Raw genomic sequence first — 55,609 nt, 5'->3', positions numbered from 1 at the left:
GCAGCGTCGTGGCTGACTGCGCCCAGCGTCATCAGAGTCCGACCTGGGGTGAGCAGATTCACGGTCACCGAACGGCCGTTGACGCGAGTCATCTTGCCGTTGAAGCCATAGCTGAGGGCCACCACGTCAGAACTGCTGGACGAGATCGTGTAGGTCACCTTGGCGCCGAGCGGGACCACCTCGGGGCATTCGTCGGGGGTCGCACTGGTGAGACAGTCGGTCAACGTCGTCCCGTTGTACTTGGCAGTGATGACAGGCTTCGGGGGCGGTGTCATGTCGACCTTGAAGTAGCAGGACGGCGACCACTCCGACACCAGCGTTCCACCGGGGATCGCGTACAGCGTGCGGGCGCGGTAGGTGTACATAACGCCGCTGGTCAGGGCCGTCTTCGCCTTCAGCGTCACCAGAACGCCGGGCCGGACAGTTCCTCCGTTCTGGAACTCCTGGTGCACCTGCGACGGGCTGACGATCTGGAACTGCACCACGATGTTGGCCTGTGCATCACCGACGCCGACCTTGCCCCGAGCTGAGACCTGCGGCTGCAGCGACGCCACAATGGTCGGGTCGGTCGACGGCGCGCACGGAGAGGCCAGATCGGTGTCCGTTGCCACTCCGACCCCGTACGCCGGCAGCGGCAGCGCCGCGTATTCGATCGTCAGCTGGCCGGTGCTGTTGAACTGCTTCCAGGAGATCTCGTCATTCTCGTCGGTCGCGCTCAGGCGGAAGGTCGCGATCTTGCCGTTGCCCTTCGAGGTGTATTGGATCGAATCTGTCACGACGAAATCGACACCGGCGGCCGGACAGCTCGCGCTCCAGCCATTGGCGACGGTCCTGGTGGCGACGGCGGCTTGGACGGCCGGCTGCTTGTTCCACGTCGTCGCCGGCCCGACGGCTGCGGTCCGCGACACGGTCACCGAGCGGGCGGCGCAACTGGCGGAGTGGACCTCGAAGGTCCCCAACGACGCCTTGATGATCTTCTTGCCGGTGAAGGCAGCGACGTCGAACTGGAAGAACGACCGGACGATCTTGTGCTCGCTGAAGTCCTCGTTACCGGCCCCGAGGGTATGAGTGGTCTTCCAGAACGAAGTGGTCGGTTGGCTCTCCCAGACAGCGGTCCAGCCGGTGCGGTCGGTCGACCTGATCGTCGGGTCGATGACGACGGGGAACACCGTGCCGGCATCGGTCAGCAACTTCTGGTCCGGCGTGACCGTCAGGCCCTGCTTGCCCGCAGAGAACGACATCGACGCGCGATGGGCCTGCCCCACCGGTCCTCGCTCGACGGCCGCAGCAGCGATCGGCTTGGTCTTGGCGTTGGTACCGGCGGAGTCCCACATCATCGACTCACCGACGGTGAAGACCTCCCGCCCGTCCCGGTCGACGTACGACGGGCGGCCGGGCTCGGTAGTGCGGAGGAAGAGGTTCGTGGCGGTGACGGGGAAGGTCAGGCTGCGCAGCGCCGGATTGGCGGCAGCCTCGCGGTTCTGGACGACCAGGTTGTAGCTGAAGCTGCCGTCGGTGGCGTCGACGACGAGATCGACGCCGGGCAGGACCGCGGCGTACGTCGCCTTCGAACCGGACAAAGTAGGTGCCGGGAGCAACCAGGGTGCCTTGAGCTCGAAGATCCCGTCGTCCTGGGTGAACCGGGCGAGCGGGCCCTTACCGCCGCCAGAGAACGCGACGTCGGTCGTCGCCGCCTTGGGCGCGATCATTCCGTCGGAGCGAGCCGCCAGGGTGGTGTCGATGGCGGTCCAGGCGCCGTTGTTCCGCACTCGAACCGGCGCGTTCGAGATCTCGGCCTTTAGGGTGCCTTGCGGGGTGGCGAGGGTCCGTGCGTACGGCGTCGTCTTTTCCTCCACCTCCACCGAGGTGTTGAACTTGGCAGCCAGTCGCGAGGCGTCGGCCGCGGTCCGGGCCGAGGACGGCGCGACCTCCGGCTTCGCCTGCGCGAGGATCGGAAGAGCCGCGAGACTCGCGGCTAGTACCGATGTGATCGAAAGGATGCTGATCGGGCGCGCGAAAGCGCGCAGGGACAACCGATTGGACGACATTCCTCACCCCTGAAAAGAAGACCGCTGAAAGCGCGAACCTCCCCCGAGGCGCACCACTCGGTGGACAGCCGAGGGCGGTGCAAGACTGACCGCCGCCTACCTATCGGGTCAACGAAATTGCAGCTTGTGACAGACCTTGCAGAAGTGCCTGGCGAATTTCCAGGCCTTGGTGTTTGCGCAGGTCAGAGCGCTATTTGACCCATACAACCCGGCCGCCGACCGTTGCGTGGGCCGGCGGGAGGTGGGTGGTGTGGAGGTGCGAGCCGAGGCCCTGGACGATGTGGAGGTCGCGGCCCAGGCGTGCGGTCAGCTGGGTGGCGGCCGAGCCGGTGGCTTCGTCTTCGGGGGCGCCCATGGCAGGGGCGAAGGCTCGGGCGCGGATAGCGCCGGCTGGTTCGGAGAGCCAGGACCAGAGGTAGGTATGACCGGCGGAGTAGTCAGCCGGACGGGCAGCCAGGACATCGGCCGGAGTGGTCAATTCAATCCAGTCCCAGGTGCTGCCCCAAGTGGTGTCGGCGCGGACGGAGACGAGGTCGCCGTCGAAGGTGACCGGGATCTCGCCGACCGGGCAGCGCAACACCGGCACCGAGAAGCCTTCAGAGCGAAGCCACCAGGCAACACCGACGGTCGGGTGGCCGGCGAAGGGCATCTCGCCGGTGGCGGTGTAGATGCGGATCGTGCCGCTTGCCGGATCGTCGACGTACACGGTCTCGCTGTAGCCGAGGTCGGCGGCCAAGGCCTGCCGGTCGGCGGCGGAGGGGACGAGGTGGCCGGCGACGATGCCCAAGGGGTTGCCGAAGTTGCCGTCGGGGTCGGTGAAGACCCGGACGACGTCAACCGGAGGCACTCCGGTCAGAGGACTGCGATGAGCACGACGACGATCACCAGGAGGACGGCGGCGCCGACGACGGCGAGGACGCGGCCGTTGAACTTGGGCTCGGCCGCGGGCTGGGTCTCGCTGACGAAAGCCTTGAACATCTGGGTGTTCGCGCCCGGGTCCAGCTCGTTCTCGGGGATGTTTTGGTCTGCCATGGCCCCTGACCATACCTGTCCAAGGGTGTGGGAGCACTCATCAACGCTCGGATGTACCATTTGGTACATGCGATTTGATCACGAAATTACCATCCAGGCACCGGCCGAGCGGGTCTGGGCGGTGTTCAGCGATGTCGAGCGGTGGCCGGAGTGGACGCCGACGATCGAGAGCGTGGAGCGGCTCGACGAGGGGCGGATCCGGGTCGGGGCGCGGACGCGGATCCGGCAGCCGAAGCTGCCGGTGGCGGTGTGGGAGGTGACCGAGCTCGACGAGGGCACGTACTTCGAATGGATCTCCACAGCTCCCGGCATCAAGACGACAGGCGGTCACCGGGTCGTCAGTACGCCGGAAGGCACGGTCGCGACCGCGACGATCATTCAGGAGGGGCCGCTGGGATGGCTGTTCGGCAAGTTGTACGCCGGGCTGACGCGGCGCTACATCGCGACCGAGGCGGAGAAGCTGAAGGAAACTGCGGAGCGGTGAGCCGGGACGCGCTACTCACCGACGCCGTCGAGCACTTCGCGAAGCACGGGATCGGCGACGCGAGCCTGCGCACGATCGCGGCGGGTATCGGCACCAGCCACCGGATGCTGATCTACCACTTCGGGTCCCGCGAGGGACTGCTGGCCGAGGTGGTCCGGACGGTCGAGCAGCAGCAGCGCGATCTGCTCCAGGAGCTGACGGATCTGCCGATCGCCGAGCAGTCCGAGCAGTTCTGGCGAAAGGTGACCGAGGCAACGATGATCTACGGGCCCTTGTTCTTCGAGCTTTCCGCGCACGCGATGCAGGATCGACCGCACACAACAGCATTGAAGGCGGACCTGATCAACGTCTGGCTGCCACCACTGGTTGCCCTGTGCATCAAGGCCGGCATCCCCGCGGAGGAGGCGCCGAACTATGCGCGACTCGGACTGGCCGCGTCTCGCGGATTACTGTTCGACCTGCTCCTGACAGGTGACAAGGCAGGTGTCGACGAGGCATCAAAATTGCTCAACCAGCTGTTCAGCCTGCCTCGGTAGGCGACTCGATCCAGCCGGCCACGATCGGCAGCCGCGACTCCCGCAGGACAGCGGCAAAAGCGAAGGGACGATCCAGTACGACGTCCAGCCGGCGGGACTGGCGAGTCGCCATCGCGGCCCGCGTCATCGCCATCGAGGTCACGGCCGCGGCCTCGAACCCGGTGGCGAAGAACCGCGCGAGCACCTTCTGCTTGGCCTGCCCGATCGCCAGCGGCGCCGGGCTGATCGCACTGAAGTGACCGCGCGCCCCGGGATCCGACATCACCGCCGACAACCCGAACAGCTCCGCGGACTCGGTCAGATCGTGCTCGACCTCGACCTGGAACGACGGCAGCGACAACCGCACATCCGGCCGCGCATTCGTCGTCTTCGCAAGGCGCACCCCAGGCGCCAAGTCCCCAGACCCGTCGATCAACGCACTACCCGGTACGCCGTCCGCCGGGCGACCCGCCGCGTCGAGCAGTCCGCCGATCACATCACCGGAACCAACCCCGAGCAGTACGTCGACATCGGCGTCACCACGGACCGTGATCACGGTCAGATCGTCGTACCGGCGTACGGAGTCGAGGTCGGTGTCGGTCCGCTCGAGCCAGTGCCAGGAGCCCGCCCAGTCGCCCTGAAGGTGCTTGATCTGCTCGGTGAACGGGCGGACCCAGGTCGTGCGCAGGCAGAGCGCGGAGGCGAGCACGAGCATCACGTTCGGATCGATCTCGACCGGCATCTCACGGATCAGGCCGTCGGTGTGTTCGGCCGCCCAGGCGTCGAGCTTCGGCTTGTCGACCGCGCGCTGACCGGTGAGCATGCCGACCACCGGAGCCGGTACGACGTCGCCGAACGACTCGGCCAGCTTGAGCTGCTCGCTCACCCAGACACCCAGCGCCGCATGCAGGTCGGCCGACTCATCCAGCACCGAGATCAGCCCAGCGGCAAGCCGTGACCCGTCGACCGCGTCCACCTGGGCGGCCGCCGCCAGCTCAGCGCGCCCCGGTTCGTCGGCAGCCGTGGCGAGGATCGCCAGCAGCGGCCACAGGCCGAGCCCGGAGACGACGGAGTTCCCCGGCGCCAGGCTGCGGGCCCAGCGGCCGGTGAGGTCGTTCACTGCACGCACGACGTCGGCATCCATACCTCCACCCTGCCATGTAAAGCCCAATCGGGCCCAGGACGACTATTTGGCGTAATGACGCTGATTTTCATTTTTCAGGTGCAGTGAGTCCTCGTTCGAACGCGTTCCGTTGTGTCAGGATTCCGCCCATGAGCGCCCCCGCCGACGTCGCCGAAAAGGCCGAGAAGCCGCCGAAAGAACCGGCCGGATCGTCGATCGCGTTCACCGCGACGCTGATCCTGCTGGTGGGTCTGGCGCTGTTCGGGCGCCGGATCTTCGCCGGTGTCTTCACCGACGAAGGTGTCCGCACCTGGGCCACCATGTTCGTCGGGGTGACCGTGCAGGCGCTGCCGTTCCTGGTGCTCGGCGTGCTGCTGTCGGCGGCGCTGACCGCGTTCGTCCCGGCGTCGTTCTTCGCGAAGGCACTGCCCAAGCACCCCGCCCTCGCCGTACCGGTCGCGAGCGCCTCCGGCGTCATCCTGCCGGGCTGTGAGTGCGCCTCGGTGCCGGTGTCGGCCGCGTTGATGGCTCGCGGTGTCACCCCGGCCGCGGCGATCGCGTTCCTGTTGTCGGCGCCCGCGATCAACCCGGTCGTGCTCGCCTCGACCGCGGTCGCGTTCCCCGGTCAGCCCAAGGTGGTGATCGCCCGCGCGGTCACCTCGCTCGCGGTCTCGATGATCCTCGGCTGGCTGTGGTTGCTGACCGGCAAGGGCAGCACCTGGCTGAAGATGCCGAAGAACCGGCACGCCGAGGGCACTCCCAAGCTCGAGGTGTTCCGTTCGTCGATGCTGCACGACTTCCTGCACGCCGGCGGCTTCCTGGTCGTCGGCGCCGCGGCGGCCGCCACGCTGAACGTCGTCGTCCCGCGCGCCTGGCTCGATCACGTGGCCAGCAACCTGCTGCTGTCGGTGCTCGTGCTCGGACTCCTCGCCGTACTGCTGGCGATCTGTTCGGAGGCGGACGCGTTCGTCGCGGCCAGCCTGACGCAGTTCTCGCTGACCGCGCGGCTGGCGTTCATGGTGGTCGGCCCGATCGTGGACGTGAAGCTGATCGCTCTGCAGGCCGGAACGTTCGGTCCGAAGTTCGCCGTCCGGTTCGCGCCGGCCACGTTCGTGGTCGCCGTCCTAGCCAGTCTCGTCGTGGGGTGGTGGTTGCTGTGAAGCGCAATGTGGCCGGACTCGTGATCGTTTTCGTCGGGGCCGCGGTGGTCCAGCTCGCGGTGTCGAACACCTACCTGCGGTACGTGAAGCCCGGCATGCGCTGGATGCTGCTCGCGGCCGGCGTGATCCTGATCGTCCTCGCGGTGGCCGACGTACTCTCCGACACCAAGAAGAAGGACGAGGGCGAGCACGACCATGCTGATGACGGCCACGGCCATCACGGCTTGCCGAGGGCGGCCTGGCTGCTGCTGATCCCGATCTTCGCCCTCCTCGTCGTCGACCCGCCCGCACTCGGCGCGGCCGCCGCTCAACGTCAGTCACCGGTGGCCTCGAAACCGATCCAGCCGAAGAGCAACTCCTGGCTGGCCGACAACCCGCAAGGTGGTCCGGTCGACCTCGCCGTGCGCGACTACGCGGTCTGGGCGGTGTGGGAGAAGGAGAGCATGAAGGGTCGCGCCTTCAGCCTCACCGGCTTCGTGACGCCTGCCAAGAACGGCAGCTGGTACGTGACCCGGATGGGCCTGACCTGCTGCGTCGCCGACGCGACCGCCTTCATGGTCGAGGCGCGCGGCCAGGCCGCGCCGCCGAAGAACCAGTGGGTCACGGTCACCGGTGAGTGGGCCGAGCCGAGCAAGCGCGTCGACGGCGACGTCGCCGCCCTCACGGTCGAGTCGGTCAAGTCGGTCACCGCCCCCGCTAACCCGTACGAGTAGCGCCCTCACACATTCGCCCTGCCCAGCGTTCCACGGGCATGAAACGCACAGTCGAGCCCAAGGTCCTCTACTTCGGTACGCCGGTCGTCCTGATCAGCACGCGGAATCCGGACGGCTCCACCAACCTCGCCCCGATGTCTTCCGCCTGGTGGCTCGGTTACCACGCGATGCTCGGGATGGGCACGAGCGCGCAGACCGTCAAGAACCTGGTCGACCGGCCCGAGATCGCCCTCAACCTGGTCGACCCAGCGATGGTTGCCGCCCTCGACCGGATCGCCCTGCTCACCGGCTCGGAGGAGATGTCGGACTCGAAGCGCGCCCGAGGGTACCGCTTCGAACCGGACAAGTTCGCCGCCGCCGGACTCTCCCGTACGACGGGCGCCCTGACCGGACTGGACCTGGTGGCGGAGAGCCCGATCACCATGGAGGGCCGGGTCGAGGCCATCCACCAGATCGGCGCTTCGGAGGCACATCTCTGCGGGCTGGCGATGAAGGTCGAGCAGGTGCAGGTCGAGGAGGAGTTGCTGATGAGCAACGACCGCTACATCGACCCGCTCCGCTGGGACCCACTCATCATGAAGTTCACCGAATACTTCGCTGGTGGAGCTCCGGCGTACGAGTCGTCACTGGCTCGGGGCTGGGAGATGCCGCAGCTGAACGTCGGATGACAGTGCACGCCATCCCGCCGATGACCAGTACGGCGGCGATGGCCTGCTGGGTGCCTACCACCTCACCACGCAGCAACCAGGCCGCGGCCATCCCGACGATCGGCACCAGGAGCGAGAACGGCGCCACGGTGCTGGCGTCGTACTGGCGTAGTAGGTAGCCCCAGACGCCGAAGCCGAACAGCGTGGCCACGACGGCCAGGTAGGCGAGGGCGCCGACCCCGGTGAGCTCGATGCCCCGGAGCGCAGCGAGGTCGGCGCGCGATCCCTCGGTGAGCAGGGACAAGAGCGTCAGCGGTACGACGGCGACCGCGCTGACCCAGACCATGAATCGCAACGTGTCCGGCGGCTTCGCGTAGCGGGTGATGGTGTTGGAGACGCTCCAGCACGCGCCGGCGAGGATCACCAGCGCGAGTGCACCGAGCGGCGCTGACAAGCCGTGATCGAGCATGATCAGCAGCATCCCGCCGCAGGCGATCGCGATTCCGGCGAGCTGAGCCGGCCGCGGTCGCTCCCGCAGCACCGTGATCGCGAACAGGACTGTGAAGATCACCTGGCATTGCAGAACCAGCGAGGCCAGCCCGGCCGGAACTCCGCGATCCATCGCGATGAACAACAGCCCGAACTTCGCGACGCCGAGCGCGAGTCCGACGCCGATCACATAACGCCACGCGACCCGCGGCCGGCCGAGAAAGAAGATTGCCGGAACGGCGGCGAAAAAGAATCGCAACGCCGAGAAGAACAGTGGCGGGAAATCCTCGAGGCCGACTTCGATCACCACGAAGTTCACGCCCCAGGCGACGACGACGGCGAGCGCCAGGAACAGGTCACGAGGTTTCATGCAGTCAGTCTGGGTCCGGATTAGACTTAAGGACCAGCACCGATTGCTACCGCCATCATTGTAGGAGCGCTACATGATCGATCTCGGCCGCCTCCGTGCCCTGTACGCCGTCGCGCAGTACGGATCGGTCAATCGGGCAGCCGAGGCGCTCGGGTACACGCCGAGTGCGGTGTCGCAGCAGCTCGCCAAACTCGAACGCGAAACCCGGACCACGCTGATCGAGCGTCAGGGCCGTGGAATCGTCCTGACCGATGCCGCGCACCAATTGGCAGCCACCGCGGCCCGGATCCTGGAGCTGGTCGAGGATGCCGAGCTCACGCTGGAAGAGCAGCGCGGCCAGGCGATCGGGACGCTCCGGATCGCCGCCTTCCCGACCGCCGCCCGCGGTTTGTTGCCGGCGGCCCTGAGCCAGCTGATCGTCGAGCACCCGGAGCTCGATGTCCGGGTGAGTGAGATCGACCCGGTCGAGGCCGTTGCCTCGGTCAACCGCGGTGACGCCCAGCTCGCGGTCGTGCACGACTGGCACAACACTCCGCTCGCCCTGCCTGAGGGATTGTCCCGGGTGAAGCTCGGGTCCGATCCGGCCGACGTCCTGGTGCCGGGGTCCCATCGCCTGGCAGGTAAGGAGTTCGTCAATGCCGAGGACCTGCTCGGCGAGCGCTGGATCTGCCAGATCCCGGGTTCGATCTGCCACGAGTGGCTGGTCCGGACGATGCGCCGGGCCGGGGTCGAGCCCGATGTCGCCTATTCAGTGGCTGAGTACCAGACGCAGTTGGCGATGCTTGCCCGTGGCATCGGGATCGGCCTGCTTCCCCGCCTGGGCAGGGGTCCGGTGCCGGACGGCGTCGTCGCCGTACCGCTGCATCCGGTGCCGAGCCGACGCGTCTATGCCGTCTGGCGGACCGTCACCTCGCGCCGTCCGGCGCTCGTGGTCACGCTCTCAGCGCTCAAGCGGGCCTGGCCGGAACGCACTACGGCCTGATCGAAGCTGATCACTTTGCGCGACCCGTTGACAACGCTCAGCGCCAATATTAGGTTCCTGCCAACTATCAGGAAACTTTCCTAATAGTCGCAACTACCTCCCCGCCCCCATGTCATAGGAGGCAGTCAATGATGCGTTCCCTGACGGCCGGCGTACTGCTCGCCGCCGCCACCCTGCTCCCCAACCTCCCGGCAACTGCGGCAGAACCAATTGCATCGGCGCCCAATGTGTCATTGGCTGCCGATACCCCAGTATCGCGGAACGGCCAGCTCCATGTCTGCGGCCTGAAGCTCTGCAACCAGAACAACCAGCCGGTCCAGCTGCGTGGCATGAGCACGCACGGCATCCAGTGGTACGCGAGCTGCGTCAAGAAGGCCTCGCTCGACGCCCTGGCGACCGACTGGAAGGCCGACATCCTTCGGGTCTCGATGTACGTCGCCAAGAAGGAACAGGGCTACGAGACCAACCCGCGCAAGTTCACCGACATGGTGCACGGCTACATCGAAGAGGCCACCAAGCGCGGCATGTATGTGCTGGTCGACTGGCACCAGCTCGACCCCGGCGACCCGAACATCTACACCGAGAAGGCCAAAACCTTCTTCGCGGAGATCGCGAGCCGGCACAAGGACAAGAACAACATCATCTACGACATCGCCAACGAGCCGAACGGCGTCAGCTGGGCCTCGATCAAGTCGTACGCGGAGAAGGTCATCCCGACCATCCGGGCCAACGACCCCGACGGCGTCGTCTTCGTCGGCACCAAGGGCTGGTCGTCGCTCGGAGTCTCCGAGGAGAGCGACGAGTCGGATGTCGTGAACAACAAGATCAACGCCACGAACATCATGTACACGTTCCACTTCTACGCGGCCTCGCACAAGCAGGAGTACTTCGACGCGCTCTCCCGGGCGTCGACGAAGATTCCGCTGTTCGTCACCGAGTTCGGCACCCAGAACTACGAGGGCGAAGGCGCCAACGACTTCACCTGGTCGAAGAAGTACCTGGACTTCCTGAAGAGCAAGCAGATCGGGTGGACCAACTGGAACTTCTCCGACGACGAGCGCAGCGGCGCCGTCTTCAAGGAGGGCACCTGCGCCGGCAACAGCTTCACCGGTACGTCGAAGCTGAAGGAAGCCGGCGTCTGGATCCGCGCCCGCATCATCGACCGGAACCTCTGAGCACCCCGGCACCACCGCTCAGCTGAACACCTGCTCGCGTGCGCTCTGTCCCGGGCGCACGCGAGCACCGCCCGCCGGCCGCACCGCCCCGCGGCCGGCGGGGATCTCGGGCTCATCGACCAGCATCCGGAACTTGGCCTCGGTGTCGTCGTCGGCCGCGGTGTACACGTTCACCCGGAACTGCCCGCCCTGCGTGAGCCACAGGAGCGCCGGTTCCACCCGCAGCATGCCGGCCTCGGGATGGTCGACCAGCTTGACGCGTGTGCTCGGCGCCGCGACGTCGTACCGCTCCCAGTACGTCGCGAACTCCGGCGACCGGGCGAGCAGCCCCTGCGTCAGCTCCTGCCAGGCGGGCTCGGTCAGGTGGTTCGCCATCGCCGCGCGATAGGCGGCGACCATGTGCAGCCGGATCGTCTCCCCGTCGACGAAGTGGCAGTGCCATTGGTCGGAGACGAAGTTCAGCCAGAGCATGTTGCGCTCCCCGAGCGGAATCTCCCGAAGGTCCAGCACCACTCGGCAATAGGCCTCGTTGAACGCGATGATGTCCCACCGCTCGTTCATCACGATCGCCGGGTACGGCGAGACCGCGTCGAGCGTCTTCTGGACCGACACCGGCAGCAGAGTGCACTCCGCCTGCACCGGACCGACCCGCAGACCGGCCAGCGTGAACAGGTGGTTGGTCTCCAGCCGCTCCATCCGCAGCGTCCCGGCGATCGCCTCCAGCACCTGCGCGGACACGTTGATGTCGCGGCCCTGCTCGAGCCAGGTGTACCAGGTCACTCCGACCCCAGCCAGCAGAGCGACCTCCTCGCGCCGCAGTCCCGGCGTACGGCGGCGTAGTCCCGGAGCGAACCCGACTTCTTCGGGCTGGATCCGCTCGCGCCGGGTGCGCAGGAAGAGTCCCAGCTCTTTCCGACGGGCGTCCTGGCTGTCTGCAGCGTTGGCCATGGTCCCATGGTGCATCGGGAGACAACCTGGTGCCAGGTGCTGTCAGTAATAGGATAACCAGGCTCTCACCACCATGATCCAGATCGGCGCAGCCTGGTACTCATGACTGACCAGCTCACCGCCACCCCGGCCGTCGCAAGGCCGCCAGCGTCCGCGCTGGCCCCGGTGGCCCTCACCGCACTTCTCCTCGGCTCACTACTTCCGATGCTCTCGTTCTTCATGGTCAACGTCTCGCTGCCCGCGATCGGCGCCGACCTGCACGCGAGCGCCGGCTCGCTCCAGCTTGTGGTCGGCGCCTACGGCATCGCGGCCGCGACTCTGCTCGTGGTCGGCGGCCGGCTCGGCGACGGCTTCGGCCGCCGCCGCATGCTGCTGATCGGCCTCGCCGGGTTCGCCGTCGCATCGCTGGTCTGCGCGATCGCACCGTCTGTTTCGGTGCTGCTGCTCGCCCGCGTCATCCAGGGCGCGTCGGCCGCCGCCGTCACACCGCAGGTGCTGGCGTCGATCACCAGCCTGATGACCGGTGAGCACCGCGCTCGCGGGATGGCGCTGTTCGGTGTTGCGAACGGCATCTCCGCCGCACTCGGTCAGATCCTCGGCGGCGTCCTCACCGACGCCAACCCGTTCGGACTCGGCTGGCGGTCGGTGTTCGTGGTGCTCGCACTCGGCGCAGTGATCGCGCTGATCGCTATTGCGGTGACTGTCCCCGACACCAAGGCCGAAGTGGCGCAGCGAGTCGACCTTGTCGGCGCAGCACTGCTCGCACTCACCCTGGTGCTCCTCCTGCTCCCCCTCACCGAGGGCCGCGCGCTCCACTGGCCACTCTGGACATGGCTGAGCCTGGGCGCCGTCGTACCGGCTGTTGCGGTGTTGGCCCGGCACCAGCACCGGGCTGAGCAGTCTGGGCACGCTCCGCTCATTCCACCGTCGGTACTGCGACACCGTGCGATGCGGATCGGTCTGGCGATGGCCGTCGGGTTCTTCACCAGCTTCGGCGGCTTCATGTTCGTCTTCGCCCTCGCTACCCAGGCCGGCGCTCACATGTCTGCCCTGGAAGGCGGTCTGAGCCTGCTGCCGCTGGCCATCGGCTTCCTGATCACCTGCATCTGGGGACCCGCACTACAACGCCGGTACGGCGTGGGCATGATCGTCTGGGGCTGGATCGTCAACGCAGCGGGCTACGTGCTGCTAGCAGTCGCCGCACTGGTCCTTTGGCCGGACGTAACCGTTCTGAAGCTCGCACTGCCCATGCTGGTGATCGGCGTCGGCGGCGGCCTGGTCATGATCCCCCTGATCGGCGTAGTGATCAGCCAGGTCCCACCAGCCCAAGCAGGTCTCGGCAGCGGCATCCTCCTCACCAGCCAGCAAACCTGCCTAGCCCTAGGCGCCGCCACCGTAGGCACCGTCTTCCTCTCCCTGGCCGCCACCACCTGGGGCTTCGGCACCTCCCTAGCCGCGGTAGCCATCGGTCTAGCCGCCATCGCCGTCCTGATGGCCCCCATCACCAACCAACTCCGCCGCTCCCCCGCCTAGCCGCCCAAAGGTGGGCCGCCTGCTCTTTGTGCACGACCGCGAACTTTGTGCACCCACCAACCATTTCAACGCGCTCCGCATGGTTGATGGATGCACAAAGACGCCCCGCGTGCCCAAAGACGCGCTGCGTGCACAAAGGTGGGGCGGCTGCTCTTTGGGTATCTACCAGTCATCCGGGAGAACTTTGAGAAGCCACCAACCACTTTCTCGGGCGGGGAATGGTTGGTGGGTTCCCAAGGATGGCGTTCGTTCACAAAGGTGGGGCGGGGCTACCAGTGGGCTGGACGGGTGACGGCTGCGGGGAGTTTTGTCTGGCCGTCACCTTGGGCGGCGTTTACTTGGGATTGGGTGAGGAAGAGGGCACCGGTCAGGTCGGCGCCGGCGAGGTTGGTGTCTCGGAGGTCGGCGCCGATGAGGTCGGCGGTGCGGAGGTTGGCGTTGGTGAGGTCGGCGGCGATCAGGTAGGCGCCGCGGAGGTTCGCGTTCGAGAGGTCGGCGTTGCGGAGGCGTTTGCCCATGAGGTCGGCGCCTCGGCGGTCTTTCGACTTGGGTTGTTTGCCGCGGACGAGCTGGCTGGTTTTGAGCAGGAGCTCGTTGACGGGCCCACGCTCAGCCAGTACGTCGACGGTGGCGAGGTCCGTGGTGCGGCTGACCTCCTCGACGCGGGCGAGCGCCGTACGGAGGTCTGCGTGGTGGCCTGCTGCGGCCTTGTAGGTCAGGGCTTCTGTGAGGTACCAGAGGAGTTCGTGCAGCTGGCGGAGGATCGGCAGCGCGGCGAACATGTCGGCCCCGGGTTGCTCGCGCCAGCTCTGGCCGGCGCGGCGGGAGATCTCCTGGCCGGCGCCGAAGCAGTCGTAGACCGTGCAGCCCTGGAAGCCTTTCGGGCGCAGCTCGGTATGGATGCGGCAGCGGAAGGCGTCGTCGAGATTCCGGCAGGCCTCACCGGCCGGCTTGTCGATCGCGAAGTCGGCCGACTTGCTGAACGTCAGCGCGACGCAGCAGAGGCCGAAGCAGCTGCTGCAGTCGGCCTTCAGCTCAGTTCTGGTCGGCAACCGTCTGGCCGGTACGGCGCCAGCGGACGCCGGCCTCGACGAACTCGTCGATCTCACCGTCGAAGACGCCCGAGGTGTTGCCGGACTCGAACTGCGTCCGCAGGTCCTTCACCATCTGGTACGGGTGCAGGACGTAGGAGCGCATCTGGTCGCCCCACGAACCCTGGACGTCACCACGCAGCGAGTCGAGGTGGGCACGCTCCTCGGCCTTCTTCAGCGCGAGCAGCTTGGCCTTCAGGATGACCATCGCCGAGGCCTTGTTCTGCAGCTGGGACTTCTCGTTCTGGCAGGAGACCACGGTGCCGGTCGGGATGTGCGTGATCCGGACCGCGGAGTCGGTCGTGTTGACGCTCTGACCACCCGGGCCGGACGACCGGTACACGTCGATCCGCAGTTCTTCTTCCGGTACGTCGATCTCGTCGGTCTGCTCGAGCACCGGGACGACCTCGACCGCCGCGAACGACGTCTGCCGCCGGCCCTGGTTGTCGAACGGCGAGATCCGGACCAGCCGGTGCGTCCCGGACTCCACGCTCAGCGTGCCGTACGCGTACGGCGCCTTGACCGCGAAGGTGGTCGACTTCAGCCCGGCCTCTTCGGCGTACGACGTGTCGTAGACCTCGGTCGGGTAGCCGTGCCGCTCGGCCCAGCGCAGGTACATCCGCTGCAGCATCTCGGCGAAGTCCGCGGCGTCGACGCCACCGGCGCCGGAGCGGATCGTGACGAGCGCCTCGCGCTCGTCGTACTCACCGGAGAGCAGCGTGCGGATCTCGAGGGACTGGATCAGCTTGGCGACCGAGCTGAGCTCCTTCTCCGCCTCGGCGATGCTGTCCGGGTCGTTCTCCTCACGAGCGAGCTCGATCAGGACACCGACATCCTCGACGCGCGACCGCAGCCCGGTGACGCGCTCCACATCAGCCTGCAGGCTGGACAGCCGCGAGGTCACCTTCTGCGCGTTCGCCTGGTCGTCCCACAGGTCCGGCGCGGCGACAGCCTCACCGAGCTCGGCGATCTCCACCCGCATGGCAGGGAGATCGAGCACCTTCTCGATCGAGGTCAGCGTCGCGTCGAGCTGCTTGAGCTCAGCATCAAAATCCAGTCCAGCCACAACAGTGCAGCGTACCCGCTAACCCCTGGCCGCCGTTAAACCGTTTCTGAGCCCATGCCTTTTCTGAGAATGGCGAACACCTCGGCGACCACCTGCTCCAACTGCTGCTGCGCCTCAACGAGTTCATCGCCCGACGCGTCGTCCGGCAGGATCCGCAGCAGCTCCTCCTCGAACAGGTTCTGGGCGGCGGCGTACTGGGCCGCGAGCAGCCGATTGCGCACCCGCTCGTCCGACCGCTCGTCGAGCGCAGTCGCCAGCGTCTGCACCAACTCTTCGGTCTGCATCCGACGGCGGGCGAGCAACGCCGGGCTGGCCTCGATCGTCCGGACGAACTGCTTCCAGGTCGCCAGATGACCGACCGCGAGCCGCTCCCGGATCGACGCCAGGTAATGCGCCTCGAGCGCGTCCAGCGGGTCGCCGGCCGACTCCCGCACGGCCCGCGCCGGGCCGCGCCACCAGCCCTCCTCGTCGAAGAACAGGTCCTCCTTCGCCGGGAAGTGATTGAAGACCGTCTGGACGGCGACATCCGCGGCGCGCGCCACCTCGGCCACGGTGACCGCGTCGAAGCCGCGCTCGAGGAACAGCATCGTCGCGACCTCCGAGATCGCGGCCTTCGTCTGCTGCTTCTTGCGTTCCCGGCGACCGAGCTCCATTGGACAACCGTAGAGCATCCTGATTTACTGAACCCAATCTTGTAGTCACTACATATTTGGAGTTCATATAATGACTATTCTCGTCACCGGCGGCCGCGGCGCGATCGCCCGCGCCGTCTCCACCGGCCTCACCACCGCGGGTCACGACGTCCGGATCGCCAGCCGCGAGCCCGGCGAGCTCGGCCCGTCCGCCGTCGCGTACGACGCGACCGACCCGGCCGCCGCCCTCGAAGGCGTCAGCCAGGTCTTCCTGTACTCCGACCCGCGGACCGCACCGGCCTTCGTGGCCGCTGCCGACGCCGCCGGGGTGAAGCAGGTCGTCCTGCTCTCCTCGCTGTCCGCGGTCGGCGGCCCCGACGACCCGCACGCGCGGACCGAGCAGGTCATCGCCTCCGGCGGCTACGCGACCACGCGGATCCAGCCCGGCGCCTTCATGAGCAACGCGAAGTACTGGTCGTTCCAGGTCCGCGCGACCGGTCAGATCCGCATCCCGTACCTCGACGCCGAGGAAGCGCCGATCCACGAGCAGGACATCGCGGACGCCGTACTGCGGGTGCTCCTCGACGGACCGGGCAACGGTCACGACGGCCGGGGCTATCCGCTCACCGGTCCCGAGTCGATGACCCGGCGGCATCAGATCGGCCTGATCACCGAGGCCACCGGCGTACCGATCGAGGCCGTCGACCTCACTCCCGACCAGGCCCGCGCCGAGATGGGGATGCGTGACGAAGGTCAGCGCGAGACCCTGTTGGCCTACTGGGCCTCGCGCGTCGGCTCACCGCACCCGATCGAGCCGGGCGTCGAGCTCCTGACCGGTCACACCGCCCGCAGCTTCAACACCTGGCTCGCCGACCACCCCGGGCTCTTCGCCTAACGGCCTTGGAGGGATTTGACGTTGTCGCCGAAGGTCCAGTTCTTCGAACCGTCCCAGTTGATGGACCAGGTCATCAGGCCCTTGAGCTGGCCGTTGAAGCTGTTCCACGACTGGGAGACCAGGGACGGCGACATGTAGCCGCCACCGGCGCCGCTCTGGGCGGGCAGTCCGGGGACCTGCTTGTCGTACGGGACCCGGATGGTGACGCCCTGGATGACCAGACCGTTGTTCAGACACGTGGTCTGCGCGACGAAGCCCTGCACTGTGCCGGCGGAGTACGAGTCGCCCGAGCAGCCGTACATGCTGCCGTTGTAGTACTGCATGTTCAGCCACCACAGCCGGCCGTTGTCGGCGTACTTCTTGATGATGGGCAGGTACGAGCCCCAGATCGAGCCGTAGGTGACACTGCCACCGGTCACGTACGCCGTCTCCGGCGCCATCGTCAGCCCGAAGTTCGACGGCATCTGCGCCTGTACGCCGTCGATGATCCGGATCAGGTTCGCCTGGGAGGCCGAGAGCTGGTTGATGTTGCCGCTCCCGGTCAGGCCGGTCTCGATGTCGATGTCGATGCCGTCGAAGTTGTACTGCTTGAGGATCGGTACGACGGTCGCCACGAACCGGTCGGCGACAGTCGACGAACTGAGGTCGATCCCGGCGGTCGCGCCACCGATCGAGAGCAGGATGGTCTGGCCGGCCGCCTTCGCCGCGCACATCTCGGCCGGGGTGGCGACCTTCACGGTCGCGTCCATCCCGTCCTCCCACTTGACCGTGCCGTCGGACAGGATCACCGGGAAGGCCGCGTTGATCACGTTGTAGCCGTGCTGGCCGATCCGCGAGTCGGTGATCGGAGTCCAGCCGAACGGCGGGTGTACGCCGTTCGAGGAGCCGTCCCAGTTCTCCCAGTAGCCGTGCAGCACCTTGCCGGCCGGGCGGGACTTCACCGCGCAAGTTGCGTTACCAGGAGGCGGAGTCGTCGGTGGCGTGGTCGGCGGCGTGCTGTCACAGGCGGCGAGGTCGAGCCACAGCGAGGGGGCGGCGATCGGGTTCCAGCCCGAGCCGGGCGGCGCGGTGTGCGCGGAGCGAGCCTGGTAGGTCCGGTTCTGGTAGCTGACCTTGGCACCCGCGGCGTACGCGACGCCCTCAGCCCAGGCGGGCGCCGTACAGGCCGCTTGGATCAATGAGGGGCCGGCTTGCGCCACCAATCCGGCGGATCCGAAGAGAAGCCCGGCTGCGATGGCACTCGCAAGAACAACGCCGACCCGTCGTTTCATGGCGACTCCTCATTCAATATGTAGCGACCTTTCGTTTACCGTAGGGCGCTACCCCGCCGGATCGCCACGACATGTCGGAAACCCGCCACGGTCGCAGCGATCACCGCGACCATCACCAGCTGATCGGGCAGCGTGTGCGCGCGCGTCAGCAGACCGAAGACCGAATGACCGAGCAGTGCGCCGCCGACGGCCGCCGCGCGATGCAGTTCGGTCCAGGTCGCGTCGGCACTCCAGCGCACGAGCTGCCGAACGACCGCGATAGCCAGCACGGCCGCAACCGCCATCGGCACCAGCACCCAGTTGCTGGGCAGCCGGGCCGAGCCGAGCGAGAACAGCAGGGCCAGGAAGGCTATGGTCGCCAGCCCGCACGCCGCAGCCACCACGATCGGCGCCGGCGGCGCGACAGGTCGCCGTACGGTGAACTGCTGCTTCGGAAGAACTCGCAACGCGACCACACCGCAGACCACGATCAGCCCGAGCACAGTCAGGATCGCGGCCGCGGACATCTGGTAGCCCGGGTCTTCGGACAACGGCACCGCGAGCCGGAGCAGTACGGCGCCGAGCACCGTCACGAACCCGGTGAGCACCATCCCGCCTCGCCGGAGGTACGGCTGCTTACCCACCTTCTTGAAGATCAGCTCCACCAGAGCGATCGGCACCACGACGCTGAACACCACGTGGTACGGCAGGTTGAGCTCCGTGTACGTCGTGTTGATCCCGAGCCACCGCGGTCCCCACTCGGCGGCGCCGTACAGGTGTGGGCTCGTCAGGCTCTGCAGCGCCAGTCCCTCTTCCAGCAAGCCGTAGCAGACGCCCAGCAACGCGATCGTCGGCCAGCCACCACCGACTCGCCTAGCCAGCTCCCTGATCAGCAGAGCGCCCGCGCCGTAGATCGGGATGTACATGAGGACCAGGTAGAGCATCCGCACCGGCACTGTCCCCAGCGCGAACTCCGCGACCAGCGGTGTGAGCAGGACCAGCGTCCAGGCAGCCTTCCCCGCGCCCGGCTCCTTCGGCGCCTTCGGCGGCTTGGGGAACGCGGCCCGGACCGAGCGAAGGTTCGTCACGACGACCAGGGCCGCGAGCAACAACCACTGCACGACCTGCACACTTCGCAGCCACAGCGGATAGGCGCCGGTCAGCAGCAAGTAGCTGACGGCAACGAGTCCGGCGATCGCGAGCGTCCGCACCCGGGTGTAGGCGCCGCGGCGGCCGCGCTTCATCCGCCGCGCCAGGAAGACGTAGAACGCGGCGATCACCAGCACCATCAATGCCCGGATGTAGATCGAGATCCGGAGCTCTTCAGCGGTCTTCGAGCTGCCCGCGGCGAGCTGGTAGTCGACCACGTTGTGGATGAACGCCACGGTCAGTACGGCGAACGCCGCGCTCGCGATCAGGTTCGTGAACAGGAGCACGGTCGCCCGGCGTACCCATTGGGCGACCTGGGGCTCGAGGGCCGTCGTCGTCATACCCGCAGGCTAGGGAAAGGCACCGCGCTTGCCATCCGACCAAAGTCGAAGCCGAACAATCTTGATGCGGATGTCAAGAAGCTCTGGGTGCCTTCGACTGGTCGGTGACAGCACACCGAAGGAGCAGCTCATGCGCAAGATCAGCTACTGGGTCCACGCCTCGATCGACGGATTCATCGACGGACCGAACGGCGAGTTCGACTGGCCGGTGATGGGACCGGAACTGTCGGCGTACTCAGAGGGCCTGGACAAGACCGTCGACACGCTGCTGTTCGGCCGGCCGGTCTGGGAGATGATGGTCGGATTCTGGCCGAACGCCGAGTCCATCACGGACGACCCGCACGTCGCCGCGTTCGCGCCGTTCTGGCGGGCCACGCCGAAGATCGTCTTCTCCCGCAGCTACGCGGGTGACGACTGGACGAGTCAGGTCGTGAACGGCGACCTCGCGGCCGAGGTCGGCAAGCTGAAGGCCGCACCGGGCGGCGACCTCCTGCTCACCGGCGGCTCGGCCCTCGCTGGAGCGCTGGCCGAGCTCGGGCTCATCGACGAGTTCCACATCGCCGTGCACCCCGTGGTGCTCGGTGGCGGCCGGCCGCTGTTCGCGCACCCGGACCAGCGCCGCGGCCTGCAGCTCGTGCAGACCGCGGCCCTCGACGGGCAGGTCGTCGTCTCGCAGTACCGGCCTGCCTAAGGCTTAGGGCAGGATCGAGTCGACGTAACCACCGTCGACACGGACGGCGCCGCCGGTGGTCGCGGAGGCCAAGTCGGAGCTGAGGTAGACGACCAGGTTGCCGATCTCCGGCGGCTCGATCAGCCGCTGGATCAGTGAGTACGGGCGGTGCTCGCGCATGAACTGGCGTTGCGCGTCGTCCCACTCCTGGTCATCGCCGACCAGTTCGTGCACGAAGTCCTCGACGCCCGGCGTGTGGGTCGGGCCCGCGATCACCGAGTTCACCGTCACGCCGGTGCCCGCCGCCGCCTTCGCGTAGCCGCGGGTCACCGCGAGCAGCGCCGTCTTGGTCACGCCGTAGTGGACCATCTCGACCGGCGTCACGATCGCGGAGTCGCTGGCGATGTTCAGCACTCTGCCGAACCCGCGCTCGGTCATCGCCGGCAGGTACATCCGGATCAGCCGGATCGCGGACAGCACATTCACCTCGAAGTACCGCCGCCACTCGTCGTCGTCGACCTCGAGCACCGGCTTCGCACCGAAGATCCCGAGGTTGTTGACCAGGATGTCCAGCTCCGGGACCTCAGCCTGCATCTGCTCAGCACCTTCGGCGGACGCGAGATCCGCCGCCACCGCGGTCACCTCAGCGCCCGGTACGTCGTTCCGCACCTGACTGGCCGCTGCTTCGGTCTTGTCCGCGGTCCGGCCGTTGACCACGACGGCCGCTCCGGCCCGGGCGAGCTGAGTCGCTATCGCGAGCCCGATTCCCTGACTCGACCCGGAAACCAGTGCTCGTCTTCCGCTCAAATCGATCTGCATACCCAAATAGTGCCCAGGGTGATGTCAAAAACCGGGAGGCTGATCCGACGCATGGGTGAAGACCACCCGAGAGGAAGCACCATGACGACCCTCACCACCACCCGTCAGCGGAGTCCACGGCTCGCCCTGGCGCTGCTGGCCCTGCCCTCGCTGCTGATCGCGATCGACATCAGCGTGCTCGGCGTCGCGCTGCCCCGGATGTCCGCGGACCTGCGGCCGTCGCCGACCGAGCTGCTGTGGATGAACGACATCTACGGGTTCATGGTCGGCGGCACGATGATCACGATGGGCGCGGTCGGCGACCGGATCGGCCGCCGCCGGCTGATCGTCATCTGCGCCACGGTCTTCGCGATCGCCTCGGCGGTCGCGGCGTTCTCGACCGCGCCGTGGATGATCATCGCGACCCGCGCGGTGATGGGCCTCGCCGGTGCCGCGATCATGCCGGCCTCGATGGCGCTGATCGGCCAGATCTTCCCGGACCCGAAGGCGCGCATCTCCGCGATGGGCGCCTACATGACCTGCTTCCTCGGCGGGATGGCGGTCGCTCCGCTCATCGGCGGCGTGATGCTGCAGTACTGGTGGTGGGGCTCGGTGTTCCTGCTCGGCGTACCGGTGATGGTCCTGACCGTGCTGGCCGCGCCCCGGCTGCTGCCGGAATCAGAGGCCCAGCCTGGTACGCCGCTGGATCTGCGCAGTGCCGCACTGTGCCTGGTGTCGATCCTCAGCCTGGTCGCCGCCCTCAAGTGGGCCGTCAACGGCGCTGAGCTCTGGAGAACCGTCGGTCTGGCAGTCATCGGCCTCGTCCTCGGCGTGGTGTTCGTCCGGCGGCAGCACACGCTCGAGCACCCGCTGGTCGATCTGTCGCTGCTGAAGCAGCCCGGCGTGGCTCGCGCGATGTGGGTGCTGTTCCTGACGGCACTTCTGATGGGCGGTACGTCGATCTTCGCCGGGTTCTACCTGCAGTCCGTGCGTGGCCTGGAGCCGCTGAAGGCCGCCTTCTGCCTGATCCCGTCGACGATCGCGATGATCGCCGCCTCGAACCTCGGTCCTTGGCTCGGCCACCGGTTCGCGCCCAAACACGTCGTACTGGGTGGGCTACTGGTCATGGTCGCCGGGTTCGTACCCTTCGCGTTCCTGCCAGTGGGCGGAGCCGGCATCGGACTGGCGATCGTCGGCTCCGTTCTCACCACGGCGGGGATCGGGGCTGCGTTCCCGTTCCTGATGAACGACATCATTTCCCATGCACCGCAGGAGCGGGCCGGTTCGGCGGCGTCGTTGGCGCAGACGGCCAACGAGATCGGGATCGCCACCGGGCTGGTGATTCTGGGCAGCCTCGCCACGGTGGTCTACCGCGCGCGGCTTTCGGTGTCCGATGGCTCCTGGGTGGACGGTTTCGAGGAGGCCGCCGGCCGGGCCGACAGCGTACTGCTCGGCCACGTCCAGACCGCCTTCGTCGACGGCTACCGCGCGGTGGGTGCCTTCGGCGTCGTCCTGATGGCCGTGATCGTCGTGCTGTACGTCGTCCCGCGCCGGGCGAAGGCTTAACGAATCGGTACGACGGCCGACGCCTCGGTGGCGATATCGGCCGCGCCCGGGAAACCGGGCGGCTGGAACGGCAGGTCGACGGACGACGTGAGCTGCACTGTGACCGTCGTACCGTCGACATCGGCGGACCAGTCGAGCCCGGCGAAACGGTTGCTCGCGGCAACCTCATCCAGGTACGCCGCGGTCAGCCGGCGGGCGTGGTCGGGATCGAGCTCGGCGTTGCCGTCCGCGGCTGGCTGAGTGTGGAGCGCAGCCAGGCCGTTGGCGGCGGCGAGGACAGCGCCGTCGGCGGTCGCATCCAGATCCCGCCGGACCAGGAACACCTTGGAGATGTCGGTCACCACCACGATCATCAGCAGGATCACGAACGTGAAGCCGATGATCAGAACGGTCATCTGGCCTTGCTCGTCACGGGTTCTCATCCGTCGCCCTTCGCCTCGCGGTAGTCGCCGTACGGCTCGGTGTGCGAGGAGCGGAGCTGAATCGCGGGCGGTTCGCCGCCGATCGCATCAGGGATCAAGGGCAGCCGGACCCTCGTGTTCAGCGTGACGGTCACGGTCGAGCCGGGCTGCAGGCAGGCGGGGTTGCAGCTGATCGCGAGCTGGTCCGAGGTCAGCTCCATTCCCTGGTCCTTCATCGCCAACCGAGCGGCCTCGAACGCGCGGGCCCGGGCCTCGTCCTCCGACAATCCGACCGGCACGATGATGAACGCGCGCCCGGCCGCACGGGTCGCCGCGGTCGCGCCGTACGAGGCTCGCTGCACGTCGAAGACCGCGAGCAGCACGTAGAGCAACGGAACCATCAGCAGGATGGCGAGCCAGGAGAACTCGACCACCGCACTGCCGCGTTCGTCCCGCTTCATTCGCCGGTCTCCTTGACCGCGTGCCCGGCAACGCTGAAGTCGACCGCCGGACCCCACAGGCCCAGCGCCGGCAGATGCGCCCGCACGACGACCTCAACCCCGGGTTGGCCTTCGATGTCGGTCGCGCTCGCCTCGACGGAGTCGACCAGCCGAGCGTTCACCACGCCGCCGATCAGCTCCTGCGTCCGCACCTGGCCATCGGCCGGCGACCTGTTCAGTACGGCGGCGTAGTGGGCGCCCTCCGAGGCCGCGGCCGTCACTGTGTTGCGCACGTACAGATAGAGGCCGACCTGAAGGATGCCCAGGAACAACGGCACCACCAGCATCGCGACCAGCACGAAGTCCACGACCGCGGATCCACGGTCGCTCCGCGCTCGCTTCACTTGTTGGAGACAGACTTCAATGCGTTCTCGAGCATCGACTTGAGCTGGTCGCCGGCCACACCCCAGATCAGGACGACCAGACCGGCCGTCATCACGGTGATCAGCACCCAGCCGGGCACATCGCCGCGTTCCTTGCCCGCCGGCCGCGGCATCAGCAATGCCGCGCACATTCTCGTCATCAGTAGGGACATGCTTCTCCTCGTTTCATCCTGCGATCAGCCGGATTCCGACAGCGCCTGGGAAAAAGGCGAACATGATGGTCGTTGGCAGAACCAGGAAGATGACCGGCACCATCATGGCGACCTCGCGGCGAGCGCCGGACTCGATCAGTTCACGGCGACCGGCCTCACGAATGTCAGCGGCTTGTGCCCGCAGTACGTCGGCGAGCGGCGTACCGCGCTCAATCGCGACCGCGAGCCCATCGGCGAACCGGGACAACGCCATCAGGCCGGTGCGATCCGCCAGGGCATCCAATGCGCGGACGAGCGTGGCACCGGCTCGGGTCTCGGCCAGCACCTGTTTGAGCTCGTCCGCGAGATCACCACGGCAGGATCGGGCGACCCGGTCGAGTGCAGCGGCCGGACCTTCGCCGGCCGCGACCGACAACGCCAGCAGCTCCGCCACGGTGGGCAGCTCTGCGAGCAATCTGCGCTCGCGGTTGCGGACCTGAGTGCTGAGGTAGGTGTCTCGGGCAAGCACTCCGACGACGCCGACCACCGCGCAGAAGACCAGCATCCCGAGCGGATTGCCGATGCCGAGCGCCACCGCCACGAGCGATCCGACGAGCGCCGCGCCGAATGCCGCCGTACCCCACAGCAACTGCTCGATCCGGAACTCCTCGACTGTCCGCTCCAGACCAGCCCGGGAAAGCCTGCGCCGGATCGAGCTCGCACCGCCGAGGATCCGCTCCAGCCGTCGCGCTCCGGACCGCAACGAGGGTCCGAACAACCGCAGGATCGCGGAGAACGGCGAGTTCGACACGGCGACTCCGAGGAACACTTCGGTCCCGTCGAGATCCCGCAGGTACGGCGCGATCCGGTCGTCCGGCGTTGGTTTGCGCAGGAACGGCATCCGTCGTACGGCGATGATCAGACCGGTGCCGAACAGCGCACCGAGCAACCCGCCCAGCAGCGTCGGGCTCATCGCAGCACCCGCTCGGGCTCGGGCAGTCGACCGATCCGCAACATCACCCGGTAGGCCAGCACACAAACCGCCGCACCAGCGCCGATCACGATCGCGCCCACCGGCGAGTTGTAGCGCTGGATCACGTCGCCCTGGAACGACAGCATCGCCAGGACCAGCCACGGCGCCGCGACCGCGACCCGCGCGCCGTTGATCGACCAGGACTGCCGCGATTCGAGCTCTGACCTGGTCCGGGCGTCGTCGCGCAGGAACGTCGACAGGGATCGCAGCAGACGACCGAGGTCACCACCGCCGACCTCGCGCGCGATCCGCAACGCCTCCACGACTCGATCCCCGACCGGATCCGCGAGCCGGGCCTTCAAGCGGTCGAGCGACTCGGCGAACCGGCCGGTCGAGGCATACTCGGCGCCGAACCGCCGGAACGGCTCGCGCAACGGCAGCGGCCCACGCTCACCCACCTGCGCCAGCGCCTCCGACAGCGACAACCCAGCGCGCACCGCGGATGCGATGTTGTCGACGACATCCGGCCAGAGCTCCCGGAACTCACCCAGCCGTTTCCGGGCGCGGCTCTTCACGAGAGCCACCGGTGCACTGCCGGCCATCACGCCGAACACCACGCCCACCGGCCACGCACCGGAGACCGCGAACATCACCACGAGCCCGATCAGGCCGGTGAGCAGGCAGGCGCCGATGAAGGCCACCGGTGTCACGCCCTCGACTCCGGCGCTCGCCAGCAGGTCGCGGCTCCGCGTCACCAGGCGGCCGTCCCGGGCCTCGCGGAGCTCGGCCGGCGCCACGAACGTCGCGATGATCAGCAGCAGGCCGATCCCGAAGAACAGTCCCAGCAGGAGACCCATCAGGACCCACCTCGCGGCAGCTCGGTCAGCAGCCCGGACACGTTGTACCCAGCGAGCGTGAACCGCTCGGGATGCGGCAGCTGCCCTTCGGCCCGCCGCAACAGTCCACCCACGGTGCCGAACAGCGTCTCGGTCTCGATCGTCTGGTCCTCGATCCGCCCGCTCACCGCCAGGATCTCGCGCACCCGACGTCGTCCATCGGCGGCGATCCCGAGGTGGACGACGAGATCAACGCACCCGGCGACAGTCGGCAAGACAAACCTGGAGCCGATGTTCTCGCCGGCCAACAGTGGCAACGTGCACATCTTGGTCAGGGCTTCGCGTGCCGAGTTCGCATGGATCGTGCACATGCCTGGCAAGCCAGAGTTCAAAGCCAGCAAGAGATCCAGGCACTCCTCGCCTCTCACTTCACCGACGATCAGGCGGGACGGTCTCATCCGCAGCGATTCCTTGACCAGGTCACGCAGCCGGATCTCGCCGGTGCCTTCCAGCCCCGCCTGCCTGGTCTGCATCGACACCCAGTCGGGAATCGGCAGCTTGATCTCGAAGACCTCTTCACAGCTGATCACGCGTTCGCTGCCTGGGATCGACCCGGCCAGTGCGTTCAGCAAGGTGGTCTTGCCGGCCTGGGTGCCGCCCGAGACCAGGATGTTGAGTCCGCAAGCCACCGCGGCGTCCAGCACGGCCGCGGCATGCGGCGTCAGCGAGCCGAGCTGGACCAGGTCGCTCAGCCTGGTTGCGCGGACCGTGAATTTCCTGATGTTGACTGCCGCGTAGCGATGCGTGATGCCACCGAGGACGATGTGCACGCGGCTGCCGTCGGGCAGCCGGGCGTCGGTGAACGGCTGCGAGACGTCGACGCGGCGGCCGGTGGTCTTCAGCATCCGCTCGACCAGGTCGCTGACCTCTTCCTCGGTCAGGACGGTGGTGGTCAGCTCGTGGCGGCCTTCGCGGGCGATGAACACCCGGCTCGGCTCGTTGATCCAGATCTCCTCGACCGAGGGGTCATCCAGATAACGCTGCAGCGGGCCGAACCCGGCCACCCGGTCGTGGACCTCACGGCTGACCGCCTCGATGTCGCCGATCGGCGGAACCACACCGGTCAGGCTGCGCTCGTCGTACTCCCGGACGACGGTCGCGACGATCACGTCCACCGCGGCCGGGTCGCGGAGCGGGTCGATGCCTTCGCGGCGGACGACGTCGCGGACCTGGGCATCGATGAGCTCGACGGCGTCGTCCCAGCCCGACCGCCGCACGGAGAGACGGTCGGCTGTCATGGCCCTCCCCCGGAGTCACTCACTGGTTGCTGTGAGCGACCATCCTCCCAAGCACAGAGGGTCAATGCCAGTCACAAGGAGTCACCTGTGGATAACTCGCTCCTAGGACCGACCCACGCCGGCGCAGGAATGCGGAGCGGACCGCCCACATCCTGGGGGTGCGCACTGTCTGCGGTGGCCTTGAACAAGTTATGCCTTGTTCAAGGCCACCATTTCCTGTCTAAACCCCCGACAACTGCACGCCCGTCAGCGGTGGATGAGGGTGTGCTCGAAGGAGTAGCGGCTTGCCCGGTAGAGGTGGGAGCCGAACTCGACCGGCTGCCCGTGGTCGTCGTACGTGATCCGGGTGGTGGCCAGCAGCGGGTGACCGGGCTCCTCGGCGAGCAAACGGGCCTGCTCGGGAGACGCCGGTACGGCGGAGATGGTCTGGTGAGCGACCTTCAGCCGCACGCCCTCGGCTCGCAGCAGTTGGTAGAGACCGCGCTCGGCCAGAGTGGTCGGGTCGGTCTCCAGCAGGTCCGGCGGCAGCCAGTTGCGCATCAGCGCGAGCGGCTCACCGTCCGCCCGGCGCAGGCGCTCCAGGCGCAGGACACGGTCGCCCACCTCGCACTGCAGCGCAGTCGCCACCTCTGCGGTGGCAGGCGCGATTCCGAGCCGCAGCACCTCGGTTTCCGGCTTACGGTGTGCCGCGGCCAGGTCGTCGTACAGGCTGGTGAGCTCGAGGGAACGGCGCACCTGGCCCGAGTTGCCGACCACCTGCGTCCCGACGCCACGCTTGCGGACCAGCAACCCCTGGTCGACCAGCCGCGCGATCGCCTGCCGCACGGTGGGCCGGCTCAGCCCGTACGCCTCCGCGAGGTCCACCTCGTTGCTCAGCCGCGACCCGACCGGGAGTTCTCCTCCCTGGATCGCTGCCTCGAGCTGCTGTGCCAACTGCACATGCAACGGCGTTCGACTGCTCCGATCAACCTGGACCTGCACGGTACTCATGGGCACATCCTGAGGGTTCCACCCTGATCAGTCGACCCACCACGGTGATTTGATCAGATCCCTTCCGATTACCCAGCGTTCAACTACTACGACACACGGCAGCATGAACGCAGAGTGAACGCGCCCGATGTCGGGTCCGGATGGCGGTCCGGGGATATCTGTCAGAGCTTCTGTAGGCGAGGATGTCGCCTTCCGGATCATCCGCCGGCCCACTCGGGGGCTGCGCTGGCTGCTGTACGGCTGAGATGAAGGAGATGTATGGAACCGCTGCGTATCGGGATCCTTGGTGCGGCCCGGATCGCGGGTCGCGCGATCGCCGAACCGGCCCGGCTCACCGGCGCCCGGCTGGTCGCCGTCGCTGCCCGGGACCGGGATCGCGCCGAAGCCTTCGCTGCGGAACACGGGGTCGAACGCGTGCTCGCGTCGTACGACGACGTGATCGCCGACCCGGAGGTCGAGGCGATCTACAACCCGCTGGCGAACGCGCTGCACGGCCCGTGGAACCTCAAAGCGATTGCCGCGGGCAAACACGTCCTGACGGAGAAACCCTCGGCCAGCAACGCAACCGAGGCAGCGTTGGTGCGCGACGCTGCCGCGGAGCGCGGTGTGGTGGTCATGGAAGGCTTCCACTACCTCTTCCACCCGGTGACGCGTCGGCTGCACGAATTGCTCGCCAAGGGTGAGCTGGGCGAGCTGCAGCACGTAGAGACCACCATGGTGATGCCTCCGCCCGCAGAGGGCGACCCGCGCTGGTCCTTGGCGCTGGCTGGTGGCGCGCTGATGGACGTCGGCTGCTACGCCCTGCATGCCCAACGCTCCATCGCCCCCTGGGCCGGTGGCGCACCCCGCCTGGTCAGCGCCCGCGCCGGCGAGCGCAAGCGCGTGCCCGGCGTCGACGAGTGGCTGAACGCGGACTTGGAGTTCCCGAACGGCGCCACCGGCGCGGTCCGGACCAGCATGGGCGCCGAGACTCTCGACTTCAGCATCAAACTCATCGGCGCCCGCGGCGAAGCCTTCGCGCCGAGCTTCGTCCTCCCCCACGACGACGACCGAGTCATCGTCACCACCAAAGAGGACCACTGGGTCGAGCACCTCGGCCGCAAGTCGTCGTACACCTACCAACTCGAAGCCTTCACCGCCCACCTCCGCAACGGCACCCCACTCCCGACGGACGCCGATGACGCGGTCGCCACCATGCAACTCATCGACGAGGCCTACGTCGCCGCAGGCCTGTCACCGCGTCCCTCGCTCTGACTGGGTCGACGTCCCTGACCGGCTTCGGCCAGGGACGTCGCCGGGGGTGCGTCAGTCGCCGGTGGGGAAGCCGAGGTTGATGCCGCCGTGGCTCGGGTCGAGCCAGCGGGAGGTGACGACCTTGGTGCGGGTGAAGAAGTGGACGCCGTCCATGCCGTGGGCGTGGGTGTCGCCGAACAGCGAGTTCTTCCAGCCGCCGAACGAGTAGTACGCCATCGGGACCGGGATCGGGACGTTGATCCCGACCATGCCGACCTCGACCTCGTTCTGGAAGCGGCGGGCGGCACCGCCGTCGTTGGTGAAGATCGCCGTGCCGTTGCCGTACGGGTTGGAGTTCACCAGGTCGAGGGCCGCGTCGTACGACGGGAGGCGGAGCACCGACAGCACCGGGCCGAAGATCTCGTCGGTGTAGATCGACATCTGCGGGGTCACCTTGTCGAACAGGGTCGGGCCGAGCCAGAACCCCTCGGCACCGCCGTCGAACTCACCGGCGCGCCCGTCCACGACCAGCTCCGCGCCTGCCTCGACGCCGGCCGCCACATAGCCGGAGACCTTGTCGCGGTGCACTCCGGTGACGAGCGGGCCCATGTCGCTGGCTCCGGTGCCGTCGCCGGTCTTGAGCTTCGCCATCCGCTCGGTGATCTTCGCGATCAGCTCGTCGGCGATCGGCTCGACCGCGACCAGGGCCGAGATCGCCATACAGCGCTCGCCGGCCGAGCCGAAGCCTGCGTTCACCGCCGCGTCGGCGGCCAGCTCGAGGTCGGCGTCCGGCAGCACGATCATGTGGTTCTTCGCGCCACCGAGGGCCTGCACCCGCTTGCCGTTCTTGGTGCCGTTCTCGTAGACATACTTCGCGATCGGCGTCGAACCGACGAACGAGACCGACTTGATGTCCGGGTGCTCGAGCAGCCGGTCGACGGCCTCCTTGTCGCCGTGCAGCACGTTCACCACACCGTCCGGCAGGCCCGCCTCCTTCCAGAGCTCGGCCATCGCGTTCGCCGCCGACGGGTCCTTCTCGGACGGCTTGATCACCACGCTGTTGCCGCAGGCAACCGCGAGCGGCACGAACCACATCGGCACCATCGCCGGGAAGTTGAACGGCGAGATGACCGCGCTGACGCCGAGCGGCTGACGGATCGAGTAGACGTCGACCTTGGTCGAGACGCCCTCGCTGAAACCGCCCTTGAGCAGATGCGGGATGCCGCAGGCGAACTCGATCACCTCGAGCCCCCGGGTCACCTCACCGAGCGCGTCGGACAGCACCTTGCCGTGCTCGGCGGTGATCAGCGCGGCGATCTGCTCCTTGCGCTCGTTCACCAGCTCGCGATACGCGAACAGGACCTGGGTGCGCTTGGTCAGCGAGGTCTGCGCCCACGCCTTCGACGCCTCGTGGGCGACCTTCACCACCTCGTCGACGGTGGCGGCCGAGGCGAGGTCGAGCTCACCGGTGACGTCGCCGGTCGCCGGGTTGTAGACCTTGCTGGTCCGCTCGGCGACACCGGTCCACGGGCTGCCGCCGACCAGATGGGTGATGCGCTTGATCTCAGTACTCACAACGATTCCTTTCAAGCTTCGCTTCGGCTTCAGCGTCAGGTTCGGCCTCAGCCGAGGACTGCCTGGCGGTCGGCGAGGTCGACAGTGACGGGTTGGCCGGTTCCCAGCGAGGCGACGCCGGCCTCACAAACGGCGGCCGCGGCGTAGCCGTCCCAGGCACTCGGGCCGTCGATCTCACCGCGTCCCACGGCGTCGACCCAGCGCTGGACCTCGATGTCGTACGCACGGTCGAAGCGGATCCGGAAGTCTCCGGGCATCGCGCCGCCCCACTGGCCGGCCGCGCGGGTGACAACGCCGGAGCCGAGCCCGATGGTCGCGCTACCCCGCTCGGCGACCGCTTCACAGCGGACCTCGTAGCCGACCTGGAAGTTCACGAAGACCTCGACATCGGCCATCGCGCCGTTCGCCATCTCGAACACCGCGAACTGCGGGTCGAGCACGCCCTCGGGCACCGAGCTGGTCGGCTTGGGCGCGTGCACGGTGATCCTGGCGATCTCGGAGTCGAACAGCCAGCGCGCGACGTCGACCTCGTGCACCATCGAATCCCGCACGATCATCTCGCTGCGGAAGCCCGGGCCGTTGGACTTGTTGCGGTGCACGTTGTGCAACAGCAGCGGTCGGCCGAGCTCACCGGAGTCGAGCAGCTGCTTCAGAGCGGCGTACTCGGGGTCGAAGCGGCGCATGAAGCCGACCTGGATGAGCTGCCGGCCGAGCTTGTGCTCGGCCTCGACGACCTGCAGCGACGACGCCGCGTCCATCGTCAGCGGCTTCTCGCAGAGCACCGGCTTGCCATGCTCGAGGCAGGCGAACAACTGCTCCGCGTGCGCGAACCCGGGCGAGGCCAGGATGACCGCGTCCACCTCCCTGGCGCCGATCAACGCGAGCGGATCACCGATCACCTTGACCGCGTCGGCGCCCGACAAGCGGGCGGCCAGCTCCTCGGCGCGCGCGGTGTCGGGATCCGACACCGCGACCAGCCGGGCGCCGGAGATGTGCCGCACGATCCGCTCGGCGTGGTCGGCGCCCATCGCGCCCACCCCGACGATGCCGATCCGCAGATCGCTCATGCCTACTCCTTCTCCTGTACTGCGTCTTGTACGTCGGCCACCGCATCCGGGGCCAGGTCCCGCAGCTCGTGGGTCAGCGCCTCGAGCTCCGACCCACCGGCCATCTCGGTGGTCAGCTGCTCGAGCGTGATGTCGGCCCGGTGCGTGTCCAGCGCGACCCGGCCGAGCTTCAGCACCACGAAGTGGTTGCCGACCAGGTAGGCGTGGTGCGGGTTGTGGGTGATGAAGATGACGCCGATCCCGGCGTCGCGCGCCTTCACGACATACTTCAGCACCACACCGGACTGGTTCACGCCCAGTGCCGCGGTCGGCTCGTCCAGGATCAGCACCTTGGCGCCGAAGTGGATCGCCCGCGCGATCGCGACGCACTGCCGCTGACCACCCGACAACTTGCCGACCGGCTGCTCCAGGTCGGGGATCGAGATCCCCATCTTGGTCAGCTCCTCGCTCGCGATCCGCTTCATCGCGCGCTCGTCGAGCTGCCGGAACGGGCCGCGGGTGAGCTCGTTGCCGAGGAAGAAGTTCCGCCAGACCGACATCAGCGGCGCCAGCGCGAGGTCCTGGTAGACGGTCGCGATCCCGCTGTCCAGCGACTCCCGCGGCGAGGCGAAGTGCCGCTCCTCGCCGTTCACCGACATCGTGCCGGAGGTGTAGTCGTGCAGCCCGGCAATGATCTTGATCAGCGTCGACTTGCCGGCGCCGTTGTCGCCGAGCACGCAGGTGATCTCGCCCTGCCGCACTGACAGCGACACCCCGCGCAGCGCGTGGATGTTGCCGTAGCTCTTGCCGACGTCCTCCAGGTGGACGATCGGTGTGGTCGGGCTGCTGGCAGCCTCCGACGCGAAGCTCTCCGTGGTGGTCATCGTGCCTCCGCCCGGTTCTTGACGATCAGGTTGACGATCGTGGCCAGCAGCAACATCGTCCCGAGGAAGGCCTTGAACCAGTCCGGGTTCCAGCCGGCGTACACGACGCCGAGCTGCACCATTCCGAAGATCAGCGCACCGATCGCGCCGCCGACCACCGAGCCGTAGCCACCGGTGAGCAGGCAGCCACCGACCACCGCGGCGATGATGTAGACGAACTCCTTGCCGACACCCTCACCGGACTGCACCACGCCGTTCTGGACGAACAGCAACTGCATCCCGGCGAACCAGGCGAAGAACCCGACCGTCATGAACAGGCCGATCTTCACCTTCTTCACCGGTACGCCGACCGCGCGGGCGGCCGCGGCGTCGCCGCCGACCGCGAAGATCCAGTTGCCGATCTGGGTCTTCAGCAGCACCCAGGCGGCGATCGCGACGAACAGGATCCACCAGACGATGATGATCTTGATCGTCACCCCGCCCAGCTTGAACTCCGAGGCGAACACCTTCTGCGCGGCGCCGAACCCGTCCATGTCGCTGATCGAGTTCGACGCGACCGCGCCCGAGGCCAGCCGGGTGACCGCGATGTTGAGGCCCTGCAGGATGAAGAAGGTGCCCAGCGTCACCAGGAAGCTCGGCAGCCCGGTCCGCATCAGCAGCCAGCCGTTGAAGGCACCTACCGCCAGCGAGACGACCAGGGCGAGCAGGATGCCGACCCAGACGTTCAGGCTGAACTGATAGGCGAACAGGCCTGCGGTCAGGCCGGAGGTCGTCACCGCGACCCCGGCCGACAGGTCGAACTCACCGCCGATCATCAGCAGCGCCACCGGCACCGCCATCACTCCGACCAGCGCGGCCTGGTACAGGATCGTGCCGGTGTTGTTGATGTCGCGGAACGGCGGTGCGGCGATCAGGAAGAACACCAGGATGACCGCTGCGCCGACCAGCGATCCGATCTCGGGCCGGCTGAGCAGCCGCGCGCCGACGGACCGGGCCGCGACCCGGTCGTCGGCCGTGGCCGGTGAAGTGATGGTCGATGCCATGTCGCTACCTCAGCGGGTCCCGGCCGCGGCGTACTTGGCGACGGCCTCGATGTTCGTCTTGTCGATGAAGGCCGGTCCGGTCAGGGTCGCCTCGCCACCGCCGATGGTGTCGCCGTTGGTCTTGTTCAGCCAGATCGCGTCCACCGCGAGGTAGCCCTGCAGGTACGGCTGCTGGTCGACGGCGAACTGGACAGAACCGTCCTGGACGGCCTTGGCCATCTCCTTGCTCATGTCGAAGCTGCCGACCTTGGCCGCGGAGCCGGCCGTCTTGGCGGCCTTCACCGCGGTCAGCGCGATCCCGGCGTTCAGCGCGACCACGTAGTCGGCGGTCTTGTCCTGCTGCAGCTTCGCGGTCAGGGTCGCCTCGGTCCCCGGCTGGTCGGTGCCGTTGACGTTGACGTTCTCGACGTTGCCGAACTTGTCCTTGATGCCCTGGCAGCGAGCCTCGAGGCTGACGTTGCCCTGCTCGTGGATGACGCAGAGCACCTTCTTGGCACCGAGCTCCTTGAGCTTGTCACCGGTCGCCTGCCCGGCGATCTTCTCGTCCTGGCCGAAGTACCCGATCGCGCCGGTGCCCTTCCAGGTGTCCAGACCACCGTTCAGCACCGTGACCGGGATTCCGGCCGCGACCGCCTTCTTCAGGTTCGGGATCACCGCGTCCGGCTTGTTCAGGGTGAGGGCGATGCCGTCGACCTTGGCGTCGATCGCGGTCTGCACCAGGTTGGCCTGAGCGGCGCCGTCGGGGTCGGAGGAGTACTGCAGTTCGATGTTGTCCTTGTCCGCGGCCGCCTGCGCACCCCGCCGGACGATGTCCCAGAAGGTGTCACCGGGCCCCGAGTGGGTGATCAGTGCGACCTTCATCCGCGGCGTGTTCGCGACGTTCCCGCCGCCACCGCTCGAGCCCTGCTCCTCCTGCTTGCCCCCGGAGGAACTGCACGCGGCGAGCGCCGCGGCGAGCACGAACGCCGCGCCCGCGGCCACCGCCTTCTTGTGCCACCGAACCATGACTCCAACCAGCCTTTCAGATGATCCGCGGCCGAGCCGCGGAAGTTGCGTTGGGACCAGCGAGTTTCACACTCTGCTGGTCATCACACCGACACGCCACCCCCGTGCGATCTCAGATAGGCCAACGTCCGCGCCGCGATCGGCAACGGCACCTCCGGCGGGCAGGGATACATGTCCTGCTCCACGATCGCGAACAGCTCGACATCCCGTCCCGCCAGCTCCGCCAGCAGCGGCGGGAACTCGGGGATGCCGCTCGGCGGCTCGGCCATCACACCACGCTCGATCGCCTGGTCGAAGCTCAGCCCCTGTCCCTCGATCGCGGCCAGCACCTCGGGGTTCACCTGCTTGAGGTGCAGGTAGCCGATCCGGTCCGGATACTTGCGGACGATCTCGAGGTTGTCGCCGCCGCAGTAGCTGATGTGGCCGGTGTCGAGACACAGCCCCACGTGCTCCGGATCCGTCTCCTCGAGGAAGCGCTCGACGGTGCCCTGGTTGTCGACATGGCCGTCGGCATGCGGGTGGTACTGCAGCCGGACGCCGAACTCCTCGGCGACCCGACGACCGAGCTCGGTCACCTCTTTGCCGTGCGCCGCCTGACCGGCGTGGTCAAGACGCTCCTCGACGATGCTGCCGTCGGCGTCGCGCCACATCGAAGGCATCACGACGAGATGCTTGGCACCCATCGCCGCGGCCAGCTCGGCCGTCGGCGCGACATCGCGCCAGGTCGTCTCCCAGCCGTCCGGCCGGTGCAGCTGCTCGAACGTCGTACCCGCCGTCATCGTGAGGCCGCGCTGATCAAGCTCTGCCTTCAGCTGGACCTGGTCGGTCGGCAGGTAGCCGTACGGCCCGAGCTCGATCCGCGTGTACCCGGCCTCGACGACCTCGTCGAGGAACCGCGTCCATGGCGTCTGCTGCGAGTCGTTGGCGAACCAGACTCCCCACGAGTCCGGCGCCGTCCCGACGTTGATGGCTGCCATCTGTCAGTCGCCTTCTACCGGTGCGAGGTAGGGCTGCTGAGCCTTCTTGCTCTCTTCGTACGCCGCGGCCGCGGTCTGCGTGGATTGCAGCTCCGAAACCTCGCTCACGGGCACGTCCCACCAGGCGTCGCTGTCCGGCGCACCGATCAGCGGGTCGGTGGTGACGTGGATCGCGATCGGGCCGGTCGCGGCCTTGGCGGTGTGGATCGCCTTCTCCAGCTCGTCCCGGCTGTGCACGTCGAGCACCTCGATGCCGAAGCTGCGCACATTCGCCGCGAGATCGACCGGGAGGTAGTCGCCGTCCAGCCGGCCGTCACCGGTGCGCTTGCGATACGCCGTGCCGAACCGCTGCGAACCGAGCGACTCCGAGAGGGCACCGATCGACGCGAAGCCGTGGTTCTGCACGAGGACCACGATGATCTTCAGATTCTCCTGGACCGCGGTGGCCAGCTCGCTCGACATCATCAGATACGACCCGTCGCCGACCATGACGAAGACGTCGCGCTCGGGCGCGCCGAGGCGGACGCCCAGACCGCCGGCGATCTCGTAACCCATGCAGGAGAAGCCATATTCGACGTGGTATCCCTTCGGGTCGCGGGTCCGCCAGAGTTTGTGCAGGTCGCCCGGCATCGAACCGGCCGCACACACCACCACATCAGACGGCGCCGACAATTCGTTGACGGCACCGAGGACCTGGCCCTGGGTGAGCAGTCCTTCCGCGAGCTTTCCGGTCACCTCGGCCGAGGGGTTGTAATGTGCCGAGACAGTTCCGTCCCAGTTCCTTGAGAGTTCCGTGGCCGAGGATGTGTACTTGCTGTCCACGGACCAGTCACCGAGCGCGGATCCCAACGAGACAAGGGCTTCCCGCGCATCCGCGACGAGAGGAAGGCCGGCATGTTTACTGCTGTCGAAGCGCGCCACGTTGATGTTCAGGAAGCGCACCGCCGGGTTGGCGAAGGCGGTCCGGGAGGCCGTCGTGAAGTCGCTGTAGCGGGTTCCGATGCCGATCACCAGGTCGGCCTCGCGAGCGAGTGCGTTCGCCGCCGTGGTGCCGGTCGAGCCGACCGCACCCATCGACTGCGGGTGGTCGTAGACGAGAGATCCCTTACCTGCCTGGGTTTCCGCGACCGGGATGCCGGTCGCCTCCGCGAAGGAGCGCAGCGCGTCCTCGGCGCCGGAGTAGTGCACACCGCCGCCGGCGACGATCAGCGGCCGCTGCGCGGACCGTAGGAGATCTACCGCCTTGTCGACAATTGATGCTTCCGGCAACGGGCGCGCGACGTACCAGGTGCGCTCGGCGAAGAGCTCCTCCGGCCAGTCGTAGGCCTCGGCCTGCACGTCCTGCGGGAGTGCCAGCGTCACCGCGCCGGTCTCCACCGGGTCGGTGAGCACGCGCATCGCGTTCAGCAGCGCGGAGGGCAGCTGTTCGGGGCGCCAGACCCGGTCGAAGTACTTCGAGACCGGGCGGAAGGCGTCGTTGACGGAGACGTCACCGGCGCCGAAGCTTTCCAGCTCCTGCAGCACGGGCGTCGCCACCCGGGTTGCGAACACATCCGAAGGGAGGATCAGGACCGGGAGCCGATTGATCGTGGCCAGCGCCGCGCCGGTCACCATGTTGGTCGAGCCTGGGCCGACGCTTGCCGTGCAGGCATAGGTCTGGAGCCGGTCCCGGGTGCGGGCGAAGGCAGTTGCCGTGTGCACCATGGCCTGCTCGTTGCGGGACAGGATGTAGGGCAGCGCCGTCGGGTCCTGGAGCTCGGCCTGCAGCAGTGCCTGACCGACACCAGCCACGTTCCCGTGCCCGAAGATGCCCAGGGCACCGGCGATCAGCCGCTGCCGGACCCCGTCGCGCTCCGAGTACTGGACGCTCAGGAATCGCACCAACGCCTGCGCGACCGTGAGACGCACCGTCATGAGTCTTCTCCTCCGAAAGGCAGCCGTGGATCAATCTGCTGGTTCGCCCACAGCTCGCGAACCCAGCCGTGCTGGGGATCGTCGGTGATCAGCCACTCGCGTTCCGTGCCGGGACCAGCCATCACGTTCAGGTAGTACATGTCATAGCCAGGAGGCGCCATCGCAGGACCATGCCAACCATGAGGCACCAGGACCAGATCGCCGTTGCGGACCTCCGCGAGGACGTCGATCGGCCGGTCCGCAGTGCCGTAGACCCGCTGGTAACCGATCGGGTCGTTGCCCTGGACACCTTCCGGGGCCTCGTCGGAGAGCTGTAGCTCGAAGTAGTAGATCTCTTCGAGGACGCTTTCCTTGCCAGGCTTGTGCTCGTCGTGCTTGTGCGGCGGGTACGACGACCAGTTCCCTGCCGGGGTGAGAACCTCGCAGGCGATGATCGAGTCGGCCTCGAGCACACCCGGCGTACCGAAGTTGCGGACCTGGCGGGAGGAGACGCCCGCGCCACGCAGCTCGGACTCCACCTGCTCGACACCGATCCGGCGGAAGGGGTAGTCGTTCGCGGCCTTCGCGTGCGGGAACGCGATGCGGGCGCCACCTGCGCTGGTGACGGCGACAGTGGTTCCGCGCGGCACGTACGCGAGGTCGGTCGGGCCGGCGAAGACATCGGCCCGGCCGCCGAGTGGGACGGTCTCACCGTCGACGATCACTTCGGCCGATCCGCTGAGCGGCAGCACGAGGTACTCGCAGTCGTTGGTGTCGAACTCGACCGATTGGCCGGGGCGGAGCGTGGCGACGTACAGGCCGCTGTACTCCCAGTTCTTGTCGCCTGGGGTGACGGCCACGTCGAAGCCGTCCCGCGCGGTGCTGCCTGCCGGCTTGAACCACTCCGTCATGCAACACCTCCGTGGACGAGCGCGGCGGCTTGGTCAACGGCGTAGGCGACGTTGCCGTCGGGCGGGAAGAGGAGGGCTCGTCCCACCACCAGGCCGCGGACCGACGGGAGGGCCAGCGCCTTGCCCCAGCGTGCGTAGGTTTCTTCGGGGGCGACCGTCGGGTCGCCGCCGAGGAGCAGCGTCGGCAGGGTGGTGGCGTCCATGACGCGGTCGAGGTTGTCGACGACCGGGAGCTTGAGCCAGGTGTAGGCGCTCGTCGCACCGAGGCCGGCGGCGATGTGGACCGACTTGATCACCGAGTCGGCGTCGAGGACGTTCGTGACGCGGCCGTCCTTGCGGGTCGACCAGAACGGTTCGACCATCGCCATCAGCTTGTGTTCGGCGAGTTCGGTGACGGCCTTCGCGCTGGCTTCCAAGGTGGCGACCGTGCCGGGGTCGGCGAGGTCGATCCGGGTAAGCATCTTGCCGCCGTCGAGCCGGCGGGACGCGATGTCCGCGGCCGAGCCGTAGGCGGTGAAGCGGTCGTCGAGCTCGAAGGACGAGCCCTGGAGGCCGCCGCGGTTCATCGAGCCGATGACGACCTTGCCCTCGAGCGCGCCAAGCAGCAGCAGGTCTTCGAGGACGTCCGGAGTTGCCAGTACGCCGTCGACGCCGGGCCGCTCGAGCGCTGTCACCAGTCGCTCGATCAGGCCGGGCCGGCTACCCATGGCGAAGTGGTCGTTACGGACACCCAGCGCACCACGCGCGGGGTGGTCGGCCGCGACGATCAGCAGTCGTCCGTCCGTCCCCACCAGTTCGCGGGTACGGCGCCGCTGCCAAGCCTCGGCGATCCGCTCCGGCTGCCGGACGCGAATCTCGGTCAGCTCGCTCAACCGAGCCACCACGTCATCCCGCACAGCCCGCGCAGGCGAAGCCGGCTCGACCATCGGCCGAGGCCGTCCACCCTCAGTCGCCGGGTGCCAAGAAGCAACCTCAACCGCCGCCGGGTCTGGCGTAGCAACGGCCGGGGCCACAGCTGCGGCGACCGCCGCCTGATCCGGGGCAGCAACAGTCGGGGCCTCAGCTTCGGCGACCGATACGACAGTCGTGGGTTCTCCGGTCGGGACCGCGACAGTCGGGTCACCAGCGCCTGACGCCTCCTCGGCCGCGGGGTACGCAACCCCTGGCGCGGCCGCCACCACGTTCGGCGGCGGAGGCGTCGCCGCGACCACCACGGTGGGGTCGTCGGCCCCGGAGTACGCCGTACCGGCCTCGGGCGCGGACGCCGGAATGACAGTGGTCGGCTCATTCGCCGGTACGGCGATCGTCGGGTCGTCGGGTCGTCGAACCCGCGCCACGATCGTCGGATCGTTCGGCATTCCCGCCTGCCGACGCGCCCGAGCCGCATACACCGAATCGTCCTGCACCGCCTGCACGACCGTGGGATCGGTCGGACTCACCTCAGGCGGCTGCGGAGGAGTAACCCGCTGCACCACAGTCGGATCGTTCGGACTCACCTCTTGATCGTCGTTCTGGATCGGGATGGGGCGGCGCGAGTCGGTCATGCGTTTTCACCCATCGTGGTGAGGACCTCGGTGGTGGTGGGCATGGCGGTGGAGCATTCGAGGCGGGAGGCGACGATCGCGCCCGCGGTGTTGGCGAAGCGGATGATCTTCTCCAGCGGCCAGCCGGCCAGCAGGCCGTGACACAGCGCACCGCCGAAACCATCGCCGGCACCGAGCCCGTTGACCACCTCGACCGGGTGCGGTGGGACCTCGACGCGCTCGTCGCGAGTACGGGCGAGGGTGCCCTTCGGGCCCTGCTTGACGACGGCCAGCTCAAGTCCGCGATCCAGCAAAGCCTGAGCCGCCTTGTCCGGGTCGGTCTCGCCGACCGCCACCTCGCACTCCTCACGGTTGCCGACGGCAACTGTGCAGTACTCCAGCGCGCGGCTGACCTGCGAGTGCGCCTCGCTCGGATCGGCCCAGAACATCGGCCGATAGTCCAGGTCCAGCACCGTGATCGGGCGACGCCCACGCGCCTCCCACGCGGCGAAGTGCGCGGACCGCGACGGCTCGGCGGACAGCCCGGTCACCGTCGACCAGTAGATCGAGGCGTCCCGGATCGCGTCCAGGTCGAGCTCGGACGGGTTGATGACGAGGTCCGGCGCCTTCGGGAAGCGGTAGAAGTACAGCGGGAAGTTGTCCGGCGGGAAGATCTCGCAGAACGTGATCGGCGTCGGCAACCCCTCGACCGGCGTCACGAACCGGTCGTCCACCCCGAGCTCACGCAGCGAGGAGTGGATGAACGTGCCGAACGGATCGTTCCCGGTCCGGCTGATCACGGCCGACTTCCGCCCGTGCCGAGCCGCGGCGACCGCGACATTCGTCGCACTCCCGCCGAGGAACTTCCCGAACGAGGTCACGTCCTCCAGATGCGTGCCGATCTGCAAGGGATACAGGTCAACACCTATCCGCCCGATCGTCAGTACGTCGTCCGCCATCAATCTCCCCGTCTCACAGCAGCAAAACCAGAACTCATCGAACTGCCTCCGCGATCGCCTGCAGGTGCGCGATACTCACCCGTACGTCGACCACCGGGCCCTCGTCGACCGGACGGTCCGGCAGGATCGTGTCCTGCTCCAGCACGTACCAGCCGTCGTACCCGGCCTGTTCCAGCGTGCTCACGATCGCGCCCAGGTCGATGTCACCGTGGCCCAGCGGCCGGTACATCCCGTCCCGGACAGCGTCCGTGTACGTCACCTCGCCGGACTGCACCTTCGCAGCCCAGGCAGCGTCGACGTCCTTCAAGTGCGTGTGCTTGATCCGATCGGTGTGGGCCAGCGTCAGCGCGACCGGGTCGACTCCGCCGATCAGCAGGTGACCGGTGTCCAGCGTGAGCCCGATCGAGGACCCACCCAGCACCCGCTCGACCTCGGCAGCGTTCTCGACCATGGTGCCGACGTGCGGGTGGATCGTGGCCAGCACGCCGTTGTCAGCCGCCAGCGCGGACAGCTTGTCCAGGTTGCTCAGCAACGTGCTCCAGCCGGTTTCGTCCAGCACCGGGCGATCGTCGTACCCATCGCTGCCAGTAGCGGCCGCGAGCACCAGCGTGCTCGCACCGGCGGCCACAAAGCCTTCCAGCGCGGCAGCGACCTCAGGGGCCGGGTCATGCGCCGGATCATGCAGTACGACGGGGACGAACCCGCCGACCGCGCGTAGCCCCACATCGGCCAGTGTCTTCGCCTTGTCGGCCGGGTCCTCAGGCAGGAACCCGTCCGGCCCGAACTCGGTCGCCGCGAGCCCGACTGCCCGCATCTGGGCCAGAACGGTCTCGGCGTCGTACTGATAGCCCCAGCCGGGAACTTCGCAGACACCCCACGAGATCGGAGCACCCGCGATCCGGGCAGCCAGGTCAGTCATCGTGCACAGTCTCCTCTATCGCAGCAATGGCTCTACAGAACAGTGAAAAGCTGATTCAGAGCGTGACAACGCGGCCCTCATGGCGGGACAGCTCACACGCATCGGCGATCCGGAAGGCCGCCAGCGCATCGCGCACCGTGCACGGCACGTCACGCGTCCCGGCCGCCACCTCGGTGAAGGCGGTCAGCTCAGCCACGTACGCCGGCTGGAATCGATCCATGAAGGTCAGATGCGCCGGACCGGCCGGAAAGTTCACTCCGGGCTCGGCCGACCGCAGTGCGGTGTGCTCGTCGAGCCCCACCGCGATCGAACCCAGACTGCCCTGCAGCTCCATCCGCACATCGTGACCGGCGCCGTTGTAGCGAGTCCCGCTCACCATGGCGAAGGTCCCGTCGTCCAGCGTGAGCAGAGCGGCCGCGGAGTCCACGTCGCCGCACTCACCGAAGAACGCCTCACCGCGGTTGGCGCCGGTGGCGTACACACTGACGATCTCGCGGCCGGTGACGTACCGGATGATGTCGAAGTCGTGGACCGTGCAGTCCCGGAAGAAGCCGCCGCTCTGCGGGATGTACTCGCGATGCGGCGGGAAGGCGTCGTTCGTGTTCGCCCTGATGTGGTGCACGAACCCGAGCTCACCGGACTCCACCGCGGCCCGCGCGGCCTGATACCCGGCATCGAAGCGCCGCTGGAAACCGATGTGCACCGGTACGTCGTGAGCCTCGACCAGCTCGACCACGCGCTGCGTCTCGGCCAGGTCGAGCGCGACCGGCTTCTCACAGAACGTCGGTACGCCGGCCGCCACGCCCGCGGCGATCAGCTCCGCGTGCGCGCCGGTCGCCGCCGCGATCACGAACCCGTCGAGATCGGCGGCCAGCAGCGACCCGACCTCCGGGGCGAACTCGAGGCCGAGCTCCTTGGCGACCGTCTCGGCCCGACTGGGGTCCGCGTCCGCGACGACCACCTGATCCACCACGGGTAACGCTTTCAGCGTCGAGGCGTGGAACGCCCCGATCCGCCCGACCCCGACCAACCCGATCCGCATCGACTACCGCCCTCTCTCGTCTGCCCCGGCCAGCTTTCCTGGCGGGACCAGGGGTGTCAATAGTTTGTCAACACATTCGAACGTGCAGACATGACATGCCCCACACCTGTAATATCCCGGCCCATGGCCACCCTCCCGATCAGCATCGATCGGACGAGCCCGGTGCCGCTCTACCACCAGCTCGCCGAGCAGCTGACCGCTGCCATCAGCGGCGGCACCCTGCGCCCCGGCGATCCGTTCGAGAACGAGATCGCCATGTCGGACCGGCTCGGCCTGTCCCGGCCGACCGTGCGGCGGGCGATCTCGGAGCTGGTGAACAAGGGCCTGCTGGTCCGCCGCCGCGGCATCGGCACCACGGTCGCGAACCGGATGGTGCACCGCAAGGCCGAGCTGACCAGCCTGTACGACGACCTGATCCGCGAGGGCCGCACCCCGCGCACCGACGTACTGTCGCTGACCACCGACGCGCACGACGACCGCGCCGCCGAGATGCTCGGCCTCCCGACCGGCACCGCGCTGGTCTCGATCGTCCGCCTCCGGTACGCCGGTGATCAGCCGCTCGCGATCCTGCGCAACTGGTTGCCCCCGGCCCTCAACGACCTGACCGTCGAGGACCTCGAACGCGACGGCCTGTACGCCGTTCTCCGGGCGCGCGGGATTCGTCCCACTGTCGCCCGGCAGCGGATCGGCGCCCGCAACGCCAGCGCGGAGGAACGCCGTACCCTCAAAATGTCCAAGGCCGAGCCCCTCGTCACCATGACGCGATCCGCGTACGACGCCGACGGCGCGCCGGTCGAATACGGCAGCCACTGCTACCGCGCGGATCAGTACTCGGTGGACGTGCTCGTTTCCGAACGCTGATAGCCGATGTGGTTCAGCAGGGTCTGTAGGCGTTGCTTGATCTCGGCTGCGGTGAGCTCGCCGGGCTGGAGTAGCACGAAGGCCATCGCGCTGGTGATGGCGTCCTGGATCGCGGTCGGATCGGTGTCGGGCGCGAACTGACCGGCCGCGATGGACTGCCGAGCGATCGCGGTGATGGCGGCGAGCCTGGGTTCGAGGTGGCGTTTCGTGTACGCCTGGATGAGCTCCGGCTGGTCGACGGAGGCACCGATCACGCGCGCCACCAAGGCGCGGAAGCGCGGGCTGCTGAGGAGGTCGGCGGTCCGGTCGACCAGGTCGTCGATCGTCGTGGCCTGCGGTGCATCCTCGGCCTCGGGAGCGCGCGAGTGTTCGAGGGCTGCCATCAGCAGGTCTTCCTTGCTCTGCCAGCGCCGGTAGACGGTCAGCTTCGCGACCCCGGCCTGCCGCGCGATCGCCTCGATGCTGGCACCGGCCGCGCCGCGCTCGATGAACAGGTCGAGCGCGGCATCCAGGATCGCGGCATCCTTCCCGGGATTGCGCGGGCGCCCACGATCTACGCGGGCCACAGCACCTGGTTCAGCCATGCCGACCGCATCTCCGGTCCACCACGCCCACGCCAAGCCAGGTGCCCATCCGGCCGAATCAACAGCACGTCGCCCGCTCCCGCCCGACCGGGGTGAGCCCACGACGTAACGTCCGAACGATCGGAGCGCGTGGTCTCCGGATTTTCGGACGTTGTGGGGTTTTGTTCGCGCGGGAACCGGCTCACGGCGCCCGATGCAGCTGCCGGGACGGTTGGCGGTGGCTGGTCGTCGTCGCGGCCGGTGGTTCGGGGAGCACAATGCACCGGAACCGGTTGGTTCGGCTCCCCAAGGCGGTTTAGGGAGCAGCCGCGCCGGCCCGACCACCCTCCCTAAACCGGTTCGGGGAGCGCAACACACCGGAATCGGTCAGTTCTGCTCCCCGAGACCCGCAATGGGTCAGCCGGACACCGGCAGGACCCCCAAGCAACCTGCCCCGCGACCTAAACCACTCCGACGGATCACCTGTCACCTGCAGGCCTCCTCGCCACCGACCCCAGCCGAAGCACGGAACCTCAAACAACCGGAACCGCGATGACCTCGCCACCCGGCCCAACCCGAGACCGCCCCAGCCACACGCCTCCGCACGAACCCCAGCGCGGCCCTTGAGCACCGCTCAGTCACTCGAGCGACCCGGAAATGGTTGATGGGTGCTCAATGCGGGCCGGGCCGCGGCCCTTGAGCACGGTTCAGTCATTTGGGCGGCCGGAAAATGGTTGAGGGGCGCTCAAAGGGCGGGCTGGGGTGAAACCCGCGGCCCGCCAAGTGCGGCTCGATGTGGTGCGCGGCTGTTGATCGAGCAGAGCCCGTTCCCCTGTGAGAGGAACGGGCTCTGGCCGGGGTCAGGCCTGGTTGGCCAGGAGGGTGCGGACCAGGCGGAGGCCTACCGAGAGGTGGGCCAGCTCCGGGCCTTCGGTGTCGACGATCTCCTCGAGCATGGTGGCGGCTCGGGACAGGGCCGTGGCGTTCTGGTCCTGCCAGGCGATGACCCGGGTCTCGGGGTCTTCGCCGGCGTCCGTGGTGGCCAGGACCTGGCGGGTGAGGCGGGCGTGGACGGCGTGCAGGTCGTCGCGAAGGGCGGCCCGGGCCATCGTCTGCCAGCGGTCGGTCCGCGGGAGGCCGATGATGCGCTCGAGGAACAGCCCGAGCTGCAGGCGTTCGGCGAGTGCGAAGTGGACCTTGGCGACCTCGAAGATGTCGAGGTCGTCGGCCGAGGCCGTCTCGACGATGCCCAGCCCCATGTACGCCGGGGGCAGTATCGCGATGCTGGTCGCGACGTCGACGGGCACGTTCTTCTCCACCAGGGCTTCCCGCCGCTGCTCGAACAGCGCCAGCTCGCGACCGCGCAGCAGCTCTGGCAGCGCGGCGGCCAGCTTGGCGATCCCCGGGACGAAGCTGTCGATCAGGTCCTGGATGTCGACCGGTGGCCGGCGGTTGCTGACCAGCCAGCGGGTCGCGCGCTCGACGAGCGTGCGGGTCTCCAGCCGCATGTGCGTCTGGGTGGCCGCGTCGACCACGTTGTCCAGCTCGGCGTTCGCCGACAGCAGGTCGGGCTGCGCGAAGATCCGGGACGCGGCCAGGTTCGCCCGTACGACGTCCTCGACCGATCCGCCGGTCTCCAGCGAGAGCCGGTGGAACGCCGTGATGCCGGACGTGTTCACGAACTCGTTCACCACCTGGGTGGTGATGATCTCGCGCCGCAGCTGGTGGGACTGGATCTGGTCGGCGAACCGCTGCTGCATCGCCTTCGGGAAGTACGACGCGAGCTTGTGCTTGAGGAACGCGTCGTCGGGCAGCGAGGTCTTCAGCAGCTCGGCCTCGAGCACGATCTTGGTGTAGGCGATCAGCACCGACAGCTCCGGCGAGGTCAGCCCGCGCCCGTCGGCCTTGCGGCGCTTGAACTCCGCGATGCTCGGCAGGAACTCGAGCTCGCGGTTCAGCAGGCCCTGCTTCTCCAGCCGCCGCACCCAGTCCTGGTGGACGTGCAGCAACGCCGCCGCCTGCGCGGCCGCGTTGGCCAGCGCGATGTTCTGCCGGTAGTTCGACTTCAGCACCAGCCCGCCGACCTCGTCGGTCATCGAGGCGATGATGTCGTTGCGCTGCTTCTCGGTCAGGTCACCGTCGGCGACCACCTTGTCGAGCAGGATCTTGATGTTCACCTCGTGGTCGGAGGTGTCCACCCCGGCCACGTTGTCGATGAAGTCGGTGTTGATCCGCCCGCCGGCCGCGGCGTACTCGATCCGGCCGAGCTGGGTGAAGCCGAGGTTGCCGCCCTCGCCGACCGCCTTGGCGCGGAGCTCGGAACCGTTGATCCGGATCGTGTCGTTGGCCTTGTCACCGACGTCACCGTGCGACTCGGCGGTCGCCTTGACGTAGGTGCCGATGCCGCCGTTCCAGAACAGGTCGACCGGTGCCTTCAGGATCGCGTTCATCAGCTCGGCCGGTGTCAGGTGCGCCGGGGAGCCTTCGATCCCGAGTGCCTGGCAGATCTCGGCCGAGACCGGGATCGCCTTCTCGGTCCGCGCGTGCACGCCACCGCCCGCGGAGATCAGCGCGGCGTCGTAGTCCGCCCATGACGAGCGCGGCAGCTCGAACAGCCGACGACGCTCGGCGAACGACTTCGCCGCGTCCGGCGTCGGGTCCAGGAAGATGTGCCGGTGGTCGAAGGCCGCGACCAGCTGGATGTGCTCCGACAACAGCATCCCGTTGCCGAACACGTCGCCGGACATGTCACCGACGCCGACCACGGTGAACGGCTCGTTCTGGCAGTCGTGGCCCATCTCGCGGAAGTGCCGCTTGACCGACTCCCACGCACCGCGCGCGGTGATGCCCATCGCCTTGTGGTCGTAACCAACCGAACCACCGGACGCGAACGCGTCGCCGAGCCAGAAGCCGTACTCCTTGGCCACCCCGTTCGCGAGGTCGGAGAACGTCGCCGTCCCCTTGTCCGCGGCGACCACCAGATAGGCGTCGTCGCCGTCGTACCGGACCACGTCCCGCGGCGGAACGATGCCACCGGCAACGATGTTGTCGGTGATGTCGAGCAGCCCGGAGATGAACGTCTTGTACGACGCGATCCCCTCGGCCAGCCACGCGTCGCGATCCACCGAGGGATCCGGCAGCTGCTTGGCGTAGAACCCGCCCTTCGCGCCGACCGGCACGATCACCGAGTTCTTCACCATCTGCGCCTTGACCAGACCCAGCACCTCGGTCCGGAAGTCCTCGCGCCGGTCCGACCAGCGCAGACCACCGCGCGCGACCGCGCCGAAGCGCAGGTGCACACCTTCCACCCGCGGCGAGTACACGAAGATCTCGTACGCCGGCCGCGGCTGCGGGAGGTCCGGAATCGCCTTCGGCTCGAGCTTCAGCGAGATGTACGACCGCGGCTGGCCGTCGGGGCCCGGCTGGAAGTAGTTCGTCCGCAGCGTCGCCTTCATCACGGTCAGGTAGGACCGCAGGATCCGGTCCTCGTCGAGCGACTGCACCGTGTCCAGCGCGGCGAGAATCTCCTTCTCCAGCAGGTCGCACTGCGCGACCCGGTCCGGGTCGTCGGCGTCGCCACGCGACGGGTCGAAGCTGGTCTCGAACAGCTGGACCAGCAGCCCGGCCACATCCACGTGGGCGAGGAAGGTGTTCTCGATGTAGTCCTGGCTGAACGGCGTGCCGCCCTGGCGGATGTAGCGCTGGTACGCGCGCAGGATCGACACCTGCCGCCAGCTCAGCCCGCCACGCAGTACCAGGGCGTTGAGCTTGTCGGACTCGGCCCGGCTCTCCCAGACCGCCTGGAACGTGTCGGAGAACAGCTGCCGCAGCTCTTCGCGCTCCTCGGACTTCGGCGGTGCCTTCAGCCCGAAGTCGTAGATGTAGACCATGCCGTCGTCACGACGGATCTCGTACGGGCGCTCGTCGATCACCTCGACGCCCATGTGGGTCAGCAGCGGCAGCACCTGGGACAGCGACAGCGCGGAGCCGGTCCGGAACACCTTGAACCGGCGCTCCCCCGCCCACTCCTCGTCGATCGGGCTGTACAGGGACATGGCCAGGCCGTTGTCGGCGGGCAGGCCCTCCAGCACCGCTACATCGTTCACTGCGACGCGGGCGGCGAAGTCCTCCTTGTAGGCCTCCGGGAACGCATCGGCGTACCGGCGGGCCAGCTGCGTGACCGCTCCGTCGCCACCCTTGGCGTGCAGCGCGGCGGTGAAGTCGTCCTCCCACGCGCGGGTCGCTTCGATGATGCGCTGCTCGAGCAGGTCCTGGTCGAAGTCGCCGACCGTCGTACCGTGCGCCATCCGGACGACGAAGTGCACGCGTGCGAGCACGGACTCCGTCACGTAGGCCGCGTAGGTGACGGACTCTGCGCCGATGGCGTCCTTGAGGATCTGCTGCATCTTCAGCCGGACCGCAGTGGTGTAGCGGTCACGCGGCAGGTACACCAGGCAGGACAGGTAGCGGTTGTACACGTCGCGCCGTACGAACAGCTTGACCGCGCGCCGCTCCTGCAGATGCAGCACCGACTGCACTATCGGCAGCAGGTCCTCGACCGGTGCCTGCAGCAGCTCGTCACGCGGGTAGGTCTCGAGTACGTCGAGTAGTCCCTTGCCACTGTGGCTGTTCGGGTCGAAGCCGGTCAGCCGGAACAGCTCCAGCGCCTTGCGCCGCAGCACCGGCACCTGCATGACACTCTCGGTGTACGCCGTCGACGACAGCAGCCCGATGAAGCGGCACTCGCGGATCGGGTCGCCGTTCGCGTCGAACTGCTTGATCCCGACATAGTCCAGGTACGACGAGCGGTGCACGGTGGACCGCGAGTTCGCCTTGGTCAGGATCATCAGCTTGCGCTCGCGGGCCTTGGCGCTCACCTCGGGCGGGAGCTTGCCGACACCCGGCTTCGGGTCCGGCCGCAGGATGCCGAGACCGGTGCCCGCGACGCCGCGCAGGATGCCCTGCTCGCCCTCCATGGTGAAGTCGTACTCGCGGTAGCCGAGGAAGGTGAAGTGCTCGTCGGCGAGCCACTCCAGCAGCTCCTTGGCCTCTTCGACCTCGTTCTCCCCGACCGGCAGGTCGGCCGCGTTCAGCGAGTTGGCGATGCTGACCGCCTTCTCGTGCATCTTCGGCCAGTCCTCGACCGCCTCGCGGACGTCGTGCAGCGCCTGCTGCAGTGCCGCCTCCAGGTCCCGGTGCTGGGCGACGTCGGCGATCCGCTCGACCTCCAGGTGCATCCAGCTCTCGCGGACCAGGTCATGCGAGTCCGAGGCGGCGGTGTCGTCCAGCACCTCCTCGAGGGTGCCCGCGACGTCGCGGCGGACCACGAACTGCGGGTGGATCAGCAGCTGGATCTCGAGGTCGCGCTGGGTGATGACCATCGAGGCGCTGTCGACCAGGAACGGCATGTCGTCGATGACGATCTCCACGACCGTCCTCCCGTTCGCGGACCAGCCGTGCTCCTCCAGGGTCGGCGTGAAGACCTGAACCTTCGCCGTACCCTGCGGGCGGGAGACTGCGCTCTTGTAGTGGTGCCGGGCCGCACCCAGACAGTCGGCCGGCTGGCGCTCGGCCACGTCCTCGGCGGCGACGTACCGGTAGTAGCGCTCCAGGAAGGTCTTCAGCTTGCCGGGGTCGGACGACTTGTCGTGTCCATGTATCCCCGCTGCCACCGCCTTGGCGAGTACATCCGCCTTCTGGACGTCCAGCTTGCTCTGCATTCCCCACCGTCTCCACGTGACCGTTTCGGCGCTGCCAGCACCGGGCCGCACGCCGTTGTGCGGTCACTCAGAGATTAGTCCACCTTTGTCACTGGTGTGATGTCGGGACGGCCCTGTCCGGGCACTGGTCATCAACGCTTAACTGTCTTGTCCAGACGCAGTGCGAGCGCCGGACAGGCCAGGATTGCGCGGCGTGTGTCCGGCATCTCACCGGGGGTGATCTCACGGCCCTTCAGAACCGGAAAACCCCACTCGTCGAGACCCACATCACCGCCCAGCAGGGTGGCGCAGAGGCCGTGTCCGTCGCACCGGGTCCAGTCGATCTCAAGCCTAGCCATTGGTCACCTCCAGAACTCCCAGGACCTGACGACCGCAGCCGCCGGCCAGATGGCTTCGTACGTCGTCGTCGAACACCTCGAGCGCCGACGCCAGGAACCGGGCCGAACCATCCGGATGCGCACACGCACCGCGCCCCGGGACCAGGCCCAGATGCCGCTGAGCGTCGTACCAGCCGGAAGCGTCGCCACGGAACAGCCGGGCGAAGTCGTCGACCAGTCCGGCGAGACCGAAGACACACGGTCCGCACTGGCCGGCGGACTGGCTGGCCAGCCACTGGGCGACCCGATACACCTCACCGAGCGGGCAGGTCTCTGTTCCGAGGGCGAGGACGATCCCTGTGCCCTGCAGGAGCTGATTGGCGCCCTGCGGCAACCAGCGGCCGTGGTACCCACCGAGCAGCACCGGACCGGCGTCAGCACCCGCGAACTGCAGCACGGTGTTGAGCGGTACGCCGATCGGCGTCTCGATCACGCCTGGCCGCTGCACCGCTCCAGCCACGGTCAACAGTTGGGTGCCCGGCTCGCTGGCCAGTCCAGTGCTGCTAAATCCCCTGGCACCGAGCCGAGCCAGTACGGCGAGCTGGGCGAAGGTCTCGACGTTCGACAGGAAGGTCGGGCGCCGGTGGTAGCCCTGCTGGGTGGGCAGCACCTTCCGCCCGGGAGGTACCGCCGGTCCGCCCTCCAGAACGCTCAGGACTGCCCGGGCCTCCCCTGCGACGAAGCGGCCTGGTGTTTCGGTCACCTCGATCGCCAGTTGGTCGTCCCGCTCGAGAATCGCCTCGCGGATCGACAGTGCGGCCTCTGGGTCGTGCACCGCGATCAGGACGTGCGGAGCGCCGAGTGCATGAGCCAAACCGGTAGCGCCGTCCAGAACCAGATGTGGTGCGCGGGTGAGCAGTAGCCGGTCCTTGCGGCTGATTGGCTCACTCTCCGAACCGTTGACGACCACCGCCTCGATACCGCGCGCCGGAAGCCCCGCCAGTTTGCGAGCGACCGGGAAAGCGGCACCACCGCGGCCTTTGAGGCCGACCGCTTCACACAGCTCGGCGTAGGCCGCGCGGGTCAGCTGCGGCTGCGCACCATGCGTCCAGAGGTGAGCCTGTCGATCGAGTCGGCCCTGGTCGAGTCCGGCGAGGAGACGGGCGTCTCCGATCACACTGGTTGGCAGCAAGGTCTTCATCGGGCCCTCCCGGCACGGACGAGGTTGGGTGGCGCGTAGCTGTTGGCCCGGTAGAAGCCGGCGCCGACCACGGCGACCAGACAGCCGAGGGTGATGGCGAGCATCCATGGCGTACTGCGGTCGGTTCCGGACAGCAGCGCGTGTCCGATGGAGAGAGCCCAGCCGACCGAGGCAGCGATGTGGATCGTCCGCCAGTACCTGCTGAACGCGGCAAAGCGCGCGAGCCGACCACGTGCTGCCCCGGCGACAGTCGCGAGCACGACGCCGTACATGGCGAGCACTCCGAGAGCTACAGCGAACGGGCGGTACCCGGAGCCGAACGGCCAGACCAGGACGGTCGCACTGATCTCTACGTTGCTGTCGGCGATCACTGCGACCACGTGGGCGACCAGGAGGGCCAGTCCGGTGACCGCTGCGGAGCGGTGCACGTACTGGAGCCAGAAACGGCGGTCCGGGCGGCGACTGCCCGAGCTGACGATGCCCAGAGTCGCTGCCAGGGTGAACATGATCATGGCGACCACACCGGCCGCGCGGGCGACGTACCAGAGGGTCATCAGGCTGCCTGCGTCGATGCGGGCCAGCCGGCCACTTCGGTGACCTCACCGTCGTTGGCGACCATCCGTGCCGGGTGGCCGGCCAGCGTCAGTCGCCCGACCGCCGCCTCGCCGGTCGCGATGAGCGCCGTACTGAAGGTGTTGGCGCGTACTGCGGTCTGAGCCCAGACCGATGCGGTCCGCCAGGGGCCTTCAGCCGGTCGCCCGGTTCGCGGATCGATGATGTGGTGGCCGGTCTCCCAGCTGCGCGCCGTACGGGTGGAGGTGGTCAGGCCGCCGTGAGCGAGCGTGACCAGTACGCCGGGCTCGCCCGCACGCTCGGCCACCGTGACGACCCATGGCTCGGTCGGCTGTCCGGCGGCGCACAAGTCTCCACCGATCTCGACCAGGACTGCGCAGCCATAGCGCTTACTCAGCACCAGTGCGGCCCGGTCGGCCGTCCAAGCCTTGGCAGTCGCACCCAGGTCGAGTGCTGCGTCCTCAGGTACGCCGAGCAGCGCGAGCTTGCGGTTGAGCTGCACCTGCTGCCACCCGGCGACCCTGGCCGACGCTGCGGCCGGTTGCACGAGGCGACGCCGTACCGTCTCGATGTCGTCGTCATAGCCGGCAGCAATCACGGCCGCACCGACTGTGGGGTCGACGGCACCACCACTGATCGAGGCCGCCATCAGACTGACGTCGACGAGGTCGACGAGCAGCCGCGAGACCGGAACCATCGCACCGCCGCGCTGGTTGACGATCGACAGCTCGGAGTCCGGACGGAAGCGGCTGGCCGCCTTGTCGACGCGGTCCATCAGCGCCTTGAGCTCGCCACAGGCCGCACCTAGTACGGCGGGATCGTCGACCGTCAGGCGGACCGTGCAGCTCCACGCGCTCCACGTGCGGGAGGCGCTCATGATCCGTTGCTCCCGCCCTGCGGGACGGCCTCGGTGGGCGCGGTGCCGAGACCATTCGAGGAGGTGTCGCCGCTCGAGGAACCATCTGAGGAACTGGCGGCCGGGTCGTCGCCGGAGGTCGTCGTACCGGAGTCCGTAGGAGTTGTGGCCGGTGTGGCGTGCCGGGCGGAGACGACGGCGACGGACAGGCCGGCCGTGCCGATGCCCAGTACGGCGGTGGCCGCCGCGGCCACGGAGGCCCGGCGCAACCAGCGCCGCCGCCGGTCGGAGGAATCGTCGAACGCTGCTGTGGTGACCATGACCGACAGCCTCGTCGCGCGCCCCTCAGGCCCACTCCAAGAGACCCTCAAGCGAGCGTCAAGTTCTGCTGAGAACTACCTGAGTGGATCTTTCAGGTCAGCAGGTACCGCGGACCTCCGGCGGGCAGTCCGACGTCTCGTGCTTGCGGATGGTGTCGATGACCTCGTCCGAGGCCTCACCCAGCGCGACCAGCCGCTCCGGGCCGAACACGTCCACGAAGAACTTCCGGATCCGGGCCGCATGCTCGGGCGCACAGGCCTCGATGGCCGCCCGGCCCTCGTCGGTGATGACCACTTCGGGATAACGCGAATCACACGACTCACGCCGTACCAGCCCGCGCTTCTCCATCCGGGTCAGGTGGTGGGACATCCGACTCTTCTCCCACTGCGTCGCCTGACCGAGCTCGAACGCGCGCATCCGCCCGGTCTCCGCCTCGGACAGATTCACCAGGATCTCGAAGTCGGACTTGGACAGGCCGAACTCCCGCTGGAGGTGCCGCTCCATGTGCGTCTCGAGCGTTTTGTGCATCAGCAGATAGCTGCGCCATGCCTTCTGCTCGTCGTCGTCGAGCCACGGTCCTGTACCCACGAGCACCATCCTACCTGATCCGGTTGACACATCAACCTAGCGAGCTATGCTGGCTTTGAGTTGACACATCAACCTCAATAGGGAGTGAACGAATATGACCGAGCGCAAGGTGATCGCCGTCGTCGGAGCCACCGGCTCACAGGGCGGCGGACTGGTCCGCGCGATCCTCGACGACGCCTCCGGCGCGTACGCCGTCCGAGCCCTGACCCGGAGCGCGCAGTCGCGGTCGGCGCAGGATCTGGCCGCCCAAGGCGCCGAGGTGGTCGAGGCCGACCTCGACGACGAGGCCAGCCTGCGAGCCGCCTTCGACGGCGTGTACGGCGCCTTCGTCGTGACGAACTACTGGGTCGAGCGGACCCCGGCCGAGGAGGCCGCCCGGACCCGCGCCGAGATGGAACTCACCCAGGCCGGCAACGCCGCCCGGGCCGCCAAGGACGCCGGTGTCGCGCACCTCGTGTGGTCGACGCTCGAGGACACCCGGCCCTTCTTCGGCGACCGCGACGACGTCCCCAGCCTGGACGACGGCCGCTACAAGGTCCCGCACTTCGACGCCAAGGGCGAGGCCGACGACATCTTCCGGTCCGCCGGCGTCCCCACGACCTACCTGCGGACGACCTTCTACTTCGACGCCTTCCTGCACGGCATGGAGCCCAAGCGCGACGCCGACGGCAAGATCACCATCGCCTTCCCGATGTCCGACAAACTCCTGTCCGGCGTCGCCTCCGACGACATCGGCCGCACCGCCCTGGAGATCCTCAAGCGCCCCACCCTGATCGGCGAAACCATCAGCATCGCCGGCGACCACCTCACCGGCCACCAGTACGCCGACCACCTGGCCGCCGCCCTCGGCGAACCCGTCACCTACCAACCCCCGACCTGGGACGAGTTCCGCGCCTACGGCTTCCCCACCGCGGTAGAGGTAGCCAACATGTTCCAGTACTACGCCGAAAACGAAGAGTCCTTCACCGGCAACCGCAACCTCGCCGCCGTACGGGAGTTGAACCCCAACCTCCAGTCCTTCGAAACCTGGCTCAACCTGCACAAAGTCGAGCTGAAAGACGTCGTGAACTGACCTCGCCCCAGGGCGGCTCGAACATCTCGAGCCGCCGGTCGAGGCCGTCCGCGATCGTCGCCACTCACACTTCGACAATCGCCTCCGCACGTGTCACCAGAACGACACAGCGCTAGGCGGCAGCCAGCAGCGCGAGACTCCAGGGGAAGGAAGCCAATGCGGAGCCACCAGTCCGGGGCGGATGCGGCTCAAACTCTCCCGGCCCGAACAAGACGCGCACACCGGCCTCTCGCAGGCTTTCGACGCTGCGAAGGAACACCGCGTTCGCTGCCAGAGCCTGATTGACGAAGGGAACAGCGACGATGCGTACGCCGGCGCCCGTCAACTCGGCAAGCTGA

General features: G+C 67.9%; 55 protein-coding genes (2 of these 55 only partly in view). 14 read left to right on the top strand and 41 right to left on the bottom strand.

The genetic code is table 11. The features are described 5' to 3' along the window. The 3 genes from OG474_RS26870 to OG474_RS26860 form a co-directional block, all read right to left on the bottom strand. On the bottom strand, positions 1-2,048 hold the 5' portion of the coding sequence (locus tag OG474_RS26870) for a LamG-like jellyroll fold domain-containing protein (protein WP_405056346.1). Its footprint begins 1,429 nt before the window's first position; the window shows 2,048 of its 3,477 coding nt (coding positions 1-2,048); its start codon is at positions 2,046-2,048; its stop codon lies off the left edge, out of view. A 190-nt stretch (positions 2,049-2,238) separates the two neighbouring features. Next, on the bottom strand, positions 2,239-2,895 hold the full coding sequence (locus tag OG474_RS26865; protein ID WP_405056345.1) for a PhzF family phenazine biosynthesis protein: 657 nt from the start codon (positions 2,893-2,895) through the stop codon (positions 2,239-2,241). A gap of 5 nt (positions 2,896-2,900) precedes the next feature. Further along, entirely contained in the window at positions 2,901-3,080 is a 180-nt protein-coding gene (locus OG474_RS26860; RefSeq protein WP_405056344.1) for a hypothetical protein, read from the bottom strand. A gap of 67 nt (positions 3,081-3,147) precedes the next feature. On the opposite strand from OG474_RS26860, the gene OG474_RS26855 reads away from it, so the two are divergent. Beyond that, the gene (locus tag OG474_RS26855) at positions 3,148-3,564 is read left to right on the top strand and encodes an SRPBCC family protein (protein ID WP_405056343.1); all 417 of its coding nucleotides are present in this window, start codon (positions 3,148-3,150) and stop codon (positions 3,562-3,564) included. After that, the gene (locus OG474_RS26850) at positions 3,561-4,100 is read left to right on the top strand and encodes a TetR/AcrR family transcriptional regulator (protein ID WP_405056342.1); all 540 of its coding nucleotides are present in this window, start codon (positions 3,561-3,563) and stop codon (positions 4,098-4,100) included. The genes OG474_RS26855 and OG474_RS26850 overlap by 4 nt, the downstream gene beginning before the upstream one ends. On the opposite strand, the gene OG474_RS26845 is transcribed toward OG474_RS26850, so the two are convergent. Continuing rightward, on the bottom strand, positions 4,084-5,223 hold the full coding sequence (locus OG474_RS26845) for a serpin family protein (RefSeq protein ID WP_405056341.1): 1,140 nt from the start codon (positions 5,221-5,223) through the stop codon (positions 4,084-4,086). The two genes, OG474_RS26850 and OG474_RS26845, sit on opposite strands and share 17 nt — an antisense overlap. A gap of 128 nt (positions 5,224-5,351) precedes the next feature. Here OG474_RS26845 and OG474_RS26840 point away from each other — a divergent pair, with 128 nt between their 5' ends. Genes OG474_RS26840 through OG474_RS26830 form a run of 3 tightly spaced genes read left to right on the top strand, consistent with a single transcriptional unit; the run spans position 5,352 to position 7,743 of the window. Beyond that, positions 5,352-6,362, top strand: coding sequence for a permease (locus OG474_RS26840; RefSeq protein WP_405056340.1), 1,011 nt, complete (start codon positions 5,352-5,354; stop codon positions 6,360-6,362). Beyond that, positions 6,359-7,075: a TIGR03943 family putative permease subunit gene (locus tag OG474_RS26835; protein WP_405056339.1), complete on the top strand. Its 717-nt coding sequence runs from the start codon at positions 6,359-6,361 to the stop codon at positions 7,073-7,075. The genes OG474_RS26840 and OG474_RS26835 overlap by 4 nt, the downstream gene beginning before the upstream one ends. 38 nt (positions 7,076-7,113) lie before the next feature. After that, a complete protein-coding gene (locus tag OG474_RS26830) occupies positions 7,114-7,743 on the top strand; it encodes a flavin reductase family protein (protein ID WP_405056338.1) in 630 nt (209 codons plus the stop codon). On the opposite strand, the gene OG474_RS26825 is transcribed toward OG474_RS26830, so the two are convergent. Further along, positions 7,658-8,581: an EamA family transporter gene (locus OG474_RS26825; RefSeq protein WP_405056337.1), complete on the bottom strand. Its 924-nt coding sequence runs from the start codon at positions 8,579-8,581 to the stop codon at positions 7,658-7,660. The genes OG474_RS26830 and OG474_RS26825 overlap by 86 nt on opposite strands. 73 nt (positions 8,582-8,654) lie before the next feature. On the opposite strand from OG474_RS26825, the gene OG474_RS26820 reads away from it, so the two are divergent. Together OG474_RS26820 and OG474_RS26815 are read left to right on the top strand one after the other, a co-directional pair. After that, positions 8,655-9,563 (top strand): LysR family transcriptional regulator, encoded by a 909-nt coding sequence (locus tag OG474_RS26820; protein ID WP_405056336.1) that lies wholly within the window; start codon positions 8,655-8,657, stop codon positions 9,561-9,563. Positions 9,564-9,694: 131 nt separating this feature from the next. After that, positions 9,695-10,738: a glycoside hydrolase family 5 protein gene (locus tag OG474_RS26815; RefSeq protein WP_405056335.1), complete on the top strand. Its 1,044-nt coding sequence runs from the start codon at positions 9,695-9,697 to the stop codon at positions 10,736-10,738. Positions 10,739-10,756: 18 nt separating this feature from the next. Here the strand turns inward: OG474_RS26815 and OG474_RS26810 are convergent, their stop codons facing one another. Beyond that, entirely contained in the window at positions 10,757-11,686 is a 930-nt protein-coding gene (locus tag OG474_RS26810; RefSeq protein WP_405056334.1) for a helix-turn-helix transcriptional regulator, read from the bottom strand. A gap of 102 nt (positions 11,687-11,788) precedes the next feature. Between OG474_RS26810 and OG474_RS26805 the strand changes: the two genes are divergently transcribed. Then, the gene (locus OG474_RS26805) at positions 11,789-13,219 is read left to right on the top strand and encodes an MFS transporter (protein WP_405056333.1); all 1,431 of its coding nucleotides are present in this window, start codon (positions 11,789-11,791) and stop codon (positions 13,217-13,219) included. Positions 13,220-13,488: 269 nt separating this feature from the next. Here OG474_RS26805 and OG474_RS26800 read toward each other — a convergent pair whose 3' ends face one another. The 3 genes from OG474_RS26800 to OG474_RS26790 are packed head-to-tail and all read right to left on the bottom strand — an operon-like array spanning position 13,489 to position 16,029. Next, positions 13,489-14,271, bottom strand: a complete 783-nt coding sequence (locus tag OG474_RS26800) for a pentapeptide repeat-containing protein (protein ID WP_405056332.1) — start codon at positions 14,269-14,271, stop codon at positions 13,489-13,491. Next, positions 14,255-15,376 (bottom strand): peptide chain release factor 2, encoded by a 1,122-nt coding sequence (gene prfB / locus OG474_RS26795; protein WP_405056331.1) that lies wholly within the window; start codon positions 15,374-15,376, stop codon positions 14,255-14,257. Before prfB ends, OG474_RS26800 begins: the two co-directional genes overlap by 17 nt. A gap of 35 nt (positions 15,377-15,411) precedes the next feature. Further along, positions 15,412-16,029 carry a TetR/AcrR family transcriptional regulator gene (locus OG474_RS26790; RefSeq protein WP_405056330.1) on the bottom strand — a complete coding sequence of 206 codons (618 nt, stop codon included), beginning with the start codon at positions 16,027-16,029 and terminating at the stop codon, positions 15,412-15,414. Positions 16,030-16,099: 70 nt separating this feature from the next. Here OG474_RS26790 and OG474_RS26785 point away from each other — a divergent pair, with 70 nt between their 5' ends. After that, positions 16,100-16,903: an SDR family oxidoreductase gene (locus OG474_RS26785; protein ID WP_405056329.1), complete on the top strand. Its 804-nt coding sequence runs from the start codon at positions 16,100-16,102 to the stop codon at positions 16,901-16,903. Here OG474_RS26785 and OG474_RS26780 read toward each other — a convergent pair. Both OG474_RS26780 and OG474_RS26775 read right to left on the bottom strand, forming a co-directional pair. Further along, positions 16,900-18,174, bottom strand: a complete 1,275-nt coding sequence (locus OG474_RS26780) for a carbohydrate-binding protein (protein WP_405056328.1) — start codon at positions 18,172-18,174, stop codon at positions 16,900-16,902. The genes OG474_RS26785 and OG474_RS26780 overlap by 4 nt on opposite strands. A 35-nt stretch (positions 18,175-18,209) precedes the next feature. Then, the gene (locus tag OG474_RS26775; RefSeq protein ID WP_405056327.1) at positions 18,210-19,643 is read right to left on the bottom strand and encodes a hypothetical protein; all 1,434 of its coding nucleotides are present in this window, start codon (positions 19,641-19,643) and stop codon (positions 18,210-18,212) included. A gap of 130 nt (positions 19,644-19,773) precedes the next feature. Here OG474_RS26775 and OG474_RS26770 point away from each other — a divergent pair, with 130 nt between their 5' ends. Beyond that, positions 19,774-20,334 (top strand): dihydrofolate reductase family protein, encoded by a 561-nt coding sequence (locus tag OG474_RS26770; RefSeq protein WP_405056326.1) that lies wholly within the window; start codon positions 19,774-19,776, stop codon positions 20,332-20,334. Between the two features lie 3 nt (positions 20,335-20,337). On the opposite strand, the gene OG474_RS26765 is transcribed toward OG474_RS26770, so the two are convergent. Beyond that, on the bottom strand, positions 20,338-21,132 hold the full coding sequence (locus tag OG474_RS26765; protein WP_405056325.1) for an SDR family NAD(P)-dependent oxidoreductase: 795 nt from the start codon (positions 21,130-21,132) through the stop codon (positions 20,338-20,340). Positions 21,133-21,213: 81 nt separating this feature from the next. On the opposite strand from OG474_RS26765, the gene OG474_RS26760 reads away from it, so the two are divergent. Further along, on the top strand, positions 21,214-22,677 hold the full coding sequence (locus OG474_RS26760) for an MFS transporter (RefSeq protein ID WP_405056324.1): 1,464 nt from the start codon (positions 21,214-21,216) through the stop codon (positions 22,675-22,677). Here the strand turns inward: OG474_RS26760 and OG474_RS26755 are convergent. The 8 genes from OG474_RS26755 to OG474_RS26720 form a co-directional block, all read right to left on the bottom strand. Further along, positions 22,674-23,099, bottom strand: a complete 426-nt coding sequence (locus tag OG474_RS26755; protein ID WP_405056323.1) for a pilus assembly protein TadG-related protein — start codon at positions 23,097-23,099, stop codon at positions 22,674-22,676. The two genes, OG474_RS26760 and OG474_RS26755, sit on opposite strands and share 4 nt — an antisense overlap. Next, the gene (locus tag OG474_RS26750) at positions 23,096-23,539 is read right to left on the bottom strand and encodes a TadE/TadG family type IV pilus assembly protein (RefSeq protein ID WP_405056322.1); all 444 of its coding nucleotides are present in this window, start codon (positions 23,537-23,539) and stop codon (positions 23,096-23,098) included. The genes OG474_RS26755 and OG474_RS26750 overlap by 4 nt, the downstream gene beginning before the upstream one ends. Next, entirely contained in the window at positions 23,536-23,922 is a 387-nt protein-coding gene (locus OG474_RS26745; RefSeq protein WP_405056321.1) for a TadE/TadG family type IV pilus assembly protein, read from the bottom strand. The genes OG474_RS26750 and OG474_RS26745 overlap by 4 nt, the downstream gene beginning before the upstream one ends. Beyond that, positions 23,919-24,113 (bottom strand): hypothetical protein, encoded by a 195-nt coding sequence (locus OG474_RS26740; protein ID WP_405056320.1) that lies wholly within the window; start codon positions 24,111-24,113, stop codon positions 23,919-23,921. Before OG474_RS26740 ends, OG474_RS26745 begins: the two co-directional genes overlap by 4 nt. 13 nt (positions 24,114-24,126) lie before the next feature. Then, positions 24,127-25,065 carry a type II secretion system F family protein gene (locus tag OG474_RS26735; RefSeq protein WP_405056319.1) on the bottom strand — a complete coding sequence of 313 codons (939 nt, stop codon included), beginning with the start codon at positions 25,063-25,065 and terminating at the stop codon, positions 24,127-24,129. Beyond that, a complete protein-coding gene (locus OG474_RS26730; protein WP_405056318.1) occupies positions 25,062-25,922 on the bottom strand; it encodes a type II secretion system F family protein in 861 nt (286 codons plus the stop codon). The genes OG474_RS26735 and OG474_RS26730 overlap by 4 nt, the downstream gene beginning before the upstream one ends. Next, the gene (locus OG474_RS26725) at positions 25,922-27,199 is read right to left on the bottom strand and encodes a CpaF family protein (protein WP_405056317.1); all 1,278 of its coding nucleotides are present in this window, start codon (positions 27,197-27,199) and stop codon (positions 25,922-25,924) included. Before OG474_RS26725 ends, OG474_RS26730 begins: the two co-directional genes overlap by 1 nt. 246 nt (positions 27,200-27,445) lie before the next feature. Next, positions 27,446-28,189 (bottom strand): GntR family transcriptional regulator, encoded by a 744-nt coding sequence (locus tag OG474_RS26720; protein ID WP_405056316.1) that lies wholly within the window; start codon positions 28,187-28,189, stop codon positions 27,446-27,448. Positions 28,190-28,447: 258 nt separating this feature from the next. Here OG474_RS26720 and OG474_RS26715 point away from each other — a divergent pair, with 258 nt between their 5' ends. Then, the gene (locus OG474_RS26715) at positions 28,448-29,443 is read left to right on the top strand and encodes a Gfo/Idh/MocA family protein (RefSeq protein ID WP_405056315.1); all 996 of its coding nucleotides are present in this window, start codon (positions 28,448-28,450) and stop codon (positions 29,441-29,443) included. A 51-nt stretch (positions 29,444-29,494) separates the two neighbouring features. Here OG474_RS26715 and OG474_RS26710 read toward each other — a convergent pair whose 3' ends face one another. The 12 genes from OG474_RS26710 to OG474_RS26655 form a co-directional block, all read right to left on the bottom strand. Next, the gene (locus OG474_RS26710; RefSeq protein ID WP_405056314.1) at positions 29,495-30,997 is read right to left on the bottom strand and encodes a CoA-acylating methylmalonate-semialdehyde dehydrogenase; all 1,503 of its coding nucleotides are present in this window, start codon (positions 30,995-30,997) and stop codon (positions 29,495-29,497) included. A 47-nt stretch (positions 30,998-31,044) separates the two neighbouring features. Continuing rightward, positions 31,045-32,064 (bottom strand): Gfo/Idh/MocA family protein, encoded by a 1,020-nt coding sequence (locus OG474_RS26705; RefSeq protein WP_405056313.1) that lies wholly within the window; start codon positions 32,062-32,064, stop codon positions 31,045-31,047. 2 nt (positions 32,065-32,066) lie between these two features. After that, positions 32,067-32,927, bottom strand: a complete 861-nt coding sequence (locus OG474_RS26700) for an ATP-binding cassette domain-containing protein (RefSeq protein ID WP_405056312.1) — start codon at positions 32,925-32,927, stop codon at positions 32,067-32,069. Beyond that, the gene (locus OG474_RS26695; protein ID WP_405056311.1) at positions 32,924-33,970 is read right to left on the bottom strand and encodes an ABC transporter permease; all 1,047 of its coding nucleotides are present in this window, start codon (positions 33,968-33,970) and stop codon (positions 32,924-32,926) included. Before OG474_RS26695 ends, OG474_RS26700 begins: the two co-directional genes overlap by 4 nt. Positions 33,971-33,979: 9 nt before the next feature. Beyond that, complete coding sequence (locus tag OG474_RS26690; RefSeq protein WP_405056310.1) at positions 33,980-34,975, bottom strand: substrate-binding domain-containing protein; 996 nt, start codon at positions 34,973-34,975, stop codon at positions 33,980-33,982. Between the two features lie 83 nt (positions 34,976-35,058). Next, on the bottom strand, positions 35,059-35,952 hold the full coding sequence (locus tag OG474_RS26685) for a sugar phosphate isomerase/epimerase family protein (protein WP_405056309.1): 894 nt from the start codon (positions 35,950-35,952) through the stop codon (positions 35,059-35,061). Between the two features lie 3 nt (positions 35,953-35,955). Beyond that, positions 35,956-37,866 carry a 3D-(3,5/4)-trihydroxycyclohexane-1,2-dione acylhydrolase (decyclizing) gene (gene iolD / locus OG474_RS26680; protein WP_405056308.1) on the bottom strand — a complete coding sequence of 637 codons (1,911 nt, stop codon included), beginning with the start codon at positions 37,864-37,866 and terminating at the stop codon, positions 35,956-35,958. Beyond that, a complete protein-coding gene (gene iolB, locus OG474_RS26675; protein ID WP_405056307.1) occupies positions 37,863-38,756 on the bottom strand; it encodes a 5-deoxy-glucuronate isomerase in 894 nt (297 codons plus the stop codon). Before iolB ends, iolD begins: the two co-directional genes overlap by 4 nt. Beyond that, a complete protein-coding gene (locus OG474_RS26670) occupies positions 38,753-39,682 on the bottom strand; it encodes a deoxyribose-phosphate aldolase (RefSeq protein ID WP_405064619.1) in 930 nt (309 codons plus the stop codon). The genes iolB and OG474_RS26670 overlap by 4 nt, the downstream gene beginning before the upstream one ends. Positions 39,683-40,296: 614 nt before the next feature. After that, on the bottom strand, positions 40,297-41,238 hold the full coding sequence (gene iolC, locus OG474_RS26665) for a 5-dehydro-2-deoxygluconokinase (RefSeq protein WP_405056306.1): 942 nt from the start codon (positions 41,236-41,238) through the stop codon (positions 40,297-40,299). Positions 41,239-41,272: 34 nt separating this feature from the next. After that, a complete protein-coding gene (locus OG474_RS26660) occupies positions 41,273-42,157 on the bottom strand; it encodes a sugar phosphate isomerase/epimerase family protein (RefSeq protein WP_405056305.1) in 885 nt (294 codons plus the stop codon). Positions 42,158-42,212: 55 nt separating this feature from the next. Beyond that, entirely contained in the window at positions 42,213-43,199 is a 987-nt protein-coding gene (locus OG474_RS26655) for a Gfo/Idh/MocA family oxidoreductase (protein WP_405056304.1), read from the bottom strand. Between the two features lie 123 nt (positions 43,200-43,322). On the opposite strand from OG474_RS26655, the gene OG474_RS26650 reads away from it, so the two are divergent. Beyond that, the gene (locus tag OG474_RS26650) at positions 43,323-44,060 is read left to right on the top strand and encodes a GntR family transcriptional regulator (RefSeq protein ID WP_405056303.1); all 738 of its coding nucleotides are present in this window, start codon (positions 43,323-43,325) and stop codon (positions 44,058-44,060) included. On the opposite strand, the gene OG474_RS26645 is transcribed toward OG474_RS26650, so the two are convergent. The 8 genes from OG474_RS26645 to OG474_RS26610 form a co-directional block, all read right to left on the bottom strand. Further along, positions 44,024-44,644 (bottom strand): TetR/AcrR family transcriptional regulator, encoded by a 621-nt coding sequence (locus OG474_RS26645; RefSeq protein ID WP_405056302.1) that lies wholly within the window; start codon positions 44,642-44,644, stop codon positions 44,024-44,026. The two genes, OG474_RS26650 and OG474_RS26645, sit on opposite strands and share 37 nt — an antisense overlap. Positions 44,645-45,483: 839 nt before the next feature. After that, positions 45,484-50,343, bottom strand: coding sequence for an NAD-glutamate dehydrogenase (locus tag OG474_RS26640; RefSeq protein ID WP_405056301.1), 4,860 nt, complete (start codon positions 50,341-50,343; stop codon positions 45,484-45,486). Between the two features lie 131 nt (positions 50,344-50,474). Continuing rightward, the gene (locus tag OG474_RS26635; protein ID WP_405056300.1) at positions 50,475-50,681 is read right to left on the bottom strand and encodes a ferredoxin; all 207 of its coding nucleotides are present in this window, start codon (positions 50,679-50,681) and stop codon (positions 50,475-50,477) included. Further along, positions 50,674-51,861, bottom strand: coding sequence for an NADH-ubiquinone oxidoreductase-F iron-sulfur binding region domain-containing protein (locus OG474_RS26630; RefSeq protein WP_405056299.1), 1,188 nt, complete (start codon positions 51,859-51,861; stop codon positions 50,674-50,676). Before OG474_RS26630 ends, OG474_RS26635 begins: the two co-directional genes overlap by 8 nt. Beyond that, positions 51,858-52,415 carry a hypothetical protein gene (locus OG474_RS26625; RefSeq protein ID WP_405056298.1) on the bottom strand — a complete coding sequence of 186 codons (558 nt, stop codon included), beginning with the start codon at positions 52,413-52,415 and terminating at the stop codon, positions 51,858-51,860. The genes OG474_RS26630 and OG474_RS26625 overlap by 4 nt, the downstream gene beginning before the upstream one ends. Next, positions 52,415-53,311, bottom strand: a complete 897-nt coding sequence (locus tag OG474_RS26620; RefSeq protein ID WP_405056297.1) for an FAD:protein FMN transferase — start codon at positions 53,309-53,311, stop codon at positions 52,415-52,417. Before OG474_RS26620 ends, OG474_RS26625 begins: the two co-directional genes overlap by 1 nt. Continuing rightward, positions 53,308-53,610: a hypothetical protein gene (locus OG474_RS26615; protein ID WP_405056296.1), complete on the bottom strand. Its 303-nt coding sequence runs from the start codon at positions 53,608-53,610 to the stop codon at positions 53,308-53,310. Before OG474_RS26615 ends, OG474_RS26620 begins: the two co-directional genes overlap by 4 nt. Before the next feature lie 97 nt (positions 53,611-53,707). After that, on the bottom strand, positions 53,708-54,199 hold the full coding sequence (locus OG474_RS26610) for a MarR family winged helix-turn-helix transcriptional regulator (protein ID WP_405056295.1): 492 nt from the start codon (positions 54,197-54,199) through the stop codon (positions 53,708-53,710). A 94-nt stretch (positions 54,200-54,293) separates the two neighbouring features. On the opposite strand from OG474_RS26610, the gene OG474_RS26605 reads away from it, so the two are divergent. Continuing rightward, positions 54,294-55,271, top strand: a complete 978-nt coding sequence (locus OG474_RS26605) for an NmrA/HSCARG family protein (RefSeq protein WP_405056294.1) — start codon at positions 54,294-54,296, stop codon at positions 55,269-55,271. A gap of 112 nt (positions 55,272-55,383) precedes the next feature. On the opposite strand, the gene OG474_RS26600 is transcribed toward OG474_RS26605, so the two are convergent. After that, positions 55,384-55,609: the 3' portion of a flavoprotein gene (locus OG474_RS26600; RefSeq protein WP_405056293.1), read on the bottom strand. It continues 299 nt past the right edge of the window; 226 of the gene's 525 nt are visible here — the last part of the coding sequence; its start codon lies beyond the right edge, outside the window; it ends in the stop codon at positions 55,384-55,386.

Source organism: Kribbella sp. NBC_01505 (genome assembly GCF_045040285.1).
Classification (GTDB): Bacteria; Actinomycetota; Actinomycetes; order Propionibacteriales; family Kribbellaceae; genus Kribbella.
This window is presented reverse-complemented; position numbering and strand designations above follow the sequence as displayed.

Coding starts and splice junctions, on each gene's coding strand:
- OG474_RS26860 (WP_405056344.1), bottom strand. CDS start 3,080: ATGGCAGACCAAAACATCCCCGAGAACGAGCTGGACCCGGGCGCGAAC.
- OG474_RS26855 (WP_405056343.1), top strand. CDS start 3,148: ATGCGATTTGATCACGAAATTACCATCCAGGCACCGGCCGAGCGGGTC.
- OG474_RS26845 (WP_405056341.1), bottom strand. CDS start 5,223: ATGGATGCCGACGTCGTGCGTGCAGTGAACGACCTCACCGGCCGCTGG.
- OG474_RS26840 (WP_405056340.1), top strand. CDS start 5,352: ATGAGCGCCCCCGCCGACGTCGCCGAAAAGGCCGAGAAGCCGCCGAAA.
- OG474_RS26830 (WP_405056338.1), top strand. CDS start 7,114: ATGAAACGCACAGTCGAGCCCAAGGTCCTCTACTTCGGTACGCCGGTC.
- OG474_RS26825 (WP_405056337.1), bottom strand. CDS start 8,581: ATGAAACCTCGTGACCTGTTCCTGGCGCTCGCCGTCGTCGTCGCCTGG.
- OG474_RS26820 (WP_405056336.1), top strand. CDS start 8,655: ATGATCGATCTCGGCCGCCTCCGTGCCCTGTACGCCGTCGCGCAGTAC.
- OG474_RS26815 (WP_405056335.1), top strand. CDS start 9,695: ATGCGTTCCCTGACGGCCGGCGTACTGCTCGCCGCCGCCACCCTGCTC.
- OG474_RS26810 (WP_405056334.1), bottom strand. CDS start 11,686: ATGGCCAACGCTGCAGACAGCCAGGACGCCCGTCGGAAAGAGCTGGGA.
- OG474_RS26805 (WP_405056333.1), top strand. CDS start 11,789: ATGACTGACCAGCTCACCGCCACCCCGGCCGTCGCAAGGCCGCCAGCG.
- OG474_RS26790 (WP_405056330.1), bottom strand. CDS start 16,029: ATGGAGCTCGGTCGCCGGGAACGCAAGAAGCAGCAGACGAAGGCCGCG.
- OG474_RS26785 (WP_405056329.1), top strand. CDS start 16,100: ATGACTATTCTCGTCACCGGCGGCCGCGGCGCGATCGCCCGCGCCGTC.
- OG474_RS26780 (WP_405056328.1), bottom strand. CDS start 18,174: ATGAAACGACGGGTCGGCGTTGTTCTTGCGAGTGCCATCGCAGCCGGG.
- OG474_RS26775 (WP_405056327.1), bottom strand. CDS start 19,643: ATGACGACGACGGCCCTCGAGCCCCAGGTCGCCCAATGGGTACGCCGG.
- OG474_RS26770 (WP_405056326.1), top strand. CDS start 19,774: ATGCGCAAGATCAGCTACTGGGTCCACGCCTCGATCGACGGATTCATC.
- OG474_RS26765 (WP_405056325.1), bottom strand. CDS start 21,132: ATGCAGATCGATTTGAGCGGAAGACGAGCACTGGTTTCCGGGTCGAGT.
- OG474_RS26760 (WP_405056324.1), top strand. CDS start 21,214: ATGACGACCCTCACCACCACCCGTCAGCGGAGTCCACGGCTCGCCCTG.
- OG474_RS26755 (WP_405056323.1), bottom strand. CDS start 23,099: ATGAGAACCCGTGACGAGCAAGGCCAGATGACCGTTCTGATCATCGGC.
- OG474_RS26750 (WP_405056322.1), bottom strand. CDS start 23,539: ATGAAGCGGGACGAACGCGGCAGTGCGGTGGTCGAGTTCTCCTGGCTC.
- OG474_RS26740 (WP_405056320.1), bottom strand. CDS start 24,113: ATGTCCCTACTGATGACGAGAATGTGCGCGGCATTGCTGATGCCGCGG.
- OG474_RS26735 (WP_405056319.1), bottom strand. CDS start 25,065: ATGAGCCCGACGCTGCTGGGCGGGTTGCTCGGTGCGCTGTTCGGCACC.
- OG474_RS26730 (WP_405056318.1), bottom strand. CDS start 25,922: ATGGGTCTCCTGCTGGGACTGTTCTTCGGGATCGGCCTGCTGCTGATC.
- OG474_RS26725 (WP_405056317.1), bottom strand. CDS start 27,199: ATGACAGCCGACCGTCTCTCCGTGCGGCGGTCGGGCTGGGACGACGCC.
- OG474_RS26720 (WP_405056316.1), bottom strand. CDS start 28,189: ATGAGTACCGTGCAGGTCCAGGTTGATCGGAGCAGTCGAACGCCGTTG.
- OG474_RS26715 (WP_405056315.1), top strand. CDS start 28,448: ATGGAACCGCTGCGTATCGGGATCCTTGGTGCGGCCCGGATCGCGGGT.
- OG474_RS26705 (WP_405056313.1), bottom strand. CDS start 32,064: ATGAGCGATCTGCGGATCGGCATCGTCGGGGTGGGCGCGATGGGCGCC.
- OG474_RS26700 (WP_405056312.1), bottom strand. CDS start 32,927: ATGACCACCACGGAGAGCTTCGCGTCGGAGGCTGCCAGCAGCCCGACC.
- OG474_RS26695 (WP_405056311.1), bottom strand. CDS start 33,970: ATGGCATCGACCATCACTTCACCGGCCACGGCCGACGACCGGGTCGCG.
- OG474_RS26690 (WP_405056310.1), bottom strand. CDS start 34,975: ATGGTTCGGTGGCACAAGAAGGCGGTGGCCGCGGGCGCGGCGTTCGTG.
- OG474_RS26685 (WP_405056309.1), bottom strand. CDS start 35,952: ATGGCAGCCATCAACGTCGGGACGGCGCCGGACTCGTGGGGAGTCTGG.
- iolD (WP_405056308.1), bottom strand. CDS start 37,866: ATGACGGTGCGTCTCACGGTCGCGCAGGCGTTGGTGCGATTCCTGAGC.
- iolB (WP_405056307.1), bottom strand. CDS start 38,756: ATGACGGAGTGGTTCAAGCCGGCAGGCAGCACCGCGCGGGACGGCTTC.
- OG474_RS26670 (WP_405064619.1), bottom strand. CDS start 39,682: ATGGTCGAGCCGGCTTCGCCTGCGCGGGCTGTGCGGGATGACGTGGTG.
- iolC (WP_405056306.1), bottom strand. CDS start 41,238: ATGGCGGACGACGTACTGACGATCGGGCGGATAGGTGTTGACCTGTAT.
- OG474_RS26660 (WP_405056305.1), bottom strand. CDS start 42,157: ATGACTGACCTGGCTGCCCGGATCGCGGGTGCTCCGATCTCGTGGGGT.
- OG474_RS26655 (WP_405056304.1), bottom strand. CDS start 43,199: ATGCGGATCGGGTTGGTCGGGGTCGGGCGGATCGGGGCGTTCCACGCC.
- OG474_RS26650 (WP_405056303.1), top strand. CDS start 43,323: ATGGCCACCCTCCCGATCAGCATCGATCGGACGAGCCCGGTGCCGCTC.
- OG474_RS26645 (WP_405056302.1), bottom strand. CDS start 44,644: ATGGCTGAACCAGGTGCTGTGGCCCGCGTAGATCGTGGGCGCCCGCGC.
- OG474_RS26640 (WP_405056301.1), bottom strand. CDS start 50,343: ATGCAGAGCAAGCTGGACGTCCAGAAGGCGGATGTACTCGCCAAGGCG.
- OG474_RS26635 (WP_405056300.1), bottom strand. CDS start 50,681: ATGGCTAGGCTTGAGATCGACTGGACCCGGTGCGACGGACACGGCCTC.
- OG474_RS26630 (WP_405056299.1), bottom strand. CDS start 51,861: ATGAAGACCTTGCTGCCAACCAGTGTGATCGGAGACGCCCGTCTCCTC.
- OG474_RS26625 (WP_405056298.1), bottom strand. CDS start 52,415: ATGACCCTCTGGTACGTCGCCCGCGCGGCCGGTGTGGTCGCCATGATC.
- OG474_RS26620 (WP_405056297.1), bottom strand. CDS start 53,311: ATGAGCGCCTCCCGCACGTGGAGCGCGTGGAGCTGCACGGTCCGCCTG.
- OG474_RS26615 (WP_405056296.1), bottom strand. CDS start 53,610: ATGGTCACCACAGCAGCGTTCGACGATTCCTCCGACCGGCGGCGGCGC.
- OG474_RS26605 (WP_405056294.1), top strand. CDS start 54,294: ATGACCGAGCGCAAGGTGATCGCCGTCGTCGGAGCCACCGGCTCACAG.